The following is a 54,275-nucleotide window of genomic DNA, read 5'->3' as shown; positions in this document are numbered from 1 at the left end:
GCAGATCGCCGGCAATGCCCCGACGTCTCACTGCCTGCCTTGCCATATCCGGCCGGGCGAAAGCACTCAACCCCACGAGGAAACCCCTGATGCGCGCACTCCGTAAAACCCTGGCAGCCGTGCTGCTGTGCGGTGCGGCCAGCCTGGCCCAGGCCGCCGAAACCGCGATCTGCTACAACTGCCCGCCGGACTGGGCCGACTGGGGCACCCAGCTCAAGGCCATCGCCGCCAGCACCGGTGTGCAAGTGCCGCTGGACAACAAGAACTCCGGCCAATCCCTGGCACAGTTGGTGGCAGAGAAAGCCGCACCGGTGGCCGACGTCGTTTACTACGGCGTGACCTTCGGCCTGCAGGCGCAAAAAGCCGAGGTGGTCGACACCTACAAACCCAAGGCCTGGGAGCAGATTCCCGCCGGGCTGAAAGACCCGGCCGGCCATTGGTTCGCGATTCACTCCGGCACCTTGGGCATCATGGTCAACGTCGATGCACTCGGCGGTCTGCCGGTGCCGCAAAGCTGGGCCGACCTGCTCAAGCCTGAATACAAAGGCATGGTCGGTTACCTCGACCCGTCCAGCGCGTTTGTCGGGTACGTCTCGGCGGTGGCGATCAACCGCGCCATGGGCGGCGACCTGGACAACTTCGCGCCGGCCATCGACTACTTCCAGAAGCTGGCGAAAAACGCGCCCATCGTGCCCAAACAGACCGCTTATGCGCGGGTGCTGTCGGGCGAGTTGCCAATCCTGGTGGACTACGACTTCAACGCCTATCGCGCGCGCTACAAAGACAAGGCCAACGTCGCCTTCGTGATCCCCCAGGAAGGCAGCATCAGCGTGCCCTACGTGATGAGCCTGGTGGCCAACGCGCCGCACCGCGCCAACGCAGAAAAGGTCCTCGACTTCGTGCTGTCGGACGAAGGCCAGGCGCTCTGGGCCAAAGCCTACCTGCGCCCGGTACGGCCGATGAAGATGCCGGCTGACGTCGCCGCACAGTTCCTGCCCGACGGCGACTACGCCCGTGCCGGCGTGGTGGACTACGAAAAAATGGCCGCTGTGCAGGAAGCCTTCGCCGCCCGTTACCTGAACGAGGTCAAGTAAGTGGCAGCATCGGCAAGACACGCCGCGTGGGCGCTGGCCCCGGCCTTTGCGGTGCTGCTCGCGTTCTGGCTGCTGCCGCTGGCGCACCTGATGGTGCTTGGCGCCGATAGCCGCGACAGCCATGGCAGCGGCTACTGGCAGGTGCTCAGCAGCGCGCAGTACTTGGGCAGCCTGGGGCAAACGTTGGTCCTGGCCGTGGTGGTGACGCTGGTGGCGCTGTTGATCGGCGGTATCAGCGGCGTGTTTCTCGCCCGGCAGCAGTTTTTCGGGCGCTCGGCGCTGGTGGCGTTGCTCACGTTTCCGCTAGCGTTTCCCGGCGTGGTCGTTGGCTTCTTGGTGATCTTGTTGGCCGGGCGCCAGGGCTTGTTTGCCGCGCTGGGCCTGCAATTGGCCGGTGAACGCTGGATCTTTGCCTACTCGCTGGCGGGGCTGTTCGTGGGGTACCTGTACTTCTCGATCCCGCGGGTGATCCTCACGGTGATGGCCGCGTGCGAGAGCCTCGACCGCAGCCTGGAAGAGGCCGCGCATTCCCTGGGTGCCGGACATTGGCGGGTGGTGTGCGATGTGATCGTGCCGGGCCTGGCGCCGGCGCTGGCCTCCTGCGGGGCGATCTGTTTCGCCACCTCCATGGGCGCGTTCGGCACCGCCTTTACCTTGGGCACGCGGCTGAACGTCACCCCGGTGGCGATCTACAACGTGTTCACCAACTACGCCAACTTCGCTGTGGCGGCCGCATTGTCGGTGGTGCTAGGCGCGGTGACCTGGGCCGTGCTGCTGCTCACGCGCCGCCTGGTCAAGAACTCGGGGACTGTGCTGTGAAACGCTCATCGCTGTTTGTGCTGCAACTGCTGTTCACCCTGTTGGTGTGCGCCTTCATGCTGGTGCCAGTGCTGATGTCGCTGCTTGCCGGGTTGACCCGCAATTTCTTCGTCGGGCTGTCCAGTGGCTTGACCTTCGATTGGCTGGTGCAGGTGTGGCAGGCGTATTCGCCCACCGTGTGGCTGTCGCTGCAACTGGCGTTGGCCTGCGCAGTGTGCGTCTGCGTGATAGGTGTGCCGGCGGCCTACGGCTTGGTGCGCATGAACAACCGCTTCAGCCGCGCCTTCGAAGAGTTGATGGTGCTGCCGGTGGCCATGCCGGGGTTGGCCAGTGCGTTGGCCTTGCTGCTGACCTACGGCCAGTTCGGCACCTTTCGCAGCAGTTGGCTGTTCATCCTGGTCGGCCATGTGCTGTTCACCTTGCCGTTCCTGGTACGCCCGGTGATGGCGGTGATGCAGCGCCAGCAGTTGCCGGTACTGGAGGAAGCGGCGGCCAGCCTGGGTGCCGGTCCGATCAAGCGTTTTTTCAGCGTGGTGGTGCCCAACTGCCGGGCCGGGATCCTGGCAGGCGTGTTGATGGTGGTCACCTTGTCACTGGGTGAATTCAACCTGACCTGGATGCTCCACACGCCGATGACCAAGACCTTGCCCGTGGGCCTGGCTGACAGCTACGCCTCGGCGCGCCTGGAAATCGCCAGCGCCTACACCCTTATCTTTTTGCTGATGATCGTGCCGCTGCTGATAGCGCTGCAGGCCATCAGTGCCCGTTTGTCCCGTGGAGAGCGTCGATGACCGCTATCACTATCCGCTTGCAAGGCTGTCGCAAGGCATTCGCCGACGGCACCGTGGCCGTGCATGACCTGGACCTGACCGTCGAAGGCGGCGAAACCCTGGCCATTCTTGGCCCGTCCGGTTGCGGCAAGACCACCACCTTGCGCCTGATCGCCGGCCTCGAACGCCCGGATGTAGGCCAGGTGTGGTTCGGCGACCAGGACGTGACCCGTCTTCCTATCGAACGCCGCGACGTAGGCATGGTGTTCCAGAACTACGCACTGTTTCCCAACCTGGATGTGGCCGGGAACATCGTTTATGGCTTGAAGATTCGCGGTATGGCGGTGGTGGAGCGCAACAAGCGCTGCGAAGAATTGCTGGAACTGGTGGGCTTGCAGCACCACGGCCAGCGCAGCATCCACGAACTTTCCGGCGGCCAGCGTCAGCGTGTGGCCTTGGCTCGTGCGTTGGCGCCGCGCCCGAAAGTGTTGCTGCTGGACGAACCGCTGGCCGCCCTCGATGCGCAACTGCGCGAACGCCTGCGCAGCGAGCTGAACGAGCTGCTGCGAGGCCTGGGCATCACCTCGGTGTTCGTCACCCACGACCAGGGCGAAGCCATGGCCCTGGGCGACCGCATCCTGGTGATGGAGCACGGACGTGTCGCGCAATTGGCCAGTCCGCGTGACATCTACCAGAAACCGGCCAATGCCTTCGTCGCGGGCTTTGTCGGCAATCTCAATGCCTTTGCCGTGCTCGAGCCATCGGCCCATGGTTTGAAAGTCTGTGGCGGCGAGTTGCCGTGGCATGACGTCAACCTGCCCAGCACCGTCTATTGCCGCCCCGAACACCTGAGGGTGATGGAGAGCGAAGGGCACTTGCACGGCCACCTGCTGGCGCAGTTCTTCCAAGGCGCGCAAAGCCGCCTGCTGGTGGATGTGGGCGGCCCGCAACCGCTGCTGGTCGACAGCAGCGACAACCAGCTGTACGCCGTCGGCGCACCGATTGCCCTGGCGATCGCGCCGCACATGTTGTTCACCCTGAATGCTTGAGACTCTATCGTGAATCGTCCGTTTCTCGTCGCGCAGATCAGCGACCTGCACCTTAAAGCCGGCCAGCGTCTCACTTACGGGGTTGTCGATACGTTAGGCGCACTGCGCCGCGCCGTCGACCACTTGAACGCCAGCCACCCACGGCCCGATATCGTGGTCATCAGCGGTGACCTGGTGGACTTCGGCCGCGCCGATGAATACGCCGTGCTGCACCCCGAACTCGCGCGCCTGCACATGCCGTGCTACCTGGTGCCCGGCAACCACGACAACCGTGGGCCGTTGCTGGATGCGTTCCGCGATCACGCGTATCTGCCGTTGTCCGCCGAGGGCCCGTTGGACTGGGTGGTCGACCACCATCCGCTGCGCCTGATCGGCCTCGACTCGACCATTCCCGGCGGCCACGGCGGCCAATTGCTCGACAGTCAACTGCACTGGCTGGATGAGCAATTGGCGCTGCGCCCGGAGGTGCCGACCCTGCTGATCCTGCATCACCCGCCGTTCATCAGCGGCATCGGCCACATGGACCGCGAACCCTTCATCAATGCCAGCGCCCTGGAGCAAGTCGTTGCCCGCCATGCGCAAGTGGAGCGCCTGCTGTGCGGCCATCTGCACCGGCCGATGCAACGGCGTTTTGGCGGCAGCCTGAGTTGTGTGTGCCCCGGCACCTCTCACCAGATCGTGCTGGATTTGCAAGAAGCGGCGCCCGCGCATTTCAACCTGGAGCCGGCGGGCTATCTGTTGCATCGCTGGGAGGCGCAGCAGGGTTTGATCAGCCACAACGGCGTGTTCGGGGAGTACCCGGGGCCGTATCCGTTTTATGACGCCCATGGATTAATTGACTGAGGTTGTGATGAAAGCCACTTTGCATGTGTTAAGCGTATTGACCGGCGGCCTGGGCATTGCCCTGAGCCCCCTGGCCTCGGCTGATTTTCTGAGTGACAGCAAAGCCAACTTGAGCCTGCGCAACTTCTACTTCAACAACGACAACCGTGACGGCGCCGCCGCACCGTCGAAGACCGAAGAATGGGGCCAGGCATTTATCCTCAACTACCAGTCGGGCTTTACCGACGGCACTGTCGGCTTCGGCCTGGATGCCGTGGGCATGCTCGGCGTCACCCTCGACAGTGGCGCCGGTCGTCATGTGGGCAGTTCGATGATCCCCACCGACGACGGCAAGGCCGCCGACACCTGGGCCCGTGGCGGCGCGACGGCCAAGGCGCGTTTCGCCAAGAGCGAACTGCGCTACGGCTACCTGCGCCCGAACCTGCCGATCCTGGTGAGCAACGACGGGCGCCTGTTGCCGCAGTCGTTCGAAGGCGGGCAGATCACCAGCAAGGACATCGACAACCTGACCCTGATCGGCGGCCAACTGCAGCACACCACCGGTCGTGGTTCCAGCGACCGCAGCGGCCTGGCGGCGGCCGGTGGCACCCAGGAAAGCAATAAATTCAACTACGCCGGTGCCGATTACCAGGTGACCAAAGACCTGCTGGTCCAGTACTACTACGCCAACCTCGAAGACTATTACCAACAGCACTTCGCCGGTTTGATCCATGTATTGCCCCTGGGCGACTACGGCTCATTGAAAACCGACCTGCGCTACTTCAAGACCACCTCCGACGGCAAGAACAGCAGCGTCGCCGGCCGTGCCGAAGGCTACAAGCTCGGCGGCTATACCAAAAACGGCACGGGTGAAATCGACAACAACACCTGGAGCGCAGCGTTCATCTACTCCCTGGGCCCGCACGCGGTTACCGCCGGTTACCAGCAAGTCTCGGATGACAGCAACTTCGCCCAACTCAACCAGGGCGGCCTGGTCAACAAAGGGGAGGGCGGTTCCAGCCTGTACCTCTACACCGACCGTACCGTGCAGACCTTCATCCAGGCCGGCGAACGCACGGCCTTTGCCCAATACGCCTATGACTTTGCCTCGCTTGGCGTGCCGGGCCTGAAGGCGTCGGTGATGTACTTGAAGGGCGAGCACATTCTCACTGCCAGCGGCAACGATGCCAGCGAGTGGGAGCGCGATATCTCGCTGGATTACGTGGTGCAGAGCGGCACGTTCAAGAACGTCGGGTTCGGCTGGCGCAACGGTGTGTCGCGCAGTGAAGTGGCGCGGGACCAGGATCAGAATCGGGTGTTCGTGAGTTATTCGATTCCGTTGATGTAACGACCTTTCAAGCACTGCAAAACCCACTGTGGGAGCCGTCGAGCCCCAGCGAGGCCGCGATGACGGCGGCACTGCCGATAGAGATGCCGCTGACACACCTCCATCGTAGCCTCGCTGAAGCTCGACGATCCCCATTTTTATTGTGTGTTGCGCAGCCGGCAGCATCCGTTTCAGCCGTTTTTCAAGCTTTTTACGTGGGTGGCGGTGTCATCAGCCACCTGATCAAAACCGCATCGAACATAAAAAGCTGCGGCCTCCGATGTGTCGGTGGACAGACGTACTTTGTGAAAATGCACGGCAGCATTTTCCAGCAGCGGCACCACCAAGGCCTTACCAGCCTGTCGCCCACGGTAAGTACGTTCTACGTATACCCGGCGAAGCCGTCCAACCCCTGATCCCGCGACGAGATCACAAGAAAGACCACCGACGGCGATCAACCGCCCGTCACAAAACATTCCCAGAAAGCATTCACCCGGCCGATCAAATCGATTGGAGCCGTCTTCCCACTCCGTGATCAATCGTGTCAGGAACCGGAAGCCTTCGGCGACTGCCTGTGCTTCGAGGGCTCGGATCTGCACCGGGAGTTGCTCCAGTTTGCGTATCGAGACGTTTGCGTTGAGCGGACTCAAAGGAACTGTCCACCAAGCCAGGGTGCCTTGGACTCAATGCAACTGTGCGCCTGGTTCTTTACCTTGAAGGGGGTATCGAGCGTGCCCAGCGCAATCGAAATCCACTCTGGATACTTTCCTTCAGCGTCGCTCCAGAACAGCGATGAACCACATTCCGAGCAGAATTGACGGGTGATACCTGGCGAAGATTCATAGCTTTTCAGCGTGTCACGCACAGCCCGGATCGTCACTTCTGATCGGCGCGCGCTGGCATACGTCGCGAACGCAGCGCCATGCCCTTTCTGGCATTTTTTGCAGTGGCAGTGGGTGACGGCCTTGAGCGGTGTCGAAACGTGATAAGTGATTGCGCCGCATAGGCAACTGCCTTGGGTGAATACATCCATGTCTGGTTTTGTCCTGAAGGATCCGGCAAACACTATACCTGTGGCGAGTGAGCTTGCTCCCGCTCGGATGCGCAGCCTCCCCATCCAGCCCAACCACAAACATACAAGAATCCCCCCATTTCCCCTCAGTAGACTCGCCACACTCTTTCTACTGCGGGTCTTCCATGGACATCTTCCTCTATGCCTTCAGCGTCATGTACAGCCCCGGCCCCGTGAATTTCATGGGCCTCAACGCCGGGCTCACCGGTCAGTTCCGGCGCTCCACCGGGTTTTTCATTGGCGTGGGCTGCGCGATGCTGGTGTTGTTCGTGCTGTTCGGCTACACCGGCGAGGCGATCATTTCCCAGGTGGCGTTGCCCTATATTTCGTTGGTTGGCGGCGTGTACACCTTGTACCTGGCTTATCAGGTGTTCACCGCGCACGGTGGTCGATGAAAAAGTCTCTACCGCACCGGCCAAGACCCTCACGTTCTGGAACGGCCTGGTGATCCAGTTGCTCAACCCCAAGGGCATCATGGCGGTGTTGCCGATCACCAGCGTCATGCTGCCGGCCGCGCATATCACCGGGATGTCGATTGCACTGGTGTCGGCGTTGCTGGCTTTTGGCGCGTTTGGCGCGCCTTGGCTCTATGCGTTGCTTGGCGCAATGCTGGGACGGCGGATCAACGGGGCGTCGGCGTTTACCGTGTTCAACCGTTGCATGGGCCTGGCGCTGGCGGTGTGTGCGTATTTCATGTTTCACGCGTTTTATGCGCATCTGGTCGCAACATGAATGGATCTTGTCACCTCGACTCACGCATAGATCGAGTTTCTACAGGTACTTGAGCCAGACCAGGTCGCGGCGCCGGGCCTTGAGCCCGGCGAACCAATGTACCGGCGCGTACAGCGCCAGCGGCAGCAGCAACGCCACCAGCCAAATGGCGCCCATGCCGTCGAAGCCGAAGTAGTTGCCGTGATTCAGGCCAAACAGTGCCACACACGTGACGTAGAGGATTTTCAGCACGTACAGGTGCAGCAGATAGAAGAACATAGGCGCTGCACCGAAGGTGGCGAGCATGCTGATCCAGCGCTTGCTTCCCGCCTTCTCGAACGCCAGCAACAGCAGTAGCCCAATCCCCAGCGTCAGTGCCAGAAACAACAACGAAGGCGGGTACTTGGTGATGTTGAAAAAGCTCATCAGGGTTTGCACGCCGTTGTCATAGGCTTGCCATGGTCTTTCGCCATACCCATTGACCGCTCGCACTACCACGAACCCTATCAATGCACTTGCACCGCCCAGCCACAGATAACGCTGGCGCTGCGCCGGCTGCATGTCTTTGGCAAACCATGGGCCGAGGCTGTACCCCAATGCAATCACGCCGATCCACGGCAGCACCGGGTAGGTCGTGCGCAACCGCAGCGAATCGCCCACCTCGATCCAGCTGCGCTCATGCAGGATCGTCCACGGGATATGCAAGGCCGACCCCGTATCGAAGTGCACCCCGTCCAGCAGGTTATGCCCGCCAATGATCAGCAGCGCCAACACGATCAGTAGCGCTCGCGGCAACCACACCAGCGCCGCCAGGGCGAGCATGCTCACGCCAATCGCCCAGATCACCTGCAGGTAGATCACGCTGGGCGGCAACTGGAAGGTCCAGGCGAAGTTGACCAGGGTGAATTCCAGCACCACCAGGAACAGCCCGCGCTTGAACAGGAACGCCGAGACATCGCGGCGGCCCTGGTACTTCTGGCCGTAGAGCCAGGCCGACAATCCGGTGAGCAACACGAACACCGGCGCACACAGATGGGCGAGGGTGCGGCTGAAAAACAGTGCGGGCTCGGTGCTGTCGATGGTCATCGGGTCGCTGACCTGGCGGTGCAGCAGGAAGGTTTCGCGCACGTGGTCGAGCAGCATGAACAGGATCACCAGGCCGCGCAGGGCGTCGATGGACAGCAGGCGTTGGCGCAGGGGAACAGCATCAGTCATGGGCGTGATCACAGGGCAGGGCGGCAAGGGGGCGTTATCCTATAACATTGGATTCTGATACCGTCAGCTAAATTATCTTTCCAGGTACTCATCATGACCACTGCGCAGGCTGTCATCGACTTCTGGCAACACGCCGGCCCCAAACGCTGGTTCGCCAAGGACGATGCCTTCGACGCCAGCTTCCGCGACACCTTCCACACCGCCCACCTGCAAGCGGCCCGGCGTGAGCTGGAAAGCTGGCTGGACTCGGCGCACGGCGCCCTGGCGCTGCTGATCCTGCTCGACCAGTACCCGCGCAATGCCTTCCGCGGCACCGCCCATATGTTCGCCACCGACCCGCTCGCACGGCTGTATGCCCAGCGCATGGTGGACGCCGGGCTGGACCGGCAGGTCGAACCGGCGTTGCGTGCGTTCTGCTATCTGCCATTCGAACATTCGGAAGACCCGGCCGATCAACAGCGCTCCTTGGACCTGAACCGGCAACTGGACGCCAACACCTACCATTGGGCCAAGGAACACGCGCGCATCATCGAGCAATTCGGGCGTTTTCCTCATCGAAACGAGGTGTTGGCGCGTGAGACCACGGATGAAGAACGTGCCTTTCTGGACGAGGGCGGATTTGCCGGTTAACCCGGTATTCCACCCAGGAATGCCCCCATAAAAACAGCGCATTGTCTTTCTTGTGGCGCATCTCGTAGCGTGGTGTTCCCCCTCAAGGAGAATCGTTATGCGCCTGTATGTGGATCATCTGTACACCAGCCCCTACGCCATGTCGGTGTTCGTGACCCTGCGCGAAAAAGGCCTGGCGTTCGACACGATCACCCTGGACCTGGATGCCGCGCAGCAGCACGCGGCCGACTTTGCCCAACTGTCCCTGACCCAACGCGTACCGACCTTGCTGGAGGGCGACTTCGCCTTGTCGGAGTCGTCGGCGATCACCGAGTACCTGGAGCAGGCCTACCCTGAAGTGCCGGTGTATCCGGCCGATCCAAAACAGCGGGCGAGGGCGCGGCAGGTCCAGGCATGGCTGCGCAGCGATTTGCTGCCGATCCGTCAGGAGCGCTCGACGATGGTGGTGTTCTATGGGCAGAAGATGCCCGCACTGTCGCCTGTGGCTCAAGCGGCGGCAACGAAGTTGATCAGTGCGGCCCAGACGCTGTTGGCGGGTAATCCGCCGTACTTGTTCGGTGAGTGGTGCATCGCTGATGTGGACCTGGCGGTGATGCTCAATCGCCTGATCCTCAACGGTGACAGCGTGCCTGCCGAGTTGGTGGCATACGCCCGACGCCAGTGGCAGCGGCCCTCCGTGCAGGCGTGGGTGCAGCAACAACGCCCGGCGCAGTAACGACCATTCATCTTCATTTTGCGGTGATGCGCTTGACAGGCGTCACCCGACGGAAGAATACTCCGGTCATATTCATATATATGACTACATAACAAAGTGAATGTGACCCCATGAATACGCTGTCCAGTGATGCCCGCCTGCCGCTTTACCAACGCTTGCGCGACCAGCTGATCGAGCAGATCGCCAACAATCGCTGGCGCCCCGGCGAGGCGATTCCCACCGAAGCGGTGTTGTCCGCCGAGTATGCGCTGTCCACCGGCACCGTGCGCAAGGCCGTGGATGCGCTGGTGAGCGAGGGCATTCTGGAGCGTCAGCAGGGCCGTGGCACCTTTGTGCGCCGTCCGCAATTCCAGTCGTCGCTGTTTCGCTTTTTCCGTTTTCAAGGCCCGTCGGGCGAGCGTCAGGTGCCGCAAAGCCGCATCCTCACGGTCGAGTCCGTGGCCGCGCCGTCGGCGGTCAGCGAGGCGCTGGGCCTGGCCCCCGAAGCCCAAGTGATCCGTATCGTCCGGACCCGTCTGTTTGACGTGCAGCCGCTGCTCGCCGAAGAAATCTGGCTGCCGCGCGCACGCTTCCAGGCGCTGCTCGACATCGACCTGGCCGCGCAAGGCCCGTTGCTGTATCCGGTGTATGAGAGTGCCTGCGGGCAGGTGGTGGCCTCGGCCGAGGAAACCCTCACGGCCGAATCGGTCAACGCGGTGTACGCGCGCTTGCTGCAAGTACCGGTCAACAGCCCGGTGGTGGTGATCGAGCGCCTGGCCCGCGACTACGCCGGCCAGCCCCTGGAGTGGCGACGCTCCCGTGGGCATGCCGAACACTTCCGCTACCGCGTGGACATTCGCTGATCGCACACCCGCACCGTTAACTGTTTGCCCAACACTGGCCCGGCTGTGGCGCGGTTCGCGCCCGGCTGCCTCGCGTTTGACCTATAAGGATAAAAATCATGTTCAGTTGGTATCGCCAAGTCACTCCTCGGGAGCGCAAAACGTTCTGGGCCTGCTTCGGCGGCTGGTCCCTGGATGCATTGGAAGTGCAGATGTTCGGCCTGGCGATCCCGGCACTCATCGCCGCCTTCGCCTTGAGCAAGGGCGATGCGGGGCTGATCAGCGGCGTCACGCTCGTGACCTCGGCCATCGGCGGTTGGGTCGGCGGTACCTTGTCCGACCGATACGGTCGGGTGCGCACGTTGCAGTGGATGATCCTGTGGTTCTCGTTCTTCACGTTTTTGTCGGCGTTCGTCACCGGCTTCCACCAACTGCTGATCGTCAAGGCGCTGCAAGGCTTCGGCATCGGTGGTGAATGGGCGGCGGGCGCGGTGTTGATGGCCGAGACCATCAACCCGAAATATCGCGGCAAGGTGATGGGCACCGTGCAGAGCGCCTGGGCCGTGGGCTGGGGCGTGGCGGTCGGGGTGTTTGCGCTGATCTATTCGTTTGTGCCCCAGGACATGGCCTGGCGGGTGATGTTCGTGGTGGGCCTGCTGCCGTCGTTCCTGATTATCTGGGTGCGGCGTAACGTTGAAGAACCCGACAGCTTTCAGCGCCTGCAAAAGGAACAGGCGATTCCCCAGGGTTTCTTCAAGTCGCTGGCGGGCATCTTTCGCCCTGAGCTGATCCGCGTCACGCTGTTCGGCGGCCTGCTGGGCCTGGGTGCCCACGGTGGTTACCATGCGGTGATGACCTGGCTGCCGACCTTTCTCAAGACCGAGCGCAACCTGTCGGTACTCAACTCGGGCGGCTACCTGGCGGTGATCATCTTTGCCTTCTGGTGTGGCTGCATCGCCAGTGGTTGGCTGATCGACCGCATTGGTCGCCGCAAGAACATCGTGCTGTTTGCGCTGTGCTGCGTGATCACCGTGCAGGCCTATGTGTTCCTGCCGCTGAGCAATACGCAGATGCTGTTCCTTGGCTTCCCGCTGGGCTTTTTCGCCGCCGGTATCCCGGCCAGCCTGGGGGCGTTGTTCAACGAGTTGTACCCGGCGGATGTGCGCGGCGCCGGCGTGGGCTTTTGCTACAACTTCGGGCGCGTGCTGTCGGCGGTGTTTCCCTTCCTGGTGGGGCATATGAGCGACTCGATGTCCCTCGGCTCGGCCATCGGCATCGATGCCGGGATCGCCTACGGCGTCGCGGTGATCGCCGCGCTGTGCCTGCCGGAAACCCGTGGCCGTGTGCTGGAAGCGGCACCCGCCGAGAGCGTCGCGACCGGCCAGCGCGCCCAGGCCTGATCCTTTTTACTTTTGAAAGACGACCCCATGCTTGATAACCGTTCCATCACCGGCATCGACGCCCACGCCCATGTATTCAGCCAGGCGCTGACCCTGGCCGGTGAGCGTCGCTACACCCCAGGCTACGACGCCACGCTGGCGGACTACCTCGGCCACTTGCACGCCAATGGCCTGAGCCACGGTGTGCTGGTACAGCCCAGTTTCCTGGGCACCGACAACGGCTATCTGTTGGCCGCTTTGCAGCAAGCCCCGGATCAGTTGCGCGGCGTGGTGGTGCTGGAGCGGGATATCCCGCACGACGCTTTACAGGCGATGGCCCGCGCAGGCGTGGTTGGCGTGCGCTTGAACCTGGTGGGCCGGGCGCTGCCGGACTTTGCCGAGCCCGGCTGGAAGGTTTTTTTCGAGCACCTTGTCGCCCTGGGCTGGCATGTGGAATTGCACCGCGAGGTAGCCGACCTGCCGCAATTGGTGCGCCAGTTGCTGCCGTTCGGGATCAAGCTGGTGGTCGACCATTTTGGCCGGCCGGATGCACGACTCGGCGTCGCCCAACGCGATTTTGCCGAGTTGCTGGACTTGGGCCTCAGCGGCCAGTTGTGGTTGAAAGTCTCGGGGATCTATCGCCTGGGCGGCAGCCCGGCGCAGAACCTTGAGTTCGCCCGCCAGGCCATGCCGGTGCTGCAGCAGAGTTTTGGTCTGCACCGCTTGGTGTGGGGCAGTGACTGGCCGCACACCCAGCATGAAACGTCAGTCGACTACCCCACGGTGATCGAGCAACGCCAGGCCCTGGGCTGGTCGGCACCGGTCGCGCAGGCCTTGCTGATCGATACGCCTCGCGCGTTATTCGGCTTCGACCACCCGTAGCCAATCCTCTTTCACACGGCGGTCCAGCTCCTCCCAGTCGGCCATACCCAGCACCCGCGTGGTGTTCAGGCCGCGCAGGTAACCGCGCAGTTGCTGGGCGCTGGCGCTGATCCGATCCGCGTCCGCCGCCTCGTCCTGCAGCACGTGTTCATAGTCGACCAGGTAATCGGCGACCCGCTCGCGAAACTCCGGTAGTACGGCTTCGCGGATGCGGTCGAAGGTTTTCTGGTGGGGCTTCATGGCGTGGTCCTTATAGGTTTTATGTCAGCACTATCGGTTCAGATAATAGTCACCATCACGCATCGCAAGTTCTGTTTTTGCAGGAAAAGCGGAAAATCGCCCCATCGAGACGCTGTTCAAGGAAATGCGCGATGAGGACGTTTATTCAGGTGGCTTTGATGGCTCTGATGCTTGGCACGGTGGTCATCAACAACGCGGCAATCGCCGATGATCTGCATACCAGCCATTTGCTACCTATCAACGGTAGCGTAGACTCCCTGCAGCACGCGCAGTCAGTGGGTGTGTTGTTGAGCGACAACACCCGCGACAACCTCAGCTACCTCGAACGCTACCACGATATGGCCTTGAATGGCGCCAAGGATGCCCTCGACGGGCGTATCCGCCAGGCGTTCGTCAACAGTTCCGACCCGGAACTGGCCATCGATTGGTTGATGAGCTCGCTGCAAGGCACCTTTTTGTCAGTAACGGTCTACGACAACCTGGATGCCCTGGTGCAGGCACACCCCGATGTGGTGGTGATGCTCGATACCCACAACCAACTGCTGACCCAGCGTAACGATGTGGTCGAGGCGCGTTTTATTGCGCGGTTCTATGACGCGAACCTGCAGTACATCGCCAGGGCCGAAGGCTCGGTGCACAAGCGGGTGCCATCGGTGTGGGTACATGACAAGGCCGCGCCGGAGATTGCCGCGCAGATCGAGCAGCAGCGTGATGTGCAACTCGATGCCTTGAAGCAGTTCGATGCGTCGCTCAAAGCGTTGGTCCGTGCCGGTTGATGTGAACCTTTATTTTTATAGTCAGGAATTTTTCATGCGCGCTTTTTTCGCCCCGGCCTTGGCCATTGCTTCCCTGGTGTTGGCGGGTTGTGTCACCGCCCCTAATGCCCCGAGCCTGACCCTGCAAACCAGCAAGAGCCCGGAAGCCTATGTGCAGTGCGTGCTGCCCAAGCTGGAAAAACACGGGATCACTTCGACCGTCACCCAGAACTCGCGTCACGCCAAAGTGGTGCTGACCAGCAAGATTGCCGCCGATGACGTGCTGGAAGCCTACAAGGCTGGAGAGGGCGCCAAGGTGTTCCTGTATGAGCGCAAGCCGTTGGCGTCGACGATCACGCCGTCGCGGCTAGAGCTGGCGGCAAAGGAATGCCAATAATTCCAGGCAATACATAAAACCACATGTGGGAGGGGGCTTGCCCCCGATAGCGGTGGATCAGTCAATACATCTGTGACTGCCATACTGCTATCGGGGGCTAGCCCCCTCCCACAATTGGATTTGCGTAGGGCTTAAGGTTTGGCTTCGTTGCTGAAGCTGTTCACTGTCTTGACCAACCCCTGCGCCGCCAACGTCACCAATTCCCCACCTTTCTCTACCGTCGCCAGCGCCGGGTCCGAGCCCATGCGCCCATCCGGGAAGCGCGCGCGGAAGTCCAGCGCCTCGCGGATCGGCCCGGTGTTGGCGATTTGCGGTGAGTAGTCGGCGGTCTTGATCGCGTCCGGGTAGGCCCATTGGGTCACCGCAATTTCCGACGGTGTGGCATGGCTGCCATGGCCCACCGGGAATTGGCGCTGGGCCAGGTCGGTTACGCCCTCCAGGTCCCACCAGTTCACCAGCTTCAACGCAAAGCCGGCGGGGCGACGGGCGAAGCTCGCTTCGGCGTACAGCTCGGAAAACGCCGCTTCAATCGTGGCGATATTGCCGCCATGGCCGTTCAGAAACAGAATCTTCTCGAAACCATGCCCGGCCAGCGAACGCACCCAGTCGCCAATCGCGGCGATAAAGGTGGAAGGGCGCAGGGAAATGGTGCCGGGAAAACCCAAGTGATGCTGGGCCATGCCGATATTGAAGGTCGGGGCGATCAGGATATCCGCGTTCTGCTGCGCCTCATGGGCGATGATTTCCGGGCACATCCAGTCGGTGCCGAGCAGGCCGGTGGGGCCATGCTGTTCGTTGGAACCGATGGGAATCACCACCGTGCGGCTGCGTTCCAGAAACTGCCCGATCTCGATCCAGGTGGACTTATGTAGAAGCATGCGGCGCTCTCTTATCTATGGGGACAGGCTATCCGCCACGGATTGTACGACTACTCGCCACCTGTTGGGGTTTGCAATTGAGGTAGGTCGACGACTTCAACCAGCGCTGGTCGGGGTACCACGAAAACATGAACTGCCCATCCTTGAGCTTGTCCACTACCTGACGGGCCACCTGCGGGCGCACGGCCGGGCAACCCTGGCTGCGACCGATACGGCCTTCGCGCTTGCTCCACAGGGGGCTTACGTAGTCGGCGGCGTGGATCACGATGGCGCGGTCGCGGGCCTGGTCATTGAAACCCGGCTCCAGGCCGTCCATGCGCAACGAGTAACCGTGGGTGCCCAGGTAGCTTTCCTGGGTGCGGAACAAGCCCAGGCTGGACTGGTGGCTGCCTTCGAGGTTGGAGAACTGGGTGGCGAAGTTTTCCCCGGACTTGGCGCCGTGGGCCACCAGGTCGCGCAGAACAAGGGTCTTCTTGCGCAAATCGAAGATCCATAGCCGACGGGCGGTCGAAGGCTGGGAGTAGTCAATGACCGCCAGGCGTTCGGAGCGTTCCTCGCCGTTATTGACCGCGCACTGCACCGCGTTGAGGGCGCTTTTGAGTACAGTGGGATTGAGTTCTGGAGCCGAGCGCGCCAGGCTGCTATACAAGTTAGGAGAGGTCTGATTAGCGGCGAGCGCAAAATTGCTCAGCGTAGCCAACGTCACGGAGATCAAGCCGAGGCGGCGCATAAAAGTCAGCATCTACAAAGTATCCCCCGGTGTGGATTGGAGCCAGGTCAATTGTTCAAAAAACACGCATGTTACTTGAGCATTTGCCTGCTCGTTGCACCATTGGTCGCGACAGCCGACGCGCTGCCGGTCGAGCCGTTGCCGGTGACAACACCTGCGCCGGTCGATCTGGCGCCGGTGCAGCAGGCCTTGGCGCAATTGCCGAGCGTTTGCCCCGGCTTGGCGCCGCAGATTGACGCCGCCGCCCAACTGCGTCTGCAAGCGTTCTACCAACAGCAGGGGAATCTGCCGTTGTGGTCCGCCGACGAGCGCCGGCAAGCCCTGCAATCTCAGTTGCTGATGCTCGCCGATGACGGCCTGGACCCCACCCACTATAGCCTGCCTGTGCCAGATGCCACGGCCAACGTGCTGTGCAGCGACATCGCGACCAGCCAGCACTACTTGCAAGCCCTGCAGGATCTGCACTACGGGCGCCTGCAGCAATCGCGCTTCGAGCCCCTGTGGCATTCCCAGCCCCCGACCCGCGACGCCAACGTTGAAGTGCTGGCCTTTGCCGCCACCGGCCTGCAGGACATGCCCCAGGCGTTCGATCAGGCACGCCCCAGCGCGGACCTCTACCGCAGCCTGCGCAATGCCTATTCCACTGTGCGCCAGCAACCATTGCCACATTGGGACGCGGTCGCCAGTGGCCCGTTGTTGCGCCCTGGCATGGACGACCCGCGCGTACCGGAACTGGCGCGGCGCCTGATCGGTGGGGGTTACCTGGCCAAGGCCCCCGGCGGCAAGCAGTACAGCGACGAACTGGTCAAGGCGGTCAAGGCCTTTCAACTGAGCCATTCGTTGCAGGCTGACGGCGTGATCGGCGCCGGTACGGTGGCCGAGCTGAATATCAGCCCGGCGATCCGGCGCGAACAACTGCGCATCAACCTCGAACGCTTCCGCTGGTTGGCCCAGGACCTGGAGCCTGAAGGTGTGCTGGTCAACGTCGCCGCCGCGCAACTCAGCGTGTACCAGAGCGGCATCCCGGTGTGGCAGACCCGCCTGCAAGTGGGCCGCGCCGAGCGCCAGACGCCGTTGCTCAAATCCCGCATCACCCGGCTGACCCTCAACCCCACCTGGACCATCCCGCCCACCATCATGCGCGAGGACAAACTCCCGGCCATCCGCCTCAACCCCGAATACCTGCGCCAGCAGAACCTGCAAGTGCTCGATGCCGAAGGCCACCCGCTGGCGCCGGAACAGATCGACTGGGCGCGCCCCGGTAATATCCTGCTGCGCCAGGAGGCCGGCCCGCGCAACCCGCTGGGCAAGATCGTGATGCGCTTTCCCAACCCGTACTCGGTGTACCTGCACGACACGCCGAGCCAGCCGCTGTTCACCAAAGGGCCACGGGCGTTCAGTTCGGGGTGTGTGCGGGTCGAGCAACCGCTGCTCTTGCGCGATCTGCTGGTGAGCCCGGCCGAACGTGCGCGCACCGATGAACTGCTGGCCACCGGCGTGACCCACGAATTCAGGCTGGCCACGCCGGTGCCGGTGTTGTTGAGCTACTGGACGGTGGAGGTCAATCGTGAGGGCGGTTTGGTGTATGCGCCGGATATCTATGGGCGGGACCTGGTGTTGATGAAGGCGATGGGCAGCGTGTTGTAGGCGGCTCAACCTCGTGGCGAGCAGGCCTGTTGTGGCGAGCGGGCTTGCCCCGCGTTGGGCTGCGCAGCAGCCCCGGTAAGCCCCTGCATTTCCCCTGTCAGAACGCATTGCCTGGTTTCAGGGCCGCTTCGCGCCCCAACGCGGGGCAAGCCCGCTCGCCACAGAGGTGAGGTTCGCCATCGTTGTTGTCACGGCTTGCTCCGGTGTCATGCAGGCGGTATCGAGCGTCAAGGGCACTTCATCCCAAACCTCATACTCATGCGCCAACACAGACGCCCAGGAGGGCGGAACCAGGCCGGGAATATCCCCCGTGCGGGTTTCCACCCGTCGTTGATGTTCCTGCTGGTCTGAGCAGATCACCCGAACATTCAGTAATGCCACCTTTGCTGCTGCAGCGACGGCCTTCCACGCTTGCCGGCTTTCCCTGACCGGATTTACGCAGTCCGCCACCACGGTGTGGCCCAGTTGCAGACTGCTCAGCGCCAGTGCATTCGCCACGCCATAACCGCTGGCACCCACGTCCCCCGCCAGCACACCGGCCTCGCGTATAGCCTGTTCAATCAAGTCGATACGCAGGTAAACCGCCGCGGTCTGGCGTGCGAGTTCGCGGGCAATCGTGGTTTTGCCGGTGCCGGGCAGGCCACTGAAGACAATTAGCATAGGTGGGTCTCATAAGAGTGGGCCGGTTCAGAGTATCCTTCAGTTCCCCCACAGGTCGACCACAGGACAACCGATGCTTTTGCCGTTCGTGAAAATGCACGCCCATGGCGATGACTTCATCATCATCGACCGCCGTGGCTTGCACGATCCCATCACCGCGCAGATCGCCCGCCGCCTGGGCGACCGTCACACCGGTATCGGTTTCAACCAGCTTGCCGTGGTACTCGACTGCGATGATGCCGCCGCGCGCATCAAGTTCTGGAACCCCAACGGTACGCCGCTGGCCACCTGCGGCAGCGCGACCCGTGGCGTGGCTGATCGCTTGATGCATGAGGCCGCTACGGATTCGGTGCTGTTGCGTACCGACCGGGGCCTGCTGACCTGCGTACGTGCCCCCGGGCGGCAAGTCTCGGTGAACATGGGCGAGCCGTCGCTGGACTGGCATGCAGTGCCGCTGGCCGGGGCCATGGATACGCTTGTTCTGCCTATCGAGGGCGAACCGGCCGCGTGCAGCATGGGCAATCCGCACTGTACGTTTTTCGTGGATGACCTCACCACGATCGAGGTCGCCGCCGTGGGCCCTGCACTGGAAAAACATCGGTTGTTCCCGGACAAGACCAATGTGCATTTCGTGCAGGTGCTGGACCGTGGCCGTATCCGCCTGCGCATCTGGGAGCGTGGCGGCGGCGTGCCGCTGGGCTCCGGCTCGTGCTGCTGCGGCGCGGTGGTCAATGGGATCCGGCGCGGGTTGCTGGATGCCACGGTGCAGGTGGAGTGCGACGGCGGCATCGTGACCGTGCACTGGGCGGGTGAGGGCGGTGTGGTGCTGACCGGCAGTGTCGAGCCGGTGATGCAAGGCAGCGCCTACGTGTTCTGAAACGTCACGGTGAAGGTGGTGCCGCCCGTGGCGCAGGAACTCACCGCCACATCCCCGCCGTGCACCTTGGCCAACTCGCGCACGATATACAGGCCCAGGCCCACGCTGCGCACATCACTGCCCTGGTCGGTACCTCGGGTCATGGGCTCGAACAGCCCGGCCAGCAACGCTTCGGGAATGGCCGCGCCGTGGTTGTGTACCGCCACTTCGCAGCCGCCAACGCCCAGGCGTGAGGTAATCCGGATCGGCCGTTGCAGGTCGCCATAGGCCACGCTGTTGGCCACCAGGTTGCCGATGATCTGCTGCACGCGGTCGGCGTCCAGGCAGGCGTCGCCATGGCCTTCTGCGTGATGTTCCAACGTCGCCTTGGGAAACGCCACGCGCAGTTCGTCCACGGTGCGATGAATCACGCCATGCAAGTCCAACGGCAGGGCCTTGATAGTGATGCCCTGGCCGACCCGGGCCTGGGTGAAGTCCAGCAGGTCGGCGATCATGCGTTGGGCGCGCTCGGACGACTGGCCGATATGCCCCAGCAACTGGCGTTCCTTGGCCGTGCGTTCACTGCGGCTGAGAAAGTCAGAGGCCATGCGGATGGCGGTGAGCGGGTTCTTCAGGTCATGGCTGACAATCGCCACCATCTGCTCGGCGAACAGTGCGCGGCGCTGGGAAATCGCATAGGCCTCGCGCAACTCGGCCTGGGCTTGCTGCAAGGCCAGTTCGGTGGCGGTTTTCTCCTGCAACAGCGCTTCGGCCAGGTTGCGTGCGTTGAGCAGCTCGCGTTCGTACTTGTCGCGGTCGGTGGTGCCGAACAGGGCCAGGTCGTACACCGCGACGTCGGCCTGCTCGCGCTTGTTGCCGTTGAGCAGCACGGTGATCTTGTGGCCGTCACGGTGCAGCATGTCCAGCTTCACCTCGTTGACACTGCCATGCATGCGCAACATGGGCGCCAGGTGGGTCTGGTGAAAGATGCGCCCACCCATGGTGAGCAGGTCCTGGAAGCGCTTGCCGCACAACTCGGCGGCGCTGAAGCCCAGCCATTCGCTGAAGCGTGCGTTGGTTTGCACCAGGGTGCCATCTTCCGAGGTGACGGCCAGGGCGCAGGCGGCGCTGTCGAACAGATCAGCTGGCACGTGCAGTTGTCCACGGCGCAAGGAAGCTGTCCATGGCCGCCGCGCAAGCCTGGGGGGCACTCATGTGCGGGCAATGGCCGACGTTGTCCACCAGGTGATAGGTGCTGTTGGGCAACATGCTGTGCAGGTATTCGCCGACAGCCACCGGGGCGATCAGGTCATCGGTCGACTGCAGGATCAGCACCGGGGTGGTCAGGCCGATCACATCCTGGCGGTTGTCCGACATAAAGGTCACCCGTGCGAACTGCTTGGCGATATCCGGTTCGGTGCGGCAGAAGCTCTTGGTCAGCTCTTCGCCCAATGCGGGTTGATCAGGCGCGCCCATGATCACCGGGGCCATGGCGCTGGACCAGCCTAGGTAGTTGCTGTCGAGGGTGTCGAGCAGGTCTTCGATATCGCTACGCTTGAAACCGCCGATATAGCCGTCTTCATCGATATAGCGCGGCGACGGGCCGATCATCACGTGGGCGGCGATACGCCCCGGGGCCTGGCGGTCGGCGAGGGTGCCGATCATCGCGCTGACCGAGTGGCCTACCAGAATCACCGGGCCGATGGCATGGGCATCGATAATCTGATTGAGATCCCGCGCATAGCCGTCCAGCGTGCTGTATGTGTTTTTGTCGTAGGCGCTCAGGTCAGACAGGCCGGCGCCCACCAGGTCGTACAGCACCACACGAAAACGCTCGAGGAAATGCGGCGCCAGGTAGTTCCACATGGCCTGGTTGCAGCCAAAACCATGGGAGAACACCAGGGTCGACGTGCCGGTGCCCATCACATTGACGTTGTTGCGCTGACGTAGATCCATGGATTTTCCGGTTATGGCGTATTGCTATGTATCCGCGCAGTTTAGATAGTCAACGCCGTGGGGTCACGCGTTATAGCGTTGATAAGGTAAAGTCGGCGCCTTCAGGAAGAAACTTCAGGTAACAAAGCATGATGGCGATTTTGCGGCAATCGATCCTGGGCCTGGTGGCGCTGCTGCTCATCGGCCTGTTGAGCGCGGCCCATGCGCAGGATTCGCCCATCGGCGTGGCTCTCGACCAGCGGGTGATCGACCTCACCAACACCCTGGACGCCGCCACTGCCACCCGTCTGAAAAACCAGCTCGCCGACCTGGAACAGCGCAAAGGCGCGCAAATTGCGGTGCTGCTGGTGCCCACCACGGGGGGGGCGAGTATCGAGGACTACGCCAACCAACTGTTCCGTGCCTGGAAGCTGGGACGCAAGGACATCAACGACGGCATCCTGCTGCTGGTGGCCAAGGATGATCGCAAGGTGCGTATCGAGGTGGGCTATGGCCTGGAAGGCACAGTGACCGACCTGTTGGCCCATCGCATCATCGAAGAACACATCACCCCGGCGTTTCGCCAGGGCGATTTCGCCGGCGGTGTCTCCCTGGGCGTGAACGACCTGGTGGTGCTGGTGGACGGCGGTGACTTGCCCGCGATTGCGGGGCCGGGGCTCAATCCGCAGTTCATTGCGATACTGCTGGCGTTTGTCATCGGCGCCATCGGCGGTGTGCTCATCGCCGCCGGCAAGCTGCATTGGCGCCGCGCGTTGATTGCCACAGCGCTGGTGACAGTACTCCTGACGATCTATGGCGGCGGGCGCGATTGGCCGATGTACCTGTTTGTCGTGCCGCTGACGTTGCTGATCGGCGGCGCCACGTTCGGCGCACTGTGGCTGGCGCGTGCGGTGTTCTACAGCGTGTTGGGACTGCTGGCGTACATCGTCGGGGTGCTGGTGGTGAACCACTTCGTCGAGGTCAATTTCGTCCATTGGCTGTTGTGGCCGTTTGGCGGCGCCTTGGTACTGGGGTTATACGTGGGGCTGTTTTTCGTCATCCGTGAATCCTGGAAAAAACGCCCGCGTTTTTTCATTTTGCGTGTGTTGGCGGTGCTGGCGGTCTATGTGGCCGTGGGGGTGTTGCTGGGGCAGGGTTACCAGGGCTGGATAGTGGCGATACCGGCCGCGTCAATCGTGGCGTTTATTGTGTTTATCCAGAGTATTTCCGAGGGCGGCTCGGGGTCTGGCGGAGGTTCCGGCTCAAGCTCCGGAAGCTCCCGTTCCAGTTCCAGCAGCAGTTCATCGGGCGGCGGTGGTTCCAGTGGCGGCGGCGGGGCGTCAGGGAGCTGGTAAAACATCACAGCGTCTTAGACAGAAACACCCGGCTGCTACCGTCCGGTTCGCATGGAATCTCACCAAAGCGCACCCAGCCATGCTTCTCGTAAAACCCCGGCGCTTGAAAGCTGAGGGTGTACAGCACCGCATTGCGACAGCCCCGGCGCCGGGCTTCTGCTTCAAAGGCATGTAGCAACTGACTACCCAGGCCTTCGCCGCGCAACGTGTCGGGCAGGTGAAACAGATCGAGAAACGCCGTGCCCAGCGTGGTTTTGCCGGTGATACCGCCAAGGATTTGCCGGGTGTCAGGATCCTTGATCAGCACCGCCAGCAAGCGCCGGTCGTTATAGCCCGTGATGGCCTCATTGAACGCCGCCAAGCCGGCGCCGAGGACAGGTTCCGCGTCGGGGTTGGGCTGGTCGCTGACTTCAATGTGGAGGGCTGTCATCACGGGTTCTCGTCTGGCTTATGCGCGTTGCCATCCTCCCATGTTATCGGCCTTGATCTCAAAATCTACTGGTTCGCGGTACGGATCTCCCAGCGGCGTATGTTGCCCTTTGCCCGCCGCTTGGGTGGGTTGCCAGCTTTGCGTAGTGGGGTCGAACACTTCGGCATCATCCCCGGCGGTGTCATCCAGGGGGTTGTGGCGTGGCTGTTCGTTATCGATGTGCGTTGCAAGCGCTTGCGTCCGGACACACAAGTGCCGCCTTGACCCGGGGGGGCTAGAACACCATCACCATCTCATGCCACGCCATGCCACCGTGATCCGACGGCGACGGCTGCACGTATTGGTAACCCATGCGTTCATACAGCGGAACATGCTGTTCCTTGCACATCAGATGAATCGTCTGCTTGCCCATGCCGCGCATGCGCTGCACAAACTCGGTCATCAGTATTCTCGAATAGCCCTTGCCCTGGTGCGTCGGGTCGACCACCACCGACATGATCACCACATTCGGCGCGTCGGCCGAATGGCCCACCAACTCCTTGAACGCTTCATCTGACATCACCACCTTGTGGGCGCAGCCGCCGTTGATGAACCCCACCACTTCGCCAGCCGCTTCCAGGATCAGAAAACCTTGCGGGTACTGCGCAATACGCGTGGCGATCTTTTCCAGGGTGGCGGCTTCGTCGCCTTCGTAGGCGGTGATCTCGATTTCAAAGCAACGGGCGGCGTCGGCGGGGAGGGCGTTGCGCAAGGTGAGGGCGGGCATGGGCGTTTCCTGAGGCATTGAGCGAGAGGCCACATGATAGACAAACATCGACCCGAGCGACACAGATCCCCTGTGGCGAGCAGGCTGTTGTGGCGAGCGGGCTTGCCCCGCGTTGGGTTGCGAAGCAGCCCCAAAATCGGCACAGGAGACCTGCCTGGCGCACCGCATTCAACCTTACTGGGGCCGCCGCGCAGCCCAACGCGGGGCAAGCCCGCTCGCCACGATGACTTCATCACTCAGATCACAGGGAGTGCATCAAACCCCACCCACCAACTTCCCTCCGTCCATCCGCCGCTTATACGCACTGTCCCGACTCGCCAGCCAGAAATACAACGGCGACGTCACCACCAACCCCACCACCCAGGACAGGTCCGCCCCGTTGATATGCGCCGAAATCGGCCCGACATACAGCGGCGTATTCATGAACGGAATCTGCACCACGATCCCCACTGCATAGGCGAGCAATGCCTGTGGGTTGTATCGCCCGTAAATCCCGCCGTCCACGCGGAAGATCGAGGCGATGTCGTACTTGCCCTTATGGATCGCATAGAAGTCGATCAGGTTGATCGCCGTCCATGGCACCAGTACCACCAGTAGCACCAGCACCATGTCGACGAAGTGGCCGATGAAGTCCTTGGAGGCAAACACCGCGGCAATCGCACAGGTTGCCAACACCAGGATCGAGATCACCGTGCGGCTTTTGGCGGTGGGGATCCAGCGATACGCAAAGGTCTGCACCAGGGTGATGATCGACAGCACCGCACCATATAAATTGAGCGCGTTGTGGCTGATCACGCTGAGCAGAAACAGCACCAGCATCAACGGGCCGATGGTACCGGTGGCGAGCTTGACGGCGTCCATGGTGTCCATGCCGACCGGGGTGGCGAGCACGGCGACGGCGCCGAAGATGAACGACAGGCTGGAGCCCAGGGCCGAGCCGAGGTAGGTGGTCCAGAAGGTGGAGGCGACCGGCACGTCGGCCGGCAGGTAGCGCGAGTAGTCGGAGACGTAGGGCGCGAATGCGATTTGCCACAGCGCCGCCAGGGACACGGTCGCCAGCCAACCGGAGATGTTGAATTCACCACGGGTCAGGAAGTCGGTGGTCTGTACGTGGGTGAAGATATAGCCGAACCCCAGCACGATCCCGGCGCCCAGCACCCAGGTGCCGATGCGGTTGAGTACGTGGATGAAGCGGTAGCCGATGATGCCGATGATGCCGGAGCCGATGGCGCCGATCACGATGCCCACCGGCACGGGCACGGCGTCGACCACGCCGTGCAGGGACTTGCCCGCCAGCACGATGTTGGAGGCGAAAAAGCCGACGTACATCACGCCGGCAATCACCACCACCAGCAGTGCGCCGAGTGAGCCGAACTGGGCACGGCTCTGAATCATTTGCGGGATGCCCATCTGCGGGCCCTGGGCCGAGTGCAACGCCATCAACACGCCGCCGACCAGGTGGCCAACGAGGATCGCGACGATGCCCCAGAGCAGGTTGAGGTGGAACAGTTGCACACCCAGCGCCCCCGTGACGATCGGCAACGGCGCGATGTTGCCGCCGAACCACAGGGTGAACAGGTCTCTGACCTTTCCATGGCGGTCTTCCGGGGGCACGTATCCAATCGTGTGTTTTTCGATAAGCGGGGCGGAGGATGTTGCAGTGGTAACCATGACGAGCTCCAAGGCAAGGTGAGTACGTTGACGTACTTCGCTGTGCGCCACCTGCGCGGCGCTTTGTTGTTGGAGTGATCATCTGCAATGGGCGCGGGGAGGTAAATTAGTAAGTTTGTTGCTATAGACCTTAAAAAATATAGCTCGCGTCTTGTCGCGCTCGGGTATGTTGCCTACACCTGATTGACGGGCGAAGTCCCACGTTTCTGGAGGTCCCGATGGCTGCCTACAACCTGCGCCAGCTCAGATATTTCGTCACCACCGCCGAGTGCGGCAGCGTCGCCGAGGCGTCGCGCAAGCTGTATATCGCGCAGCCGTCGGTATCCACGGCGATCAAGCAGCTGGAAGACAGCTTTGGCGTGCAGCTGTTTATCCGTCATCACGCCCAGGGCGTGTCGCTGACACCCAGCGGCGCACGCTTTTACCGCAAGGCGCTGGAGCTGCTGCGGGTGGCCCACGAGTTCGAGCAGAACGCCCTGGCGGACAATGACGTGGTGGCGGGGCAGATCGATATCGGCTGCTTCGAAACCGTGGCGCCGCTGTACCTGCCGCGCCTGATCGCCGGCTTCAAGGCGCGTTGGCCGGGGGTGGAAATCCGTATCCGCGATGGCGAACAACAGGAGCTGGTGCAGGCGCTGACGGCGGGCAGTATCGACGTGGCCATGCTGTTCGAGCACGACCTGGGCGCGACTATCGAGACCACGCCGCTGATGCCGCCGCAGCAGCCCTATGCGTTGTTGCCGGCCGATCATCGCTTTGCGCAACAGGCCAAGGTGTCGCTGGCAGACCTGGTGCTGGAACCGATGATCCTGCTGGACGTGCTGCCCAGCCGCACCTACTTCGTGAGCATCTTTGAAGAACGCGGGCTGACGCCGAATATCGTGTTCAGCTCGCCGTCGATCGAAATGGTGCGGGGCATGGTGGGGAGGGGGTTCGGGTTTTCGATTCTGGTGACCAAGCCGTTCACCGAGTACACCTATGACGGGCAAAAGGTCGTGTGTGTGCCGTTGGCCGAGACCGTCACTGGTTCCGGCCTGTCGGCGGTATGGCTGCGCCGCGCGCCGCTGACCAAGCCGGTGCAGCTGTTTGTCGATTACTGCCAAGAAGAACTCGCCCGAATCCTTGGCTAAATCCAGGCATGCCTTGCTTTTGTAGTGAGCGAACTTGCCTAGCGCGGGGCAAGCCCGCTCACTACAAAATCAAGCGCTTACCAGGCTCTGCATGAACCCAAGTGCTCAAGCGCGAACAGACGCCAACATCCGCCCCAACATCGCATCACACCCCGCCAGTTGCTCCACCGTCACAAACTCATCCGGCTTATGCCCCTGGTCCATGCTGCCCGGCCCGCACACCACCGTGGGAATGCCCACTGCATCAAACAACCCGCCTTCGGTCCCAAACGCCACCGTCCCGAATTCCTTCGAACCGGAAAACGCCGCAATCCACTGCGCCGCCTGGCTGCGCTCGTCGGTGACCAAGCCGGGGTACGCCGACAGCTCGGTAAACCGAATCGCACTCTGCGCACTCACTGCCTGCATACGCGGCAGCACCTGCTGCTCGGCGTACGCCTTCAATTCGTCCGCCACCTCGGACGGGTCCTGCGACGGCAACGCGCGCACTTCGAAATCAAACCGGCAATCCGCCGGCACGATGTTGAGGGCCTTGCCGCCACTGATCACCCCGGCCTGCACCGTGCTGAACGGCGGATCAAACCGCGCATCCTGGGTATCGCGCAGTCGCTGCCCCATCCGCCCCAGTTCACCGATCAACTCGGCGGCATGTTCAATCGCATTCACTCCATACGGCGCATAGGCGGAGTGACACGCCTCGCCATGTACATCGCAACGCATCGCCAGCTTGCCCTTGTGCCCGAGCACCGGCTTGAGTTCGGTGGGTTCGCCGATGATGCACAGCATGGGTTTGACCGGGCGTTGCTCCAACACTGCAAGCAACGAACGCACGCCCAGGCAACCGACTTCTTCGTCATAGGACAGGGCGATGTGCACCGGCACCCGCAGCGGTGCGGAGACCAACGCCGGCACCAGCGCCAGCACGCAGGCGATATAGCCCTTCATATCGGCGGTGCCGCGGCCAAACAGCTTGCCATCGCGCTCGGTCAACTCGAACGGCGGCACCGTCCAGGGCTGGCCGTCCACCGGCACTACATCGGTATGCCCCGACAGCACAATGCCGGGCAACTCTACCGGGCCGACGCTGGCAAACAGGTTGGCCTTGCTGCGTTCCTCGTTGTAGATCAACTCGCTGGCCACCCCGAAACCGGCCAGGTAATCGCGTACAAACTCGATCAGTTGCAGGTTGGATTCACGGCTGGTGGTGTCGAACGCAACCAGCGATTGCAGCAGTTCGCGGCTGGTGCTCATCGGTCATCTCCGGCCACGCCGTAGCCGGGGGAACGGTCCGGGGCAAGGGCGCGGTCGATGTAGTCCTGCACCTGTGGACGGTAGGCGTCCCAGAGTGTTTGCAGTGCAAGGATTGGCTGTTCATCGGCCCAATCCACCCGCAGGTTGATGATCGGCCAGGTCAGGTCGCCCACCACCACCAGCGCGGCCGAATGCACCGGGCCGGCTTCGCCGCCGGCGGCAATCGCGGCGTGCATGGCCGCCAGCAGTCGGTCGGCCAGTTGGCCTTCACCTTGCTCGAAAGCAGTGACCATCGCCTCGATCACCGCACAGTCCGCCAGCATATTGCCCGCCGCCACGCACTGTTCGCCCGACACCGCGTGGTGAGTGCCGAGGGTTTCGCTGCCGCTGAAATGCACGCTGCGCCCCAGGTGATCAATCGCCGTGAGTTGCCGGTATTGGCTGTAGCCGTTGCGGGTCAGGGCCGTGTCGATGGCCTCGGCGGGGGCCAGCCCTTGTTCCAGCAGGTCGAGCACGTCCGGGCCCAGGGCCGGCAGCGTGATGTTCTGGGTCGACACCGCGCCCACACCCGGCCGCAGCCATGGGCAGCGGGCGCCTACGGCAATGCTCGAGGAGCTGATGGCGATGCCTAGCTGCCCGGTCTCGGCGCAACGGGCGACGATTGAAAAGGTCATGGTGGCGCTCCTTATTCGGGAATAACCGCGATTACATCGATTTCCATCAGCCACTGCGGCTGGCCGAGGGCCGACACCACCAGCCCGGTGGAAATCGGGAACACGCCCTTGAGCCACTTGCCGACCTCTTGGTACACCGATTCGCGGTAGCGCGGGTCGATCAGGTAGGTGGTGGTCTTGACGATGTGGCTGAGGTCGCTGCCGGCTTCCTCCAGCAGTTGCTTGACGTTTTTCATCGCTTGCTCGGCCTGGGCGCGTGGGTCGCCAAGGCCGATCAGGTTACCGTCGAAATCGGTGCCGACCTGACCGCGCACGTACACGGTGTTGCCAGCGCGCACGGCCTGGCACAGGTCGTTGTCGAGGCTCTGGTTGGGGTAGGTTTCTTTCGTGTTGAACATGCGGATACGGGTGTGAGTAGGCATCAGGAAAACTCCGGCAATAAGGCTCAGGCGTTGACAGGGGATGGGCGAACCACCGGGGCGGCTTCGCGGTATTCAAGGTATTGACGCTGGATGGCGATGTGGTCGGCGACGTACTTGGCGTCGTGCCAGACGCCCCAGATAAACGACGAGCCACGGCGCGACTGCCACGGCAAACCGAGGAAGTAGATCCCGGCTTCGGTGGAGACCCCGCGCTGGTGCGCTGGCTTGCCGGCGGCGTCGAAGGCATCGACTTTCAGCCAGCTGTAGTCCACGGCAAAGCCAGTGGCCCAGATGATCGAAGTGATGCCGGCCGCGGCCAGGTCCAGTTCCAGGATCGGATTCTTGATGCATTCGGCATCGGGGAACACGCGACGGGCTTCAGGCTCCAGGGGCAGGTCCAGGCCGTTGCGTTCGATGTAGGCATCGGCGGCATCCAGCAGGGCCAGGTAGTTTTCATCGCCGCGTGCCAGGTTCTCCACCAGGTTCGGCTGGAACGTGGCGACGCTGCCATTGAACGCCTGGGTCAGGCCCACCAGGGTCATGCCTTGCTGGGCCAGCTCGCGGAAGTCGATGGTCTTGCCGCCGTGTGCGCCGCTGACCGCTATGGTCACGTGCTCGCGGCCGGGCTTCATCGCCGCCTGGTCCCACTCGCCCAGCACCCCCAGCCACCAGCAGAAGTCGCGGTTGCGGTAGGCGCGGGGCGGGCGGTCGTGGGCGCCGACCGAGAGGTACACCTGGCGCCCGGAGCGCTGCAATTCATCGGCAATCTGCACGCCGGACGAACCGGCACCCACCACCAGCACGGCACCCGCCGGCAGTTGCGCGGGTTTGCGATAGTCGGCGGAGTGGATCTGATGCAACGCGCTGTCTTTAGGTGCGATGGCCGGAATCACTGGCTTCTGGAACGGCCCGGTCGCGGCCACCACGCGGTTGGCTTCGATCACCCCTTCACTGGTGTGCACGGTGAAGCCGGGGCGACCGACATTGCGTACCACGGACAGCACCTCGACGCCGGTACGGATCGGCGCGTTGAACTTGCGCGCGTAGGCTTCAAAGTAATCGGCCACGCGTTCCTTCGGTGCAAAACCATCCGGGGCGACGGTATCGAATGCCAGGCCGGGAAAGCGGTCATGCCACGCCGGGCCGTTGGCCACCAGCGAATCCCACCGGCCGGTGCGCCAGCGCTCGGCGATGCGGCTGCGCTCCAGTACCAGGTGGGGCACGCCTTGTTTGCTCAGATGCTCGCTCATGGCCACGCCAGCTTGGCCGGCGCCCACCACCAGCGTGTCTGTTTTTGTGAGTGCTTCAGTCATGTCTCTGTCCTTGCGTAATGCAGTTGGATTCAGCGTTGGCATGACTTCAAGGCTAGGGGGAGGGGGTGTATAAATAAAATATTATTAAGCTGGGAAGTGAGCATAAATATCGGATGCAGAGGGGCTCACGCACGGCTTGTCACTGGAACTCTCCGGCATACTTCACGGCGGCCGCCGCCCGCGAGGGCACACCTAGCGTACGCAGCAGCGACGACACATGGATGCGCACGGTAAACGGCGAGATATCCAGGGCCTTGGCGATTTCCTTGTTGGTCTTGCCCTGGGCGATCAGGCGCAGCACGTCTTGCTGGCGGGCGGTGAGGGTATGGGTGTCCAGTGGCAGCAGGCCAGAGGGAGCGAACTTGACCAGTACTTCGCCTTCGCGGATCGCCAGCAGCGCCTGGCCGATCTCATCAGGGGCAATGTTCTTGCCGATGAAGCCGTCCGCGCCCAGGGCCATGACCTGATTGATCAGCGCCGGGTCGTCCACCATCGACACCACGATCAGCGTGGTGCGCCGCAATTGCTGGCGCAGTTCGGCCAGTTGGCTCATGCAGGTCAGGCCGGGGAAGCGCAGGTCGAGGATCAGCGTGTCGATCTCGCCGCCTTCGTGGATCAGCGCGAGCACACCGTCGAGGTCGCCGGCTTCCTGCACCAACGCGTCCGGCAGCAGGCGCTGCACGGTGCGCAGCATGCCTTCGCGGAACATCGGGTGGTCATCGGCGATGATGATACGGCCGGTCATGGGGTGCTCCTCCCTGGGGCAAGGTTGTGCCGTTGCATGCTACCTTACCACCGTGCCTCGGGCCTGCCTGCGGTGCGTGAAGGAATTGATGATTGCCGCACAAGGACGTAACCCCATGAGTCTTGAGACCAACTCCGAACTCGACCAGGCCAACCTGCGTATCGTGGTCGCCAGCATTGCAATCGTCTACATCGGTGCATTGGGCTTCCTGCCGGGACAGTCGGTGGACACCTACCTGCCGGTGATCCTGTATATCTTCCTGTTCCTGCTCGCCTCCATTGCCTTGCGCCAAGTCATCGTGCGCTGGCCGGGGCATTACCCGGCGCGGCGGATCTTCGGCATGATCCACGACTACACCGGCACCTCGTTCGGCATGGTGGTAGGCGGTGAAGCGGCGTTGCCGTTGTATGCGGTGATGGTGTGGGTCAACCTGGGCAACGGCATGCGCTACGGCTCGCGCTACCTGGCGATTGCCACGGCGCTGGCCTTGCTGGCACTGCTGATCGTGTATCGGCTGACGCCGGTGTGGCAGGCGCAACCCTTCATGGTGCTGATGTTGATGATCACCAGCACGGTGATCCCGGTGTACGCGCATATCCTGCTGGAGCGCACGCGCAAGGCCTCCGAGCAGGCCATCGCCGCCAACCTGGAGAAATCCCGTTTCCTTGCCCAGGCCAGCCATGACCTGCGCCAACCCATCCATTCCATCGGCCTGTTCACCGCCTGCCTGCGCGAAGCCCGGCTGGGTGATGAAGAGCGGCGCCTGGTGGATAACATCGACCGTTCGCTGCTCAACGTATCGCAATTGTTCCGCTCGATTCTCGATCTCTACACCCTCGACAACGGTCGCCTGCTGCCCAAGTACCAGGCGGTGCATCTGGGCGAGTTCCTTGCCGACCTGGTGCGCCAGAACGCCGAGGCCGCGCGCTGGGCCGGGGTGGAGCTGCGCCTGCGACCCTGCACGCATTGGGTGCTGGTCGACCCTGCGCTGCTGGCGACCATGGTGCAGAACGTGTTGTCCAATTGCTTCAAATATGGCGCGCAACGACCTGTGCTGATTGGCGTGCGCGTACGCGACGGCGGCTTGGCGGTGGAGATTCACGACCGAGGGCGGGGGATTGCCGAGGAGCATCTGTCAAAGGTCTTCGAGGAGTTCTATCGGGTACGCCACCTGCGTGACAAGGACGTCGAAGGCGTCGGCCTGGGGCTGTCCATCGTCAAGCGCCTGGGGCAGTTGATGGGGGTGCAAGTAGGCCTGCGCTCTCGGGTGGGCCATGGTACTTCTGTAAGCCTGTATGGCTTGACCCTGGCCACCGCGCCACGCGCCACGGCACCGCGCGACGACACACGCCAGGCCGGGCTGTTGACCGGGTTGAAGGTGTGCCTGGTGGAAGATGACCACAACGTGCTGCTCGCCACCCAGGCCCTGCTGGAGCGCTGGGGTTGCACGGTGCAGGCCGAGTCTTCGGGGCGTGATCTGGTCAGCGACTGCGACATCATCGTCGCCGACTATGACTTGGGCAACCACGCCACGGGTATCGAATGCATCGATGCCCTGCGCGAGCAACGCGGCTGGGCCGTCCCTGCGCTGATTCTCACCGGGCACGACGTGGAGAGAATCCAGGCCGCCTTGCACGACCGTCAGATCGCCATTCTCTCCAAGCCGGTGCGTCCCGCCGAACTGCGCGGGACCTTGCGCGACCTGAGCCAGCAGACGGTTACTGGGTGAAGCCCTGCAATGGGTTGCCGCGTGCACCTTTGGGTTGGCAGTAGGCTGCGGGTTTCATCATGCCAAAGCTGGCCACGGCGAACATGCCGCCGCTGGCACCGCTGGGCACCGAGCAGTTGTACTCGCCGGAGGCGGCACTGGCGACGTAGTAGGTGGTCATCGAGTCGCTGCGCACATTGGAGATACGCTTGACCGGCTCACCCAGGTTGGTCTCCGACAGCGTCTTGAGGTGGTCTTCGGTGGGCTTGATGTTGCTGCAGCCGGCCACGCCGATGATCAGGGCGCCCAACAGGGTGAGGCGGGTAACGGAGGATTGCAGTTTCATGGTGCTTCTTCCTTGGGGTTGTTATGGTTTTTCCAGCGCACAACACGCCCACGCGCAATAGTTGCACGGTGCCTGGGGAACGTTGGAAGTGCCGGAGAATATAGCGCCGCAGGGGGAAGGGGTCGATTAGCACAAGTGTGCTAATGGCTCGATGATTTCATGGAAGGAGTGGGAAATGCTGGAGATAACACGTGCCACCCCGCGAGCAAAGGATGCTGTGGACGTGTGGCAAAGCCGAGGACGGTTACAGTGCCCTGAAAGCCGCGCCCAGTCGAGCAATCACCTGCTCGACTGACGCCCCCTGGATCGACGGGGGCGTAGTGCTCTCGCCAAACTCCCGCCAGACAAACAGGGTCAACTCGGCCCCATCGGTCTGCGCCAGCTGCGCAGTGCCAAAGCGTTGTAACAGCCGATAGCGCTCATCCCGCCAGAACGCATCCTCCACCCAGTCATACACCGGGATGAAATGGAAATGCAGCGGGAAGCCCGGCATGTGCCCATACCGGCTGATATACAGCCATTTCGGCTCCAACTGCGCCTCCATTACCCGCTGGACCTTCGCCAGCAACCCGCCCAACTCGGCCAGCGCCGGTTCCGGCATGTCAGCCAGGGAGTGGATCGGCGCCTTGGCCCCCAGCATCAGGTAGCCGGGCAACGCAGATGCCAGATGATGGTTTAGCCGCCAGTGTTCGGTTTCGTGAAGGATGTAGGCAGGGTCGATCTGCATCAGCGTGTCCGTGAGCTCTGTGCGGGCAGGATACCTGTATCCCATAAAACGGGTCGATCTGTGTCTACCGTCCACCGTGTCTTGTGAATAGCCTCAAGTCACATCAATCAACGCGAGAGCTCGCCATGGATCTCACTGCTGTTCCTTTTGGCACCACAGACTGGGCCACGGTCGAACCGGTGATTCACCCAGGTATCACTGGCAATGCCCTGTGGCGCACCTGCCACTTCGGCACAACACGTGTGCGCATGGTCGAATACACGCCTGGCTACTTGGCGGACCATTGGTGCTGGCGGGGGCATGTGCTGTTATGCCTTGAAGGCGAGTTGCACACAGAACTGGAAGACGGCCGTCAGTTTACGCTGACGGCCGGGATGAGTTACCAGGTGGGCAATGACATGGAAGGGCATCGATCTTCGACGAGTGCCGGGGCAAGGCTATTTATCGTGGATTGAGGCGGGTGCGCACGTCTCAGTGCATCTTGCCATGGTCCATCCCATCCAGGCCACGTACCGGCGCCTTCACTTCAATCGCCTGCTTCTCGCCCTTGGCGTTCTGCACGGTCAGGGTCAGCGGCACCTGGTCGCCTTCCTTGATCTGGCCGGTCAGGCCCATCAGCATCACGTGGTAACCGTCGGGGTCGAGGGTCACGGCCTTGCCTGCCGGCAGGGCCACCGAGTCCACCGGGCCCATGCGCATCACGTCGTCCTTCATGCTCATTTCATGGATCTGCACGTCCTTGGCCACCGGCGAGGCCACGCTCAGCAATTGGCTGTCGCTGTCGGCGGTGACGGTCATGAACGCGCCGCTGGACGGCTGGCCTGGCACAGTCGCACGTACCCAGGCGTCGGTGACTTGCACCTGGGCGCTGGCGTGCGCGGCGAGGCCCAGCAGGGTCATGCCGATAAGGGTGCGCTTGAGGTGTTGAACGGCAGTCATTAGCAGACCTCCATGACGGTGAGCAGGTCTTCTGCGCACTCTTTAGCGGTAAGGGATGCCTGCAGGCCCAGGCGCAGGTTGCCACGGGTGTCGAACACGAAACTGGTGGCGGTGTGGGACAGGGTGTAGGTGTCGCCGGCGGGGATCTTTTCATAGAAGATCCCGAATTCCTTGGCGGCCACGGCGATTTCTTCCGGGGTGCCGTACAGCGCTTCGAAGCTGGGGTCGAAGGCCTTGACGTACTTGTCGAGAATCTCCGGCGTGTCGCGTTCCGGGTCGAGGGTGATGAACACCACCTGCATGATTTCGCCGTCGCGGCCCATCAGCTTCTTGGCCTGGGCGGCGCGCGCCAGGGTGGTCGGGCACACGGCCGGGCACTGGGTGAAACCGAAGAACACCACCGGCATCAGGCCCCGGAACGAGCTCAGGGTGACGGTTTCGCCGTCGGTGTTCTTGAGCTTGAAGGTGCGGCCCATGATCTTGTCGCTCAGGTCCTTGCCGTACTTGAAGTTCAGCTTGGGGCTGTAGTCACAGCCGCCCAGCAGGCTGCCCAGGCCCAACAGGCCCATACCGGTCAGCACCTTGCGGCGGGTGAATAACGTACTCATCAACTGTGCATCCTGTGAAGCGCCTGCATTGCTCTGGATCAATACGTCAGGCTTTGAGGGCGCCCAGTCTACCAACCCTGGCAAGCGCACGTAATCTGCGACGTTCTGCCACAGGGGCATGTCGCGCTTCATCCTTTTGCGGCGCTGGTGGTAGAGTCGCCGCCATGAAATCGAGCCACCCCGACCGTTCGCTGATCGCCTGGGCCCTGTACTTCTGCGTGCTCATGAACCTGTTCGTCTGCGGTTTGGGGCATGGGCAGATGACGGGGCAGGCGCTCAATGGCATCGGCGGGGCGTTCTGTTCGGTGAGCGGCAACCAGGCGCCACTTTCCGACAAAGGGTTGGGCAGCCCGTCTTCCAGCAACATCTCGAACTACTTTGCCTGCCCGGTCTGCAACGCATTGACCGTTGCCCTGGTGTTCCTGGTCGGCCTGGCCTGGCTATTGGGCCTGGGACACGCCCCGCGCCCGGCCCATGAACGGCGCAACAAGGCGCCGCCACGCTATTCCTGGCCCTCGGCCAACCCTCGCGCTTCCCCTGCACGCTGACGTTTGCCTTGGGCTTCCTGAAACCAGGAGGCGTCCCATCGTCATGACTGTGAGTGCGTTTCATGAACCACCTGTTGCCCGCAGGCGCCCGCCGCCTGGTCAGCAAGGCGTCCCGCCGCCTGCACGCGGAACCGGCGCCGCCTGAATACCCCAGCAATTCCCGCAGTTTCGTGCACCTGGATGCTCGCCTGCTGCCGTATTGGCACACCCTGTTCGACATCTGCCCGGCGCTGCTCAAGCTGGACCCGCCCGAGGGCCTGAACCTGTTTCGCAGCTTCATGACCTGGGCCTATCGCCACCGGCCGCCGCTGGATTGGACCTACCACGTGAACGTCTGCCGCTGGTTGCTGGGCTCGGTGTATCGGGCGCAGATCGATGACGAGCCCATCGAGGCGTTCATGGCGGCCGCTGCCGCGCGTTGGGTGCAGACGGATAAAAGCCAGGCCAGGGGTGTGGTCCTGGCCTGGCAGGGCGCAACGCTGTTTGATTGGAAGGGCTCGCCGTGCGCGATGGTTGAACGCCAGGCATTGCCCCCTGCGCAAACGGACTTCGCCTGGTGCCCGTTGAACAGCCGGGGTGAATTCAGCCGATGGTTGCCGGTGCCCTGAGGTGTTGGCGGATCCACGTGGCAACGTCCGTCATGGCGATGTGATTGCGGGCGTTGAAAGTCACGGCGGGGTCCCAGGCCACGCCGTGGCCTTGGGCGAACACTGCGCGGTATTTCTTCAGGTTGTCATCGGGGGCCTTCGCCAGTTCGGCCAGCAACCTCGGCACCGGCCAGGGCTCGCGCTGCAGCCGGATGCCGAGGGTGGCGTCGACGGTATCGGCCAGTTGCCCATAGGTCAGGGTGTCACCGGCGGTGAATACCACCTGGTTGCCCAGCGCCGGTTCGGCCAGCACGATGTGTGCGGTCAACCGGCCGATGTCTTCGGGCGTGGTGACGGTGACGGCGGTGTCCCAACTGCCCAGCGCATGCACGGTGTTCTGTGCCAGGTCGACCACGCCGAACGAGGGCTCGAACAGAAAACTGGTGAACATGCCGGTGGAGATGATCAGCCATTGCGTGCCGTGCTGGGCGCGTAGCAGGTCGCGTACGTCGAGCTGTTCGTCGAAGGTATCCTGCGGGCTGCCACGACCGATCAGGTCATAGTCCACGCCGAATTGCCACGGCACATAACGCCGCACTCCACCCTCCATGGCGGCCCGCGCCAGTTTGCGCTGGGTGCCGGGGCCGGCGGCAAAACCGGTGCAGCAGATTACCGTATCGAAGGGCGCGAAGCGCTCGGCGAGCACGCGTTGGCTGTCGTTTTGCAGGTCGCCGGCAACTGCCTCGATACCCCGTGCACGCAAGGCGTTGGCCGCAGCCGAGTGCAGGCTGGCGGGGCGTAGCAGCACGGCGAGGCGTGTGTCACCCGGTGTGGCCAGGTCGGCCAGTGCTTGCAATACCGCCAGGCCCAGTTCGCCGGCGCCGAGTACCAGGATGGAAGAGGGGGGCATAGGAACTCCGTCTGGGTTGAAAGTCGTGGCATGCTTGCAGAATTCATCGCCGCGCATAAGAAGGCACACCCGTGATACCGAGAGCTCCCCATGGATAACGACGAGATCATCCGCCGCTCCCAAGCCGCCTGCGACGCCCTCAGCGCCGACGATGACGGCCTCAAGCGCGAGGTGCTGACCCACGCGGGCAACCGCTGGTCATTGGGCATCGTGCACGTGCTGGGTGTGTCCGGCCGCTTGCGTCACGCCGAGATCGGCCGGCGCATGCAGGGCGTGACCCAGCGCATGCTGACCCGTACGTTGCGCCAGTTGGAGCGCGACGGGCTGGTGCTGCGCTACGACTTCCAGGAAGTGCCGCCCAGGGTCGAGTACGAGCTGTCGAGCCTGGGCACGGAACTGCTGGTACACATGATCCCGCTATGGACCTGGGTGGTAGAGAAGGGCGATGAATTTCGCCAGGCGCGGCAGCGGTTCGACAACGCCTGATCAGGGAAACAGGCGTTCCTTGAGAAAGTCGATAAACACCCGCAACTTCGGCGACGGGTGCCGGCTCGATGGCCACATCATGCGGAAGCTGCCGTGCTCGGTGCAGTCAGGCAGCACCTGCAGCAATTGCCCGCTGTCGAGGGCCTCGCGGATGGCGAAGTCCGGCAGGTAGGCGATACCAATGCCGTGCAGTGCAAAACATACCCGGGCCTCGAGGTTGTTGCAGATCATCGCTGCCGGCAGGTGCTGGTCGAGTTCGACGCCTTGTGCGTGCAACGGCCAACGCTGCAATTTGCCAGTATTGGGAAAGCGGAACAGGATACAACTGTGCTGGGCCAGGTCGCTGAAGCGCTGCGGTGTGCCGTGACGTTCGAGGTAGGTGGGGGCCGCCACGACGATCATCCGATACTCCCCCACCAACCGTGAACTCAAGCGCGAATCCGGCGCCTCGCCGCTGCGCAGCACCGCGTCGTAGCCTTCTTCCACCACGTCCACGCGGCGGTCGGTGAAGCTCAGGTCCAGCTCGACGTCAGGGTAGGCCTGCTTGAAGTCGGCCAGCACTGGCAAAAACGGATGGCCCACCAACGGCAGGCTGACCTTGAGGCGACCACGGGGCGCCTGGCTGACTTGGGACAACTCTGCCTCGGCTTCCTCGATTTCCCGCAGGATGCGCCGGCTGCGCTCCAGAAACAGCTCGCCCTCGGCAGTCAGCGTCACGCTGCGCGTACTGCGGTGGAACAACCGGACGCCCAGGCGTTCTTCCAGGCGCGCCACGCTCTTGCCAACCGCCGACGCCGTCACCCCGAGCACCCGCCCGGCGGCGACAAAACTGTGGGTATGCGCGACCTGCACAAAGGCATTCAGGGTCGTGAGGTTGTCCATCTGAGGCACCGATTGGCGACGGGAATTGCCGATACCCTAGCGCAATTGCCGGTATTGCGGAATGAAAGCTCCGTAGACCCAGGAGCCGCGCCCTACTTAATCCCGTGAAGCGAGGTTCTTATCCTTGCGCAAAACCCTCACGAGAGACCTGAACATGACTGACTTGATGCAACGCTGGGAAATCCCGACCTTTGGCCTCCATACCTTGCGCTTGGCCCGTGTGCCGCGACCGGTGGTCAAGGCCGGGGAGGTGCTGGTGCGCGTCGCGGCGGTATCGCTCAATTACCGTGACGCCGAGGTAGCGGAAAACGGCATGGGCGCCAGCCTGCAATTCCCCTTCACCCCGGCGTCCGACATGGCGGGCACGGTGGTGGCCGTGGGTGAGGGTGTGAACCGGTTCAAGGTGGGCGACAAGGTGCTGTCGAGTTTCTTTGCCGGCTGGGTCGACGGCAGGCCGTTGTCCTGGGCCGACGCGCCACCGCAAGGCGGCCCGATCCCCGGCATGCTGGCCGAATACGTGACCACCCCCGCTGACTGGTGCGTGCTCGCGCCACGCTCGTTGAGCCCCACCCAGGCCAGCACCTTGCCGGTGGCGGCATTGACGGCCTGGATGGCGCTGATTGAACTCGGTCACTTGCACGCCGGCCAGACCGTGGTGGTGCAGGGCACCGGTGGCGTCTCGCTGTTTGCCGTGCAACTGGCGGCGGCCCATGGCGCCCGTGTGATTATCACCAGCAGCAGCGATGAAAAAATCGCCCGTGCCGTCGAACTGGGTGCCACCCATGGCATCCACCGTGGCCGGGTGCCGGACTGGCACCACGCCGTGCTGGAACTGACCGGCGGGCAAGGTGCCGAGCATGTGCTGGAAATGGCCGGTGGCGACAACCTGGCGCGTTCACTGCAAGCGGTGAGCAACGGTGGGCGTGTCTCAGTGATCGGCCTGCTGGAGAGCGACCAGTTGAGCGCGCCGCTGATGAGCCTGCTGGCCAAGCGCGCCGCCATCGTCGGTGTAGCGGTGGGGCCACGCCGTGCCCTCGAAGACCTGATTCGCATGGTGGAGCGACACACCCTCGAACCGGTGATCGACCACACCTACCGCTTTGCCGAAGTGCCCCAGGCCTTCGCCCATTTGCAGCGCGGTGCCTTCGGTAAGGTTGTGATCGAGGTCGGCTCGTGATCTACCTCATCCTGGGGTTGTTCGGCCTGTATACCCTGGAGTTTGGGGTGGTCGGCATCTTGCCGATGATCGTCGAGCGGTTCGCGATCAGTGTGTCTCAGGCCGGGTGGTTGATGGGTTTGTTTGCGTTGATCGTGGCGGTGCTGGGGCCGTTCCTGGTGTTGTTGGCCTCGCGGGTGGCGCGCAAGAAAATCCTGGTGGGCGCCTTGCTGGGGTTCTCGATCAGCAGTGTGTTGTCGGCGTTTGCACCGAACTTCGAAACACTGATGGCGCTGCGCGTGGTGCCGGCCATGCTCCACCCGGTATTTTTTGCTGCTGCGTTTTCCACGGCGGTGTCGCTGTACCCCCGCGAACGAGCGGCCCATGCCACGGCGCTGGCGGTGGTGGGCACCACGCTTGGGCTGGTGTTGGGCGTGCCTCTGACCACTTGGGTGGGGGCGAGTCTTTCCTATGAGGCCTCGTTCTACTTTTGCGCCGTGGCAACGGCGGTGGCGGCGTTGGGTCTAAGGCTCAAGCTGCCCGATCACCCGCGTTCGGCACCCCTGAGCTTCGGCAAGCAACTGACTGTGCTGCGCAGCCTCTCGGTGTGGCTGGCGATCCTCGCCACCGTGCTGGTGTTTACCACGATGTTTTCGGTGTACAGCTACGCGGCTGAGTACCTCAAGACCCGGATCGGCATGGACGGTCGGACCATCAGTGTCATGCTGGTGGTCTTCGGCATCGGCGGCGTCGTCGGTAACCTATGGGTGGGGCGTGCGCTCAGCCGGCATCTGGTTGTGACGGCCGTACTGTATCCGGTGGTACTGGCGGCGGCATACCTGGTGTTGTATGCCTTTGGCAGCCTGTCGTGGGCGTCGATGAGTGTGATCGTGTTGCTCTGGGGCGCGGCGCATACCTGTGGCCTGGTGGTCACGCAAGTCTGGCTCACGTCTTCGGCACCCGAGGCGCATGAGTTCGCCACCAGCCTGTATGTGTCATCGGCGAATGCCGGGGTGGTGATCGGGTCATCGGTGGGCGGGCTGTTCATCAATGCCTTCGGCACCACCGGGGTGATTGGCTGCGGGCTGATCTTTGCCGGGTTGTCGCTGTTGGTGATCGGTTGGAAGGCCCTGGCATTCGGAGGTGCCAAGGCCATGCCTGCACTGGTCTGATCAGCGCAAGGTATAGCCGCCGTCCACCACCCAGTCCTGGCCGAACACGCTGCGTGCGCCCTGGCCCAGCTGGAACAGGATCACATCGGCCACGGCGCCCGGTTCCAGGAACTGCCCGTCGAGCAGGCGGGCGTTGACGGTCTTCGCCACCGAACCCAGGGCTTCATCATTGAGCCCCAGGGTGCTCCAGATCGGCGTGGCGGTGGGGCCGGGGGAGACCATGTTCAGGCGGATGCCGTGGGGCGCCAGTTCCACCGCCAGGGTGCGCACCTGGGCGCGCAGGGCGGCTTTGGACGCGATGTAGGCGGCCAGGCCGGGAAAGGTCACTTGCTCCAGGAACGTGCCGATGAACACCACCGACGCCTGCGCCGACAACTGCTCGCGCAGGCTGCCCAAGGTGTTCAAGGCGCCGGCGCCATTGACCGCCCATTGCCGGTCGAAGGCGGCCAGGTCCAGGCCATCGGCCAGTTGGGCAATGCCCGCGTTCGGCACCAGCAAATCCACAGGCCCCATCGGCGCCGTCACCTGCGCCAGGCGCGCCAGGTCGGCTGCCTCGGTCACATCCCCGGCCAACCACTTGAGCTGCTCGCCAAACTGCTCGGCCAACACGCCAAGCCCGCCCAGTTGACGCGACATCGCGACCACCTTCGCGCCGCGCTCAAGCAAACGTTGGGTGACGGCCAGGCCGATGCCTGAACTGGCACCGGTGACGACGGCGAGGCGCTGGTTGAATTCATTGCTCATAGTGATCTCTCTGTGGGTTTCGAAGATTTGTCCTGCCCACTTCAGAGTCAGAAAGCATGCCAATGAATAACATTATGAAAATCAGTCGGTTGCGATTTTTGTTGTCGTTATGACCCTGGCGTCCTGTAGTCGTTATGACCCTATGTAGTCGTTATGACTCGACAGCGCTGAGCAACGGGCGGGTCTTCAGCACAGCCTTATGGTCGGCGAGCACCTCCGGCAGGGAGCTGCGCAGGTACTCCACCCAGGTTTTGATTTTTGCGTCCAGGTAATGCCGGGAAGGGTAGATGGCGTACAGGCTCAGCTCCTCCAGGCGGTACTCGGGCAGTACGCGCACCAGGCTGCCGCTGCGCAGTCCCTTGATCGCCGCATGCACGGGCAGGATGCCGACGCCCATGTCATTGCTGATGGCGGTTTTCATCGCGTCAACCGAATCCACCAGGAAGGGCGAGTGGCTGATGATCACGTTTTCCTTGCCATTGGGGCCGTCGAAGGTCCAGTCCTCGAGGGGGATCACCGGGCTGACCAGGCGCAGGCAGGCGTGGTCGAGCAGGTCCTTGGGAACCTGCGCGATGCCGTGGCTTTTTACGTAGGACGGTGATGCGCAAACGATGCTGTAGGTGCTGCCGAGCTTCTGCGACACATGGCTGGAGTCAGGCAGGTCGATGGCCAGCACGATCGATACGTCGAAGCCTTCGTGCACCAGGTCCGGCGTGCGGTTGCTCATGCTCAGGTTGAAGGTCACATCCGGGTAATGCTGGCGATAACGGGCGATGGCGTCCACCACGTAATGCTGGCCGATGCCGGTCATCGAATGCACCTTGAGCTGGCCGATAGGCCGGGTATGGGCGTCGCCGGCTTCTACCTCGGCTTCCGCGATCGAATGCAGGATCTGCTCGCATCGCACCAAATAGCGTTGGCCGGATTCGGTGAGGGCGATGCGGCGCGTGGTGCGATTGAACAGGCGCGTGCGCAGGTGTGCTTCCAGGTTGGAGATGGAGCGGGATACATGGGTGGTGTTGGTGTTTAGTCGTGCCGCCGCGCCGGTAAAACTGCCGGCTTCGGCGACGCAACGGAAGATGCGCATGTTCTGCAGAATGTCCATTGATGGCTACCAGGGATAACGGATTTTTCCAGTGTGGCATGAAGTCGCGGGCCGCTGTAAACGCTATTTATTGTGGTGTTTTGCGTAACAGTCATTCACGTTCTGGATGACTTACCGACCCTGGCGCAACTGCCTAAAGTCGCCGGCCTTGTGTGCCAGCCAGCTTGTCGGGAGTCCCTGTTTCGTGCCGCCACTCACTGATTTTTCACGCCGGCTGAGAGCACTGCCCTGGCGCCGGGGCTTCTTGGAATGGGCGCGCACCGACGGGGTGATGTGGGTCTACCTGTTCAAGGTGCTGATCGCTTCGTACCTGGCCTTGTGGCTTTCGATGCGTCTGGAATTGCCGCAGCCCAGCACGGTGATCACCACGGTATTCATTGTGATGCAGCCCTACAGCGGGCATGTCCTGGCCAAAAGCGTCTACCGCGTGATCGGCACGCTGGTGGGGTCGTCGTTCATGGTGCTGTTGATGGCGCTGTTCGCCCAGAGCACCGAGCTGTTCCTGGCCGGGTTGGCCGTGTGGGTGGGCGTGTGCTCATACGGCGCGGCGCGCAATCGTCATTTTCGCGCCTATGGGTGGGTGCTGGCGGGGTATACCGCGGTGATGGTCGGCTTGCCGGTGGTGGGGCACCCGGAGCAGGTGTTCATGGCGGCGGTGTGGCGGGTGTTGGAGATCACCCTGGGCGTGCTGTGCGCCACCGGGATCAGCGCAACGTTGCAGCCCAATACGGCGGGCGCCGCCATGCGCAATACCCTGTACCAACGCTTTGGTCGTTTCGCCGGATTTGTCGTGAGCGGTCTGCGCAGTACCCACGACCAGGCGGCGTTCGAGGTCGCCAACCTGCGCTTCATCGCCGAGGCAGTGGGCCTGGAAGGGATGCGCAGCGTCAGTGTGTTCGAAGACCCTTACATGCGCCGACGCAAGGGGCGCCTGGATCGGCTCAACGTCGAGTTCATGGCCATCACCACGCGTTTCAATGCCCTGCATCAGTTGCTCGATCGAGTGCAGATGCGCGGCGCCACGGCGGTGCTGAACGCGGTGGACCCGGCGCTCAGGGCGCTGGTCAATGTGCTGCAACCCTTCGCCGGCCAGGTACTCACAGACCTGGATGCGGCGCACCTGTCGACACACCTGAAGCGTTACATCCACGGGCTGCCGAGCCAGGTTCGCCACCTGCGCTCCGAGCTGTTGCTGGCGCATCCGCCCAACGATGACTTGCTGGATTTTCACACGGCCTGCGAGTTGCTTTATCGCTTCGTCGACGAGTTGTACAGCTACGCCCAGACCCATGCTTCCCTGACCGATCACAGCCACCGGCGTGAGCGTTGGGCCGAGCCTTTTCAGCCACAGACCCACTGGCTGGCAGCGGTAGGCGCCGGCCTGCGTGCCGCAGTGGTGCTGCTGGTGTTGTGTGCGCTGTGGATCGCTACCAGTTGGCCCAGTGGCGCGGCGATGACCCTGGTGTCCGCGCTCACGGTGGGGCTCTCGGCGTTCTCCCCCAACCCCCGGCGCATGTCGTTCCAGATTGCCTGTGGGACGGTGTTGGCGGCGGTCATCGGGATTTTCGAGGTGTTCTTCGTCTATCCCCGGATCGATGGGTTCCCGTTACTGTGCCTGGTGATTGCGCCGGTGATCATGCTGGGGTCGTTTTGGTTGGCCAAACCACAGTGGGCGGGCTACGGCCTGGGCATGCTGGTGTTTTTCGGCACCAGTTCGGTGCCCGGCAATCTCACGCTCTACAACCCTTATGGCTTGATCAATGACTACCTCGCCATGGTGTTCGGGATGCTGGTGTGCGCGGCGGCCGGGGCGATCATTCTGCCGCCCAACAGCCCGTGGTTGTGGCGTCGGTTGGAACAGGACCTGCGCCAGCGGGTCGTGTTCGCCCTCCACGCACCCTTGCCGGCGCTGGGCTCGGGTTTCGAAAGCGGCACCCGTGACCTGCTTAACCAGGCCCATGGCTTGTCCGCCGGCCAGCCCCAGGTGCAACACCGCCTGCTGCGCTGGACGTTCGTGGTGCTTGACGTCGGCCATGCCCTGATCGAACTGCGCCGCGAGCAGGCGCAGTTGCCGGCGCTGGCCTGCTACGCCGAAACCACCGCGTGGCGCCAGGCGGTACGTGCCATGGGGCGGGCATTGGTGCGCTTGTTCACCCAGCCGGGGCATGCACGGTGGCAACGTGCACTGGCACGCGTCGAACACGCGATCGAGTGCGTGCAGGACACCGTCGAACCTTTCGAAGCGCACTTTGAGACCTCGGCCTTGCGCCGGGTGGAAAGTTACCTGCACTTCATCCGTACCTCACTGCTGGACACGCGCTCGCCACTCGCTGGATTGTTACCCAAACTGAAAAAGTGATTGGCGGTTTTGCCGGCTTTTTCCCGGCCACGCAACGCTATACCGTGCGCGCTCCCGTTGACTGCAGCCCCCCTGGCACAACAAAAACAGCGCTGCGACGGGGCGCCTCAATCACTTCTCGGAGCCTTCATGAACCACAAGACTTGCCTGGCGCTCGCCGTCTCTATCGGCGCTGCGCAGCAGGCGGCTGCGTCGGGTTTTATCGATGACAGCAAAGCCAGCCTCGACCTGCGCAACTTCTACTACAACCAGGACACCCGCAACGCCAAGGCCGCCTCGGACAAGGAATGGGGCCAGGCCTTTATGTTCAACTACCAGTCCGGTTTCACCGAAGGCACGGTCGGCCTGGGCCTGGACCTGCAAGAGTGGTACGGCCTGCGCCTGGACGCCTCCGGCCGGGCCGGCAAGTCCGGTGCCGACAACACCCCCGGCAGCGTCTTCCCGCTGGACGATGGCAAGGCCGCCCATGACTTCAGCAAGACGGGCGTTACCGGCAAACTGCGCATTGCCCAGACCCAACTCAAGGCCGGCAGCCTGATGCCCAAGCTGCCGGTGCTGACCACCGAAGACGGGCGCCTGCTGCCCCAGACCTTCCGCGGCTATCAGGTGGAGTCCAAGGACTTCAAGGACGTCCACCTGACCGGGGGCAAGATCGAGCAGGTCGTGGACCGCAACTCCAGCAATGCCCAAGGCCTGTCGATTGCCGGCGCCAATGACCCGGTCAAGGGCAAGTCCAGTAACCAGTTCTACTACGGCGGCGTGGATTACACCGTCAGCAAGCAACTGCAGATGCAGTACTACTACGCCAGCCTGGAGAACTTCTACCAGCAGCACTTCCTGGGTCTGCTGCACAACTGGCAACTGCCTGTGGGGCAGCTCAAGAGCGACCTGCGTTATTTCTACAGCACCGCCGACGGTAAGAACGGCAGTGCTTCGGGCCGTGGCGAAGGTTATGTCGGCTCGGGTTACTACGCGCCCGGCGTCAACACCGGCAAGGTCGACAACCGCTTGTGGAGCGCACTGTTCACCTATGGCTTGAGCGGGCATTCGCTGAGCCTGGGCTACCAGAAAACCACCGGGCAAAGTGACTTCCCGCACATCAACCAGGGGCAGGGCCGTTCGCTTTACCTGATCACCAACTCCCAGTCGCTCAAGTTCGTGAATGCCGGCGAACAGGCCATGGTGGGCAGTTATGCCTATGACTTTGCCAGCCTGGGCGTACCGGGGCTGCGCTCCAGTGTGACTTACATTCACGGCAGCCACATCCGCACCGCCGGCCGCGACAACAGCGAATGGGAGCGCGACCTGCGCCTGGACTACGTGATCCCCACCGGCGCCTTGAAAGGCCTGGGCTTTACCTGGCGTAGTGCGGTATTGCGCGGCAATGACACGGCGGACAAGGACGAGACACGGTTGATTGTCAGCTACAGCATCCCGTTGCTGTAACGCGCAGTGGTGTAGGCAAAAAGCGTGGAATTGGACCTGGGTTTCCCTCGCGCCAGTCCGTAGGGTCGCGGGGGAAAATCCATGAGTAAGGACGCAACAATGTCTCTCGCAAAACCGCTGGCCCACACCCGATTGGACTGGCTGTGGCTGCTGCCATTCGCCGCCGCACTCTATTACCCCTGGGCACTGCAGTGGAGCAACCTGGCCCATGTTGGCGGGGCCGGCGGGCCGGTGACTCTGGCGCTGATGTTGAGTGCCTATGCAGTGCCGGTGGTGGCGTTCTACTGCGTGTTCGTCACGGGTGTGCAGCCCATGATGAGTGCACGCCTGGTGCTTGCCAGGCGCCTGGCCTGCCTGGCCGTTGCCACGCCGCCAGCCTATACGCTGATGGGCGTGCTGCTGTACCTGATGAAGGTCAATGGTCACGACCTCGTCATGTGGAGCGGCCTGTGGTTGGCAGTGAGTGCCTACTTCTCGATGGTGTCGGCCACGCTGCCCAGCATTGACTTCACCCACCACCCGCGCACCTACATCAAGCTGCGGGTCGCCCATGGCATTGCGTCGGTGGCGATCCTGATGGTGTTCCTGGCGCCGCACCTGTTCAACCATCTGCTCGGAATTTTCGGCAACGATGCGCATCGTGCGGTGATGCAAGTGCTGCGGGTGGTGTATCGCAACGGTTGGCTGGAGCCGATCCTTATCGTCATGTTCTTTTTCCAGATACTCAGCGGCCTGGTGCTGATCCGCCCCAAAACCGTCCACCGCGCCGACCTGCTGGACGCCTTGCAGACCGCGTCTGGCGCTTACCTGGCAGTGTTTATAGCCTCCCATATCAACTCGGTATTTACCCTGGCGCGCTACTTCGGCACCGACACCGATTACGCCTGGGCCGTGGCCGAACCAGTGGGGTTGCTGGCCGATGCCTGGAGCATCCGGCTGGTGCCGCATTATTCCCTGGCGGTGTTCCTGTTGATCGCGCACCTGGGGTGTGGCCTGCGCGGCGTGCTGCGTAACCATGGGGTGAGCGAGGCGCGTTGTGCGACGATGACGTGGGCGGTGATCGGCGTCGGTGCGCTGGTGACGCTGATCATCACTGCCGGCATGCTCGGCGTGCGGGTTTAGCTTGATCGGTATCAAGGATCAGGTGGCGTCAAGGCGTCACACTGGCACCTTGACGCCACCTGCGAGGCCACCATGCTTTACCTGTTGTTTCTGCTGGCCCATCTGTTCGCCGCACTGATCTTCATCGGTACAGTGTTTTTCGAAGTGCTGATCCTGGGCGGTCTGCATCGGCAGTTGCCGGCGCGGGTGATGCTGCAGGTCGAGCAAGGTATCGGCGTGCGTGCCCGGGCGCTGATGCCGTGGGTGTTGCTGGTGCTGTTCGGCGCCGGGCTGGGCATGGTCGGGTTGCGTTACCTGCCGGTGTTGGCCGCGCCGTTCGCCTCGTCGTTCGGCACCTTGTTGACCCTCAAGCTGATCCTCGCCGCCAGTGTGCTGCTGCACTTTCTGCTGACGATGCTGCGCATGCGCCGTTGCCGGGTGAGTGCGGCTTACCTGCGGGTTATCCATCTGAGCCTGTTCGGGCATATGGTCGCCATCGTGCTGTTGGCCAAGGGCATGTTTTACCTCAGTTGGTAAAGCCTTTGATGCACATCAAGGTGCGCCGTGGCGTCGCACCGGACAATGGCGCATCGTCGCCGGATCCGGAGCCCGCCATGCACACCGTCATTCCTCTCGATGTCGCCCGTGCTTTGCGCACCAGCCGCCAACGGCAGCGTCCACTGGCAGTGACCCTGCACTGGCCGGGTACGCCGAGTGCCGTTTACCGCCGCAGCCTGGCGCAGCAGATACGCCTGATCGGTGGCGGCCTGGGCAGTCGCCAGCCGGTTGAGCACTTCCAGTGGCGCGGGGCAGCGCCCATTGGCGATGTGCAGATGCAGATGCAGCGGCTGCGTGAGCGCTTGCATTTCCTTGAGCATGACCGCGGCGACTACGCCATCGACTTGGCACCCCAGCACAGCGATTGGGCCAGCGTCGGCCGGTTGCGCGAGCTGGGTTTCAACCGGGTGTGCATCGGTGTGCCGGATGCCTGTACCGAGGACCCTCTCTCCCAGGACACCTATCGCGATCCGGCACCGATCCAGTCGTTGATCGATGCGGCGCGCACCTTCGGGTTCCGTTCGGTCAGTGTCGACCTGGGCTACGGCAACGCCTGGCAGACCCTGGCCAGCCTGGAGACAAAGCTGGCCAGCCTGATCGCGCTGGAGCCCGACCGCCTGCAAGTGTTCGACTATGCCCGGCCACCGGCGCGATACGCGGGGCAATGCCCGCAGGCGCTGTGCTGCGCCGCACAAAGCACCGCCATGGGGCTGTTGTGTGTCGAGCGCCTGGAAGCGGCTGGTTATCACTACCTTGGCCTCGGCCAGTTTGCCCGTGTCGATGATGAGCTGACCCAGGCCCAAGAGCGCGGTCGATTGCGGCGCACCGAAGAGGGGTTCACCCTGCACGGTGATTGCAGCCGCATCGGCCTGGGTCTGTTTGGCCGAAACTAGTGGGACGTGCCCTCGGCAAACTCGATATTGTTGCCCACTTCGTCCATCAGCGCGTCCGGCACGTCGAGCGCCAGCATGGCGTTGGCGACAAAGCCCAGGGCGCGGTGGTTGAGCACTAGGCCGACCCGTCGGGGCAGGCCGCGCTCCAGGCATTGGCGCAGGTCGAGCATCTGTTCGTGGTTCAGCGGCGTGATCACGGGTGTTCTCCCAGGGCGAACCCCAGGTCGGTGCGGTAGGCGCTGAGCATCGGCAGGTCCAGGGGCGACAGGCCGGTGTCCTTCTCCAGTTCGGCGGCACGTGCTCCAGATGCTGGCGGTGCGGGCCGGTCAGCACGAACCACAGGTTGTAGTGGTGCTCGCGTGCATAGTTGTGGTTGACCTCCGGGTGCTGGCTGACGCGCCGGGCCGCCTGTTCATGGAGCAGCGCCAAACCCACCGCGACCTGGCCTGCCTGCTGCTGGCAGACCTGTCGATGTCCACCGACGCCCATCTGAACGACACGCAAAAGGTCATCGACGTGATCCGCGACAGCCTGTTGCTGTTCGGCGAAAGCCTGGCAGGGGCAGGGGACCGCTTTGCGCTGTATGGGTTCTCGTCCCTGCGTCGGCAGCAGGTGCGCCTGCAGGTGATCAAATCGTTCCAACCCCCCTACGATGACCACACACGCGGGGTGATCCAGGCCCTCAAGCCGGGTTACTACACGCGCATGGGCGCCGCAATTCGCCAGGCCACCCATCTGCTGGGCGCCTGTAAGCAACGGCGCAAACTGCTGTTGCTGCTCACCGATGGCAAGCCCAATGACCTGGACCTCTACGAGGGCCGCTACGGTGTGGAAGACACTCGCCAGGCGGTGCTGGAGGCGCGGCGCCAAGGCCTGGTGCCGTTCTGCATCACCATCGACAAGCAGGCCGGCGACTACCTGCCGTACATGTTCGGCGCCCATGGCTTCACGCTGATCCGCCAGCCGCAGCAGTTGCCCGAGCGTTTGCCGCAGCTGTACCGACAACTCACCGAGGGTCAGTAGATAGCCCGGGGCAACCAGAAAAACATCGCGATGCAGAACAGTACGAGGCCCACGCAGAACCACTGGAAACGGTTGAGCCGGCGGGCCTGGGTGCTGGCCTCGGCGCTCGGCAACGGCATAGCGCAGTGCTCGCAGGTGTCGCGCTCCACGGCATTGCGGTGCTGGCAATACAGGCAGGTCCTCACTCGAATTGCTCCAGGCGCAGGCGGTCGAGAATCGCGATCTGGCGAGCGTCCTGGGTGATGATCTGTTCGTCGATCAAGCGCCGGATAATCCGCGAGAACGTCTCCGGCTGGATCGACAAGTGCCCGGCGATCAACTGTTTGGCCATCGGCAGTTCGAAACGGTTTTCGCCGACCGGCAGGCGCATCAACTGGGTCATCAGGTAGCGCACCACGCGGTGGGTGGCGTTCTTCAACGACAGGGTCTCGATCTCGTTGACCCGCTGGTGCAGACGCACGCACAGCGTGCCGAGCAGGGCGAAGGTCAGGCGGCTGTTGCTGTGCAGCAGGCGCATGTAGGTGGCGTTGGACAGCCGGTACAACTGGGTCGGGCACACGGCTTCGGCGCACGCCACATAGTTGGGCGTATCCATCAGCATCATCGCTTCGGCGAAGGTGCGGCGCTCGCCGACCACTTCGAAGACCTTTTCCTGGCCGTCCGGGGTCAGGCGGTAGATCTTCACTGCGCCAGCGATCACAAAGTAGAAGGCGTCCGCCGGTTCACCCTGGCGGAACAGGTGTTGGCCCTTGTCGACGCTGAGCAACTGGCTGCTGCTCATCAGCTCGTTGAGTTGGGGCTCGTCCATGGGCTCGAACAGGTGATGACTGCGCAGGATCTGGTGATGGACGCGATGGAGCACCATCTTAACCTCGGGGCACACAGGGGAAGGGGCGTCGAGGTTAATCCGGTTGCCCTTGGCGCGGCTTGATCTGCGACAAGGGCAAGACGCGCGCGCAGGTGCACCATCGGCGCAGTGATACATTCAGGAGCCCTGCCATGCACGTACTGGATCGACGCAAGGCCATGTCGATTACCCCGCTGTTTCGCCTGGCCTTCCGGCCGTTTTTCCTCGGTGCCTGCCTGTTGGCGGCGCTGGCGGTGCCGCTGTGGCTGCTGGCCCTGGGCGGCATGACCGGCAGTTGGCAACCGGCCGGCGGCTGGCTGGCCTGGCATCGGCATGAACTGCTGTTCGGCTTTGGCCTGGCGATCATCGCCGGTTTTCTGCTGACGGCGGTGCAGACCTGGACCGGTCGCCCCGGACTCAGCGGGGCACCCTTGGGCGTACTGGCGGCGCTGTGGCTGGCGGCGCGCGTGGGCTGGTTGCTCGACGTTCCCCTGCCATTGCTGGCGGTACTGGAACTGAGCTTCCCACTGGCGGTGGCGGGCGTGATGGGATGGACGCTGTGGCAGGTGCGGCAGACGCGCAATTATCCGATAGTGCTGGTGCTGGTATTGCTGGCGGTGGCCGATGGTTTGTCGCTGTATGACCAGGGCTTGCAGCGCCAGGCGGTGTTGACCGGCCTCTGGTTGGTGGCGGCGATGATGGGGCTGATCGGCGGGCGGGTGATCCCGTTTTTCACCCAGCGCGGCCTGGGTCGGGTCGCGGCGGTCAAGCCCTGGCCGTGGTTGGATCACCTGCTGTTGGGCGGTTCGGTGCTGGTCGCGTTGTTGTATGCCGGTGGGTTGGCCGTGTGGCCACAGGCGTGGATCGGCGTGCTGTTCGCGCTGCTCGGCGTGGGCCACCTGCTGCGCCTGGCGCGTTGGCATGCTCGCGGCCTGTGGCGGGTGCCGCTGCTGTGGTCCCTGCACCTGGCCTATGCCTGGCTGGCGCTGGCGTGCCTGGGCATGGCGCTGTGGCATTTTGGCGCGCCGCTCAACCCGAGCCTGGCGGTGCACGCCTTGACCATCGGCGCCATGGCCGGGTTGATCCTGGCGATGATCGCGCGGGTCAGCCTCGGCCATACCGGCCGGCCGTTGCAGCCGCCCTCGGGGATGACCCTGGCCTTTGCGCTGCTGAACCTGGCGTGTGTGTGCCGGGTGCTGCTGGTGCTGGTGTGGCCGGTGGCGGCGTTGTGGTTGGCGGCGCTGTGCTGGTCCAGCGGGCTGGGGCTGTACCTGTGGCGCTACGGGCCGATGCTGTGGCGGGCGCGTGTGGACGGGCATCCGGGTTAGGAGAGATCCATGTATTCAGTGCTATTGATGGTTCATCTGCTGGCGGCCATCGCGTTCATCGGCACGCTGTTTTTTGAAGTGGTGATCTGGCACAGCGCCCGGGAGGAGTTGGCCTGGTCCGCGCAGTTCACCTGCGACCAGGCGATTGCCCGGCGCTCGCGACGCGTGCTGCATCTGGTGGTCATCGTGCTGTACGGCGCGGGACTGGGGCTGGCCTGGCACTACTGGGGCATGCCGTGGAGTGGTCGTTTTGCGTGGTTGTTGGGCCTGAAAATCCTGCTGGCCCTGAGCATCATCGGGCACTACCTGCTGCTGGCGTACTGGCTGGGTAAACAGCGCCTGAGCGCCAAGCGTGCACGGTGGATTCGGCGCAGCATCCTCGCGCACATGGTGCTGATCGTGATCATCGCCAAGTCGTTGTGGTAAGCGGCATGCGGCGTCATGCCGCGGCCGATTGTTGATCGCGGTCAAGGGACAGCGGCGCGCCAGTTCCCACACTGTGGCGAACTTTCTGGAGGACCGCGCCATGCCCCTGTCCCTTGCGCAATTGCGCCGCAACTACACCCTCTACGGCCTGCGCGATGACTGCCCGCAGGCCGACCCGCTGGAGCTGTTCGGCCAGTGGCTGGAGCAGGCCCGCAAGACCGAAGTGCCGCCCGCCGAGGCCAACAGCATGGCCCTGGCCACGGTGGACGGCCAGGGGCATGCCCACTGCCGCATCCTGCTGCTCAAGGGCTTCAGCGCCGACGGGTTTTTCTTCTTTGGCAATTACCAGAGCGCCAAGGGCCATGAACTGGCGGACAACCCCCATGCCGCCATGACGTTCTTCTGGCCGGGCCTGGAGCGCCAGGTGCGTATCGAAGGGCCGGTGGTGAAGGCCGATGCCGAGCTCTCGGACGACTACTTCGATGCCCGCCCGGCCGCCAGCCAGTTGGGCAGCTGGGCCTCGCCCCAGAGCCAGCCCCTGGCCCATCGCAGTGAGTTGGAAGGGCGCCTGCGTGAGGTCACCGAGCGTTTTGCCGGGCGCCAGCCGCCCCGGCCCGAGCACTGGGGCGGCTACTGCCTGCAACCCCGGCGTATCGAGTTCTGGCAAGGCCGGCCGGACCGCTTGCACGACCGTCTCGACTATCGCCTGCATGACGCCGGGTGGCAGCGCACGCGCCTGGCCCCCTGACGGCATACCTCCTTCGAGGAATAGGCCCTGCGCCCGATGCGGCGCAGGCTGGATGCATCTTTTCAACGCCTGGAGCCTGGATCATGGCCCATCTGAACCAACGCAGTTTCGTTTCCTTGAACATCGCGGTACTGACCATCAGCGATACCCGCACCTACGACACCGACACCTCCGGCGACACCCTGGTGGACCGCCTGCAACGTGCCGGCCACATGCTGATCGACCGTGGCATCGTGATGGATGACATCTACCAGATCCGCGCGCGTGTCTCGCAATGGATCGCCGATCCCCAGGTGCAAGTGGTGCTGATGACCGGTGGCACTGGCTTCACCGCGCGCGACAACACGCCCCAGGCGGTGTTGCCGCTGCTGGACAAACAGGTGGACGGCTTTGGCGAGTTGTTCCGCCAGGTATCGCTGGCGGAAATCGGTATGTCGACCCTGCAATCCCGAGCCCTGGCCGGTTTC

General features: G+C 63.1%; 61 protein-coding genes and 4 pseudogenes (2 of these 65 cut by a window edge). 36 read left to right on the top strand and 29 right to left on the bottom strand.

The window, feature by feature from the left end; genetic code table 11:
- The 7 genes in view from M2497_RS18395 to M2497_RS18365 are tightly spaced (at most 9 nt apart) and all read left to right on the top strand, a layout consistent with a single transcriptional unit that may run on beyond the window.
- Positions 1-106 carry the 3' portion of a LacI family DNA-binding transcriptional regulator gene (locus M2497_RS18395; protein ID WP_248482182.1) on the top strand. The gene continues 914 nt to the left of window position 1, outside the view, so only the last 106 of its 1,020 coding nucleotides appear in the window; its start codon lies beyond the left edge, outside the window; it ends in the stop codon at positions 104-106.
- Entirely contained in the window at positions 90-1,094 is a 1,005-nt protein-coding gene (locus M2497_RS18390; protein WP_248482180.1) for an ABC transporter substrate-binding protein, read from the top strand. The genes M2497_RS18395 and M2497_RS18390 overlap by 17 nt, the downstream gene beginning before the upstream one ends.
- Entirely contained in the window at positions 1,095-1,913 is an 819-nt protein-coding gene (locus tag M2497_RS18385; protein WP_248482178.1) for an ABC transporter permease, read from the top strand. It begins immediately after the preceding gene.
- The gene (locus tag M2497_RS18380; protein WP_248482176.1) at positions 1,910-2,704 is read left to right on the top strand and encodes an ABC transporter permease subunit; all 795 of its coding nucleotides are present in this window, start codon (positions 1,910-1,912) and stop codon (positions 2,702-2,704) included. Before M2497_RS18385 ends, M2497_RS18380 begins: the two co-directional genes overlap by 4 nt.
- Positions 2,701-3,732 (top strand): ABC transporter ATP-binding protein, encoded by a 1,032-nt coding sequence (locus M2497_RS18375; protein WP_248482174.1) that lies wholly within the window; start codon positions 2,701-2,703, stop codon positions 3,730-3,732. The genes M2497_RS18380 and M2497_RS18375 overlap by 4 nt, the downstream gene beginning before the upstream one ends.
- A 9-nt stretch (positions 3,733-3,741) precedes the next feature.
- Entirely contained in the window at positions 3,742-4,575 is an 834-nt protein-coding gene (locus M2497_RS18370; RefSeq protein ID WP_248482173.1) for a phosphodiesterase, read from the top strand.
- 7 nt (positions 4,576-4,582) lie between these two features.
- A complete protein-coding gene (locus M2497_RS18365) occupies positions 4,583-5,902 on the top strand; it encodes an OprD family porin (protein WP_248482172.1) in 1,320 nt (439 codons plus the stop codon).
- Between the two features lie 170 nt (positions 5,903-6,072).
- Here the strand turns inward: M2497_RS18365 and M2497_RS18360 are convergent, their stop codons facing one another.
- Positions 6,073-6,531, bottom strand: a complete 459-nt coding sequence (locus tag M2497_RS18360) for a GNAT family N-acetyltransferase (protein ID WP_248482171.1) — start codon at positions 6,529-6,531, stop codon at positions 6,073-6,075.
- Positions 6,528-6,914, bottom strand: coding sequence for a GFA family protein (locus M2497_RS18355; RefSeq protein WP_083351464.1), 387 nt, complete (start codon positions 6,912-6,914; stop codon positions 6,528-6,530). Before M2497_RS18355 ends, M2497_RS18360 begins: the two co-directional genes overlap by 4 nt.
- A gap of 164 nt (positions 6,915-7,078) precedes the next feature.
- Between M2497_RS18355 and M2497_RS18350 the strand changes: the two are divergent.
- Positions 7,079-7,685: pseudogene (locus M2497_RS18350) on the top strand (LysE family transporter).
- Between the two features lie 39 nt (positions 7,686-7,724).
- On the opposite strand, the gene M2497_RS18345 reads toward M2497_RS18350, so the two are convergent.
- On the bottom strand, positions 7,725-8,879 hold the full coding sequence (locus M2497_RS18345; RefSeq protein ID WP_248482170.1) for a DUF1624 domain-containing protein: 1,155 nt from the start codon (positions 8,877-8,879) through the stop codon (positions 7,725-7,727).
- A 93-nt stretch (positions 8,880-8,972) separates the two neighbouring features.
- On the opposite strand from M2497_RS18345, the gene M2497_RS18340 reads away from it, so the two are divergent.
- The 5 genes from M2497_RS18340 (at position 8,973) to M2497_RS18320 (ending at position 13,306) form a co-directional block, all read left to right on the top strand.
- Entirely contained in the window at positions 8,973-9,509 is a 537-nt protein-coding gene (locus tag M2497_RS18340) for a DUF924 family protein (protein WP_248482169.1), read from the top strand.
- 97 nt (positions 9,510-9,606) lie between these two features.
- Positions 9,607-10,224 carry a glutathione transferase gene (yfcF, locus tag M2497_RS18335; protein ID WP_248482168.1) on the top strand — a complete coding sequence of 206 codons (618 nt, stop codon included), beginning with the start codon at positions 9,607-9,609 and terminating at the stop codon, positions 10,222-10,224.
- A 110-nt stretch (positions 10,225-10,334) separates the two neighbouring features.
- Positions 10,335-11,066 carry a GntR family transcriptional regulator gene (locus tag M2497_RS18330; RefSeq protein WP_248482167.1) on the top strand — a complete coding sequence of 244 codons (732 nt, stop codon included), beginning with the start codon at positions 10,335-10,337 and terminating at the stop codon, positions 11,064-11,066.
- A 98-nt stretch (positions 11,067-11,164) separates the two neighbouring features.
- Entirely contained in the window at positions 11,165-12,445 is a 1,281-nt protein-coding gene (locus tag M2497_RS18325; RefSeq protein WP_248482165.1) for an MFS transporter, read from the top strand.
- A 27-nt stretch (positions 12,446-12,472) separates the two neighbouring features.
- The gene (locus M2497_RS18320; RefSeq protein ID WP_093527761.1) at positions 12,473-13,306 is read left to right on the top strand and encodes an amidohydrolase family protein; all 834 of its coding nucleotides are present in this window, start codon (positions 12,473-12,475) and stop codon (positions 13,304-13,306) included.
- On the opposite strand, the gene M2497_RS18315 is transcribed toward M2497_RS18320, so the two are convergent.
- Positions 13,283-13,546, bottom strand: coding sequence for a hypothetical protein (locus M2497_RS18315; RefSeq protein WP_248482163.1), 264 nt, complete (start codon positions 13,544-13,546; stop codon positions 13,283-13,285). The two genes, M2497_RS18320 and M2497_RS18315, sit on opposite strands and share 24 nt — an antisense overlap.
- A gap of 131 nt (positions 13,547-13,677) precedes the next feature.
- Here M2497_RS18315 and M2497_RS18310 point away from each other — a divergent pair, with 131 nt between their 5' ends.
- Positions 13,678-14,322, top strand: coding sequence for an ATPase (locus M2497_RS18310; protein ID WP_248482161.1), 645 nt, complete (start codon positions 13,678-13,680; stop codon positions 14,320-14,322).
- A gap of 34 nt (positions 14,323-14,356) precedes the next feature.
- Entirely contained in the window at positions 14,357-14,698 is a 342-nt protein-coding gene (locus tag M2497_RS18305) for a hypothetical protein (protein WP_248482159.1), read from the top strand.
- 131 nt (positions 14,699-14,829) lie between these two features.
- Here M2497_RS18305 and M2497_RS18300 read toward each other — a convergent pair whose 3' ends face one another.
- Positions 14,830-15,576, bottom strand: coding sequence for a creatininase family protein (locus M2497_RS18300; protein ID WP_248482158.1), 747 nt, complete (start codon positions 15,574-15,576; stop codon positions 14,830-14,832).
- A 28-nt stretch (positions 15,577-15,604) separates the two neighbouring features.
- Entirely contained in the window at positions 15,605-16,318 is a 714-nt protein-coding gene (locus tag M2497_RS18295; protein WP_179029193.1) for a murein L,D-transpeptidase catalytic domain family protein, read from the bottom strand.
- A 39-nt stretch (positions 16,319-16,357) separates the two neighbouring features.
- On the opposite strand from M2497_RS18295, the gene M2497_RS18290 reads away from it, so the two are divergent.
- A complete protein-coding gene (locus tag M2497_RS18290; RefSeq protein WP_248482157.1) occupies positions 16,358-17,953 on the top strand; it encodes a L,D-transpeptidase family protein in 1,596 nt (531 codons plus the stop codon).
- Positions 17,954-18,070: 117 nt separating this feature from the next.
- On the opposite strand, the gene M2497_RS18285 is transcribed toward M2497_RS18290, so the two are convergent.
- A complete protein-coding gene (locus M2497_RS18285) occupies positions 18,071-18,613 on the bottom strand; it encodes an AAA family ATPase (protein WP_092245314.1) in 543 nt (180 codons plus the stop codon).
- A 73-nt stretch (positions 18,614-18,686) separates the two neighbouring features.
- Between M2497_RS18285 and dapF the strand changes: the two genes are divergently transcribed.
- Positions 18,687-19,490, top strand: a complete 804-nt coding sequence (dapF, locus tag M2497_RS18280) for a diaminopimelate epimerase (RefSeq protein ID WP_093512679.1) — start codon at positions 18,687-18,689, stop codon at positions 19,488-19,490.
- On the opposite strand, the gene M2497_RS18275 is transcribed toward dapF, so the two are convergent.
- Together M2497_RS18275 and M2497_RS18270 are read right to left on the bottom strand one after the other, a co-directional pair.
- Complete coding sequence (locus tag M2497_RS18275) at positions 19,478-20,620, bottom strand: PAS domain-containing sensor histidine kinase (RefSeq protein ID WP_248482156.1); 1,143 nt, start codon at positions 20,618-20,620, stop codon at positions 19,478-19,480. The two genes, dapF and M2497_RS18275, sit on opposite strands and share 13 nt — an antisense overlap.
- Complete coding sequence (locus M2497_RS18270; RefSeq protein ID WP_248482155.1) at positions 20,610-21,425, bottom strand: alpha/beta hydrolase; 816 nt, start codon at positions 21,423-21,425, stop codon at positions 20,610-20,612. The genes M2497_RS18275 and M2497_RS18270 overlap by 11 nt, the downstream gene beginning before the upstream one ends.
- Positions 21,426-21,553: 128 nt before the next feature.
- Between M2497_RS18270 and M2497_RS18265 the strand changes: the two genes are divergently transcribed.
- Entirely contained in the window at positions 21,554-22,759 is a 1,206-nt protein-coding gene (locus M2497_RS18265; RefSeq protein WP_248482154.1) for a YgcG family protein, read from the top strand.
- A gap of 4 nt (positions 22,760-22,763) precedes the next feature.
- Here the strand turns inward: M2497_RS18265 and M2497_RS18260 are convergent, their stop codons facing one another.
- The 3 genes from M2497_RS18260 to M2497_RS18250 form a co-directional block, all read right to left on the bottom strand.
- Complete coding sequence (locus M2497_RS18260) at positions 22,764-23,189, bottom strand: GNAT family N-acetyltransferase (protein WP_248482153.1); 426 nt, start codon at positions 23,187-23,189, stop codon at positions 22,764-22,766.
- 274 nt (positions 23,190-23,463) lie between these two features.
- Positions 23,464-23,955: a GNAT family N-acetyltransferase gene (locus M2497_RS18255; protein WP_248482152.1), complete on the bottom strand. Its 492-nt coding sequence runs from the start codon at positions 23,953-23,955 to the stop codon at positions 23,464-23,466.
- Positions 23,956-24,210: 255 nt separating this feature from the next.
- On the bottom strand, positions 24,211-25,626 hold the full coding sequence (locus M2497_RS18250; RefSeq protein WP_248482150.1) for a cytosine permease: 1,416 nt from the start codon (positions 25,624-25,626) through the stop codon (positions 24,211-24,213).
- A 218-nt stretch (positions 25,627-25,844) separates the two neighbouring features.
- On the opposite strand from M2497_RS18250, the gene M2497_RS18245 reads away from it, so the two are divergent.
- Positions 25,845-26,756, top strand: a complete 912-nt coding sequence (locus M2497_RS18245; RefSeq protein ID WP_248482148.1) for a LysR substrate-binding domain-containing protein — start codon at positions 25,845-25,847, stop codon at positions 26,754-26,756.
- A gap of 105 nt (positions 26,757-26,861) precedes the next feature.
- Here M2497_RS18245 and argE read toward each other — a convergent pair whose 3' ends face one another.
- The 5 genes from argE to M2497_RS18220 form a co-directional block, all read right to left on the bottom strand.
- Positions 26,862-28,007: an acetylornithine deacetylase gene (gene argE / locus M2497_RS18240; protein WP_248482146.1), complete on the bottom strand. Its 1,146-nt coding sequence runs from the start codon at positions 28,005-28,007 to the stop codon at positions 26,862-26,864.
- A complete protein-coding gene (locus M2497_RS18235; RefSeq protein ID WP_248482144.1) occupies positions 28,004-28,681 on the bottom strand; it encodes a DUF1028 domain-containing protein in 678 nt (225 codons plus the stop codon). The genes argE and M2497_RS18235 overlap by 4 nt, the downstream gene beginning before the upstream one ends.
- An 11-nt stretch (positions 28,682-28,692) precedes the next feature.
- The gene (locus tag M2497_RS18230) at positions 28,693-29,103 is read right to left on the bottom strand and encodes a RidA family protein (protein WP_248482142.1); all 411 of its coding nucleotides are present in this window, start codon (positions 29,101-29,103) and stop codon (positions 28,693-28,695) included.
- Between the two features lie 23 nt (positions 29,104-29,126).
- Positions 29,127-30,416, bottom strand: a complete 1,290-nt coding sequence (locus tag M2497_RS18225; RefSeq protein WP_248482141.1) for an NAD(P)/FAD-dependent oxidoreductase — start codon at positions 30,414-30,416, stop codon at positions 29,127-29,129.
- 139 nt (positions 30,417-30,555) lie between these two features.
- Complete coding sequence (locus tag M2497_RS18220) at positions 30,556-31,161, bottom strand: response regulator transcription factor (protein WP_248482140.1); 606 nt, start codon at positions 31,159-31,161, stop codon at positions 30,556-30,558.
- A gap of 115 nt (positions 31,162-31,276) precedes the next feature.
- On the opposite strand from M2497_RS18220, the gene M2497_RS18215 reads away from it, so the two are divergent.
- On the top strand, positions 31,277-32,890 hold the full coding sequence (locus tag M2497_RS18215; protein WP_248482139.1) for a hybrid sensor histidine kinase/response regulator: 1,614 nt from the start codon (positions 31,277-31,279) through the stop codon (positions 32,888-32,890).
- On the opposite strand, the gene M2497_RS18210 is transcribed toward M2497_RS18215, so the two are convergent.
- Together M2497_RS18210 and M2497_RS18205 are read right to left on the bottom strand one after the other, a co-directional pair.
- On the bottom strand, positions 32,880-33,215 hold the full coding sequence (locus tag M2497_RS18210) for a hypothetical protein (RefSeq protein ID WP_033896666.1): 336 nt from the start codon (positions 33,213-33,215) through the stop codon (positions 32,880-32,882). The two genes, M2497_RS18215 and M2497_RS18210, sit on opposite strands and share 11 nt — an antisense overlap.
- Positions 33,216-33,459: 244 nt before the next feature.
- The gene (locus M2497_RS18205) at positions 33,460-33,942 is read right to left on the bottom strand and encodes an HIT family protein (RefSeq protein WP_248482138.1); all 483 of its coding nucleotides are present in this window, start codon (positions 33,940-33,942) and stop codon (positions 33,460-33,462) included.
- Between the two features lie 125 nt (positions 33,943-34,067).
- On the opposite strand from M2497_RS18205, the gene M2497_RS18200 reads away from it, so the two are divergent.
- Entirely contained in the window at positions 34,068-34,397 is a 330-nt protein-coding gene (locus tag M2497_RS18200) for a DHCW motif cupin fold protein (RefSeq protein ID WP_248482137.1), read from the top strand.
- A 16-nt stretch (positions 34,398-34,413) separates the two neighbouring features.
- On the opposite strand, the gene M2497_RS18195 is transcribed toward M2497_RS18200, so the two are convergent.
- Together M2497_RS18195 and M2497_RS18190 are read right to left on the bottom strand one after the other, a co-directional pair.
- A complete protein-coding gene (locus M2497_RS18195; protein WP_248482135.1) occupies positions 34,414-34,881 on the bottom strand; it encodes a copper chaperone PCu(A)C in 468 nt (155 codons plus the stop codon).
- Positions 34,881-35,489 carry an SCO family protein gene (locus tag M2497_RS18190; protein ID WP_016976099.1) on the bottom strand — a complete coding sequence of 203 codons (609 nt, stop codon included), beginning with the start codon at positions 35,487-35,489 and terminating at the stop codon, positions 34,881-34,883. The genes M2497_RS18195 and M2497_RS18190 overlap by 1 nt, the downstream gene beginning before the upstream one ends.
- 164 nt (positions 35,490-35,653) lie before the next feature.
- On the opposite strand from M2497_RS18190, the gene M2497_RS18185 reads away from it, so the two are divergent.
- On the top strand, positions 35,654-36,037 hold the full coding sequence (locus tag M2497_RS18185; protein ID WP_248482133.1) for a DUF2946 domain-containing protein: 384 nt from the start codon (positions 35,654-35,656) through the stop codon (positions 36,035-36,037).
- A gap of 62 nt (positions 36,038-36,099) precedes the next feature.
- The gene (locus tag M2497_RS18180) at positions 36,100-36,645 is read left to right on the top strand and encodes a putative natural product biosynthesis protein (RefSeq protein ID WP_248482131.1); all 546 of its coding nucleotides are present in this window, start codon (positions 36,100-36,102) and stop codon (positions 36,643-36,645) included.
- Here the strand turns inward: M2497_RS18180 and M2497_RS18175 are convergent.
- Complete coding sequence (locus M2497_RS18175; RefSeq protein WP_248482129.1) at positions 36,620-37,534, bottom strand: aromatic alcohol reductase; 915 nt, start codon at positions 37,532-37,534, stop codon at positions 36,620-36,622. The genes M2497_RS18180 and M2497_RS18175 overlap by 26 nt on opposite strands.
- A 90-nt stretch (positions 37,535-37,624) precedes the next feature.
- Here M2497_RS18175 and M2497_RS18170 point away from each other — a divergent pair, with 90 nt between their 5' ends.
- On the top strand, positions 37,625-38,020 hold the full coding sequence (locus M2497_RS18170; protein ID WP_071493274.1) for a helix-turn-helix domain-containing protein: 396 nt from the start codon (positions 37,625-37,627) through the stop codon (positions 38,018-38,020).
- On the opposite strand, the gene M2497_RS18165 is transcribed toward M2497_RS18170, so the two are convergent.
- The gene (locus M2497_RS18165) at positions 38,021-38,902 is read right to left on the bottom strand and encodes a LysR substrate-binding domain-containing protein (RefSeq protein ID WP_058423940.1); all 882 of its coding nucleotides are present in this window, start codon (positions 38,900-38,902) and stop codon (positions 38,021-38,023) included.
- Between the two features lie 154 nt (positions 38,903-39,056).
- Here M2497_RS18165 and M2497_RS18160 point away from each other — a divergent pair, with 154 nt between their 5' ends.
- A complete protein-coding gene (locus M2497_RS18160; protein WP_248482127.1) occupies positions 39,057-40,079 on the top strand; it encodes an NAD(P)-dependent alcohol dehydrogenase in 1,023 nt (340 codons plus the stop codon).
- Positions 40,076-41,230 carry an MFS transporter gene (locus tag M2497_RS18155; RefSeq protein WP_248482125.1) on the top strand — a complete coding sequence of 385 codons (1,155 nt, stop codon included), beginning with the start codon at positions 40,076-40,078 and terminating at the stop codon, positions 41,228-41,230. The genes M2497_RS18160 and M2497_RS18155 overlap by 4 nt, the downstream gene beginning before the upstream one ends.
- Here M2497_RS18155 and M2497_RS18150 read toward each other — a convergent pair whose 3' ends face one another.
- Both M2497_RS18150 and M2497_RS18145 read right to left on the bottom strand, forming a co-directional pair.
- The gene (locus M2497_RS18150) at positions 41,231-41,974 is read right to left on the bottom strand and encodes an SDR family oxidoreductase (protein ID WP_248482123.1); all 744 of its coding nucleotides are present in this window, start codon (positions 41,972-41,974) and stop codon (positions 41,231-41,233) included.
- 151 nt (positions 41,975-42,125) lie between these two features.
- Positions 42,126-43,079 (bottom strand): LysR family transcriptional regulator, encoded by a 954-nt coding sequence (locus M2497_RS18145; protein WP_058423936.1) that lies wholly within the window; start codon positions 43,077-43,079, stop codon positions 42,126-42,128.
- A 271-nt stretch (positions 43,080-43,350) separates the two neighbouring features.
- Here M2497_RS18145 and M2497_RS18140 point away from each other — a divergent pair, with 271 nt between their 5' ends.
- The 5 genes from M2497_RS18140 (at position 43,351) to M2497_RS18120 (ending at position 49,436) form a co-directional block, all read left to right on the top strand.
- Positions 43,351-45,438, top strand: a complete 2,088-nt coding sequence (locus M2497_RS18140) for an FUSC family protein (protein ID WP_248488225.1) — start codon at positions 43,351-43,353, stop codon at positions 45,436-45,438.
- A gap of 129 nt (positions 45,439-45,567) precedes the next feature.
- Positions 45,568-46,884: an OprD family porin gene (locus tag M2497_RS18135; protein ID WP_248482121.1), complete on the top strand. Its 1,317-nt coding sequence runs from the start codon at positions 45,568-45,570 to the stop codon at positions 46,882-46,884.
- Between the two features lie 99 nt (positions 46,885-46,983).
- On the top strand, positions 46,984-48,006 hold the full coding sequence (locus M2497_RS18130; RefSeq protein ID WP_248482119.1) for a hypothetical protein: 1,023 nt from the start codon (positions 46,984-46,986) through the stop codon (positions 48,004-48,006).
- Positions 48,007-48,078: 72 nt separating this feature from the next.
- Entirely contained in the window at positions 48,079-48,522 is a 444-nt protein-coding gene (locus M2497_RS18125; RefSeq protein WP_248482117.1) for a hypothetical protein, read from the top strand.
- Positions 48,523-48,530: 8 nt separating this feature from the next.
- Positions 48,531-49,436, top strand: a complete 906-nt coding sequence (locus M2497_RS18120; protein ID WP_248482115.1) for a hypothetical protein — start codon at positions 48,531-48,533, stop codon at positions 49,434-49,436.
- 32 nt (positions 49,437-49,468) lie between these two features.
- Here M2497_RS18120 and M2497_RS18115 read toward each other — a convergent pair.
- Positions 49,469-49,606, bottom strand: a pseudogene (locus tag M2497_RS18115) (AsnC family protein); the annotation flags it as partial.
- A 23-nt stretch (positions 49,607-49,629) separates the two neighbouring features.
- Positions 49,630-49,856, bottom strand: a pseudogene (locus M2497_RS18110) (Lrp/AsnC family transcriptional regulator); the annotation flags it as partial.
- On the opposite strand from M2497_RS18110, the pseudogene M2497_RS18105 reads away from it, so the two are divergent.
- Positions 49,845-50,459: pseudogene (locus tag M2497_RS18105) on the top strand (VWA domain-containing protein); the annotation flags it as partial. The pseudogenes M2497_RS18110 and M2497_RS18105 sit on opposite strands and share 12 nt — an antisense overlap.
- Here M2497_RS18105 and M2497_RS18100 read toward each other — a convergent pair.
- Both M2497_RS18100 and M2497_RS18095 read right to left on the bottom strand, forming a co-directional pair.
- Complete coding sequence (locus tag M2497_RS18100; RefSeq protein ID WP_248482113.1) at positions 50,453-50,644, bottom strand: YueC family protein; 192 nt, start codon at positions 50,642-50,644, stop codon at positions 50,453-50,455. The pseudogene M2497_RS18105 and the gene M2497_RS18100 overlap by 7 nt on opposite strands.
- Entirely contained in the window at positions 50,641-51,324 is a 684-nt protein-coding gene (locus M2497_RS18095) for a Crp/Fnr family transcriptional regulator (protein ID WP_248482112.1), read from the bottom strand. The genes M2497_RS18100 and M2497_RS18095 overlap by 4 nt, the downstream gene beginning before the upstream one ends.
- A 134-nt stretch (positions 51,325-51,458) precedes the next feature.
- Here M2497_RS18095 and M2497_RS18090 point away from each other — a divergent pair, with 134 nt between their 5' ends.
- From M2497_RS18090 to moaB, 4 genes are all read left to right on the top strand, one after another.
- Positions 51,459-52,634 (top strand): NnrS family protein, encoded by a 1,176-nt coding sequence (locus tag M2497_RS18090; protein WP_248482111.1) that lies wholly within the window; start codon positions 51,459-51,461, stop codon positions 52,632-52,634.
- A 9-nt stretch (positions 52,635-52,643) separates the two neighbouring features.
- A complete protein-coding gene (locus M2497_RS18085) occupies positions 52,644-53,060 on the top strand; it encodes a hypothetical protein (protein ID WP_058427521.1) in 417 nt (138 codons plus the stop codon).
- A 100-nt stretch (positions 53,061-53,160) separates the two neighbouring features.
- A complete protein-coding gene (pdxH, locus tag M2497_RS18080) occupies positions 53,161-53,808 on the top strand; it encodes a pyridoxamine 5'-phosphate oxidase (RefSeq protein WP_248482110.1) in 648 nt (215 codons plus the stop codon).
- Positions 53,809-53,891: 83 nt separating this feature from the next.
- Positions 53,892-54,275, top strand: the 5' portion of a protein-coding gene (gene moaB, locus M2497_RS18075) for a molybdenum cofactor biosynthesis protein B (RefSeq protein ID WP_248482109.1). Its footprint extends 171 nt past the window's final position; 384 of the gene's 555 nt are visible here — the first part of the coding sequence; it begins with the start codon at positions 53,892-53,894; its stop codon lies off the right edge, out of view.

Source organism: Pseudomonas sp. CYM-20-01, assembly GCF_023169845.1.
Classification (GTDB): domain Bacteria; phylum Pseudomonadota; class Gammaproteobacteria; order Pseudomonadales; family Pseudomonadaceae; genus Aquipseudomonas; species Aquipseudomonas azotoformans.
The sequence above is the reverse complement of the archived record's forward strand: the minus strand, read 5'-3'. Positions and strand labels throughout refer to the sequence as shown.

Coding starts and splice junctions, on each gene's coding strand:
- M2497_RS18390 (WP_248482180.1), top strand. CDS start 90: ATGCGCGCACTCCGTAAAACCCTGGCAGCCGTGCTGCTGTGCGGTGCG.
- M2497_RS18375 (WP_248482174.1), top strand. CDS start 2,701: ATGACCGCTATCACTATCCGCTTGCAAGGCTGTCGCAAGGCATTCGCC.
- M2497_RS18365 (WP_248482172.1), top strand. CDS start 4,583: ATGAAAGCCACTTTGCATGTGTTAAGCGTATTGACCGGCGGCCTGGGC.
- M2497_RS18355 (WP_083351464.1), bottom strand. CDS start 6,914: ATGGATGTATTCACCCAAGGCAGTTGCCTATGCGGCGCAATCACTTAT.
- M2497_RS18345 (WP_248482170.1), bottom strand. CDS start 8,879: ATGACTGATGCTGTTCCCCTGCGCCAACGCCTGCTGTCCATCGACGCC.
- M2497_RS18340 (WP_248482169.1), top strand. CDS start 8,973: ATGACCACTGCGCAGGCTGTCATCGACTTCTGGCAACACGCCGGCCCC.
- yfcF (WP_248482168.1), top strand. CDS start 9,607: ATGCGCCTGTATGTGGATCATCTGTACACCAGCCCCTACGCCATGTCG.
- M2497_RS18330 (WP_248482167.1), top strand. CDS start 10,335: ATGAATACGCTGTCCAGTGATGCCCGCCTGCCGCTTTACCAACGCTTG.
- M2497_RS18325 (WP_248482165.1), top strand. CDS start 11,165: ATGTTCAGTTGGTATCGCCAAGTCACTCCTCGGGAGCGCAAAACGTTC.
- M2497_RS18320 (WP_093527761.1), top strand. CDS start 12,473: ATGCTTGATAACCGTTCCATCACCGGCATCGACGCCCACGCCCATGTA.
- M2497_RS18315 (WP_248482163.1), bottom strand. CDS start 13,546: ATGAAGCCCCACCAGAAAACCTTCGACCGCATCCGCGAAGCCGTACTA.
- M2497_RS18310 (WP_248482161.1), top strand. CDS start 13,678: ATGAGGACGTTTATTCAGGTGGCTTTGATGGCTCTGATGCTTGGCACG.
- M2497_RS18305 (WP_248482159.1), top strand. CDS start 14,357: ATGCGCGCTTTTTTCGCCCCGGCCTTGGCCATTGCTTCCCTGGTGTTG.
- M2497_RS18300 (WP_248482158.1), bottom strand. CDS start 15,576: ATGCTTCTACATAAGTCCACCTGGATCGAGATCGGGCAGTTTCTGGAA.
- M2497_RS18295 (WP_179029193.1), bottom strand. CDS start 16,318: ATGCTGACTTTTATGCGCCGCCTCGGCTTGATCTCCGTGACGTTGGCT.
- M2497_RS18285 (WP_092245314.1), bottom strand. CDS start 18,613: ATGCTAATTGTCTTCAGTGGCCTGCCCGGCACCGGCAAAACCACGATT.
- dapF (WP_093512679.1), top strand. CDS start 18,687: ATGCTTTTGCCGTTCGTGAAAATGCACGCCCATGGCGATGACTTCATC.
- M2497_RS18270 (WP_248482155.1), bottom strand. CDS start 21,425: ATGGATCTACGTCAGCGCAACAACGTCAATGTGATGGGCACCGGCACG.
- M2497_RS18265 (WP_248482154.1), top strand. CDS start 21,554: ATGATGGCGATTTTGCGGCAATCGATCCTGGGCCTGGTGGCGCTGCTG.
- M2497_RS18260 (WP_248482153.1), bottom strand. CDS start 23,189: ATGACAGCCCTCCACATTGAAGTCAGCGACCAGCCCAACCCCGACGCG.
- M2497_RS18255 (WP_248482152.1), bottom strand. CDS start 23,955: ATGCCCGCCCTCACCTTGCGCAACGCCCTCCCCGCCGACGCCGCCCGT.
- M2497_RS18250 (WP_248482150.1), bottom strand. CDS start 25,626: ATGGTTACCACTGCAACATCCTCCGCCCCGCTTATCGAAAAACACACG.
- M2497_RS18245 (WP_248482148.1), top strand. CDS start 25,845: ATGGCTGCCTACAACCTGCGCCAGCTCAGATATTTCGTCACCACCGCC.
- argE (WP_248482146.1), bottom strand. CDS start 28,007: ATGAGCACCAGCCGCGAACTGCTGCAATCGCTGGTTGCGTTCGACACC.
- M2497_RS18235 (WP_248482144.1), bottom strand. CDS start 28,681: ATGACCTTTTCAATCGTCGCCCGTTGCGCCGAGACCGGGCAGCTAGGC.
- M2497_RS18230 (WP_248482142.1), bottom strand. CDS start 29,103: ATGCCTACTCACACCCGTATCCGCATGTTCAACACGAAAGAAACCTAC.
- M2497_RS18225 (WP_248482141.1), bottom strand. CDS start 30,416: ATGACTGAAGCACTCACAAAAACAGACACGCTGGTGGTGGGCGCCGGC.
- M2497_RS18220 (WP_248482140.1), bottom strand. CDS start 31,161: ATGACCGGCCGTATCATCATCGCCGATGACCACCCGATGTTCCGCGAA.
- M2497_RS18215 (WP_248482139.1), top strand. CDS start 31,277: ATGAGTCTTGAGACCAACTCCGAACTCGACCAGGCCAACCTGCGTATC.
- M2497_RS18210 (WP_033896666.1), bottom strand. CDS start 33,215: ATGAAACTGCAATCCTCCGTTACCCGCCTCACCCTGTTGGGCGCCCTG.
- M2497_RS18205 (WP_248482138.1), bottom strand. CDS start 33,942: ATGCAGATCGACCCTGCCTACATCCTTCACGAAACCGAACACTGGCGG.
- M2497_RS18200 (WP_248482137.1), top strand. CDS start 34,068: ATGGATCTCACTGCTGTTCCTTTTGGCACCACAGACTGGGCCACGGTC.
- M2497_RS18195 (WP_248482135.1), bottom strand. CDS start 34,881: ATGACTGCCGTTCAACACCTCAAGCGCACCCTTATCGGCATGACCCTG.
- M2497_RS18190 (WP_016976099.1), bottom strand. CDS start 35,489: ATGAGTACGTTATTCACCCGCCGCAAGGTGCTGACCGGTATGGGCCTG.
- M2497_RS18185 (WP_248482133.1), top strand. CDS start 35,654: ATGAAATCGAGCCACCCCGACCGTTCGCTGATCGCCTGGGCCCTGTAC.
- M2497_RS18180 (WP_248482131.1), top strand. CDS start 36,100: ATGAACCACCTGTTGCCCGCAGGCGCCCGCCGCCTGGTCAGCAAGGCG.
- M2497_RS18175 (WP_248482129.1), bottom strand. CDS start 37,534: ATGCCCCCCTCTTCCATCCTGGTACTCGGCGCCGGCGAACTGGGCCTG.
- M2497_RS18170 (WP_071493274.1), top strand. CDS start 37,625: ATGGATAACGACGAGATCATCCGCCGCTCCCAAGCCGCCTGCGACGCC.
- M2497_RS18165 (WP_058423940.1), bottom strand. CDS start 38,902: ATGGACAACCTCACGACCCTGAATGCCTTTGTGCAGGTCGCGCATACC.
- M2497_RS18160 (WP_248482127.1), top strand. CDS start 39,057: ATGACTGACTTGATGCAACGCTGGGAAATCCCGACCTTTGGCCTCCAT.
- M2497_RS18150 (WP_248482123.1), bottom strand. CDS start 41,974: ATGAGCAATGAATTCAACCAGCGCCTCGCCGTCGTCACCGGTGCCAGT.
- M2497_RS18145 (WP_058423936.1), bottom strand. CDS start 43,079: ATGGACATTCTGCAGAACATGCGCATCTTCCGTTGCGTCGCCGAAGCC.
- M2497_RS18140 (WP_248488225.1), top strand. CDS start 43,351: ATGTGGGTCTACCTGTTCAAGGTGCTGATCGCTTCGTACCTGGCCTTG.
- M2497_RS18135 (WP_248482121.1), top strand. CDS start 45,568: ATGAACCACAAGACTTGCCTGGCGCTCGCCGTCTCTATCGGCGCTGCG.
- M2497_RS18130 (WP_248482119.1), top strand. CDS start 46,984: ATGTCTCTCGCAAAACCGCTGGCCCACACCCGATTGGACTGGCTGTGG.
- M2497_RS18125 (WP_248482117.1), top strand. CDS start 48,079: ATGCTTTACCTGTTGTTTCTGCTGGCCCATCTGTTCGCCGCACTGATC.
- M2497_RS18120 (WP_248482115.1), top strand. CDS start 48,531: ATGCACATCAAGGTGCGCCGTGGCGTCGCACCGGACAATGGCGCATCG.
- M2497_RS18095 (WP_248482112.1), bottom strand. CDS start 51,324: ATGGTGCTCCATCGCGTCCATCACCAGATCCTGCGCAGTCATCACCTG.
- M2497_RS18090 (WP_248482111.1), top strand. CDS start 51,459: ATGCACGTACTGGATCGACGCAAGGCCATGTCGATTACCCCGCTGTTT.
- M2497_RS18085 (WP_058427521.1), top strand. CDS start 52,644: ATGTATTCAGTGCTATTGATGGTTCATCTGCTGGCGGCCATCGCGTTC.
- pdxH (WP_248482110.1), top strand. CDS start 53,161: ATGCCCCTGTCCCTTGCGCAATTGCGCCGCAACTACACCCTCTACGGC.